The sequence below is a fragment of the Cohnella phaseoli genome, from assembly GCF_003386235.1.
In the GTDB taxonomy this organism is placed as follows: Bacteria; Bacillota; Bacilli; order Paenibacillales; family Paenibacillaceae; genus Cohnella; species Cohnella phaseoli.
The window spans coordinates 57,672-101,051 of sequence record NZ_QRDZ01000036.1 but is presented as its reverse complement, the minus strand read 5'-3'; the positions used below and the strand labels follow the sequence as shown (position 1 = coordinate 101,051).

General features: G+C 56.5%; 38 protein-coding genes, 7 tRNA genes and 1 rRNA gene (1 of these 46 cut by a window edge). 43 read left to right on the top strand and 3 right to left on the bottom strand.

From position 1 onward, the window contains the following. The 33 genes from DFP98_RS32170 to DFP98_RS32010 form a co-directional block, all read left to right on the top strand. Window positions 1–93 (top strand): 23S ribosomal RNA (locus tag DFP98_RS32170); the annotation flags it as partial. A gap of 170 nt (window positions 94–263) precedes the next feature. Next, window positions 264–340: transfer RNA gene (locus DFP98_RS32165), tRNA-Met, on the top strand. 14 nt (window positions 341–354) lie between these two features. Then, window positions 355–430 (top strand) — tRNA-Val (locus DFP98_RS32160). 9 nt (window positions 431–439) lie between these two features. Then, window positions 440–516: transfer RNA gene (locus DFP98_RS32155), tRNA-Asp, on the top strand. 46 nt (window positions 517–562) lie between these two features. Continuing rightward, window positions 563–638: transfer RNA gene (locus DFP98_RS32150), tRNA-Phe, on the top strand. A 24-nt stretch (window positions 639–662) separates the two neighbouring features. Next, window positions 663–746 (top strand) — tRNA-Tyr (locus tag DFP98_RS32145). A gap of 6 nt (window positions 747–752) precedes the next feature. Further along, window positions 753–828: transfer RNA gene (locus DFP98_RS32140), tRNA-Lys, on the top strand. A gap of 412 nt (window positions 829–1,240) precedes the next feature. Further along, on the top strand, window positions 1,241–2,290 hold the full coding sequence (locus tag DFP98_RS32135; RefSeq protein WP_116064727.1) for a glycoside hydrolase family protein: 1,050 nt from the start codon (window positions 1,241–1,243) through the stop codon (window positions 2,288–2,290). Between the two features lie 77 nt (window positions 2,291–2,367). Beyond that, entirely contained in the window at window positions 2,368–3,315 is a 948-nt protein-coding gene (locus DFP98_RS32130) for an MraY family glycosyltransferase (RefSeq protein WP_116064726.1), read from the top strand. 70 nt (window positions 3,316–3,385) lie between these two features. After that, the gene (locus tag DFP98_RS32125; protein ID WP_116064725.1) at window positions 3,386–4,477 is read left to right on the top strand and encodes a PucR family transcriptional regulator; all 1,092 of its coding nucleotides are present in this window, start codon (window positions 3,386–3,388) and stop codon (window positions 4,475–4,477) included. 90 nt (window positions 4,478–4,567) lie between these two features. Next, window positions 4,568–5,689, top strand: coding sequence for an ABC transporter ATP-binding protein (locus DFP98_RS32120; protein WP_116064724.1), 1,122 nt, complete (start codon window positions 4,568–4,570; stop codon window positions 5,687–5,689). A 149-nt stretch (window positions 5,690–5,838) separates the two neighbouring features. After that, on the top strand, window positions 5,839–6,771 hold the full coding sequence (gene hprK / locus DFP98_RS32115) for an HPr(Ser) kinase/phosphatase (RefSeq protein WP_116064723.1): 933 nt from the start codon (window positions 5,839–5,841) through the stop codon (window positions 6,769–6,771). A gap of 17 nt (window positions 6,772–6,788) precedes the next feature. After that, complete coding sequence (gene lgt, locus DFP98_RS32110) at window positions 6,789–7,844, top strand: prolipoprotein diacylglyceryl transferase (RefSeq protein ID WP_116064722.1); 1,056 nt, start codon at window positions 6,789–6,791, stop codon at window positions 7,842–7,844. Continuing rightward, window positions 7,750–8,475: a pyrophosphatase PpaX gene (gene ppaX / locus DFP98_RS32105; protein WP_116064721.1), complete on the top strand. Its 726-nt coding sequence runs from the start codon at window positions 7,750–7,752 to the stop codon at window positions 8,473–8,475. The genes lgt and ppaX overlap by 95 nt, the downstream gene beginning before the upstream one ends. Further along, window positions 8,462–8,950 carry an acyltransferase gene (locus DFP98_RS32100; protein ID WP_116064720.1) on the top strand — a complete coding sequence of 163 codons (489 nt, stop codon included), beginning with the start codon at window positions 8,462–8,464 and terminating at the stop codon, window positions 8,948–8,950. The genes ppaX and DFP98_RS32100 overlap by 14 nt, the downstream gene beginning before the upstream one ends. A gap of 259 nt (window positions 8,951–9,209) precedes the next feature. Continuing rightward, window positions 9,210–10,439: an ATP phosphoribosyltransferase regulatory subunit gene (locus DFP98_RS32095; protein ID WP_116064719.1), complete on the top strand. Its 1,230-nt coding sequence runs from the start codon at window positions 9,210–9,212 to the stop codon at window positions 10,437–10,439. Beyond that, on the top strand, window positions 10,436–11,074 hold the full coding sequence (hisG, locus tag DFP98_RS32090) for an ATP phosphoribosyltransferase (protein WP_116064718.1): 639 nt from the start codon (window positions 10,436–10,438) through the stop codon (window positions 11,072–11,074). The genes DFP98_RS32095 and hisG overlap by 4 nt, the downstream gene beginning before the upstream one ends. 36 nt (window positions 11,075–11,110) lie before the next feature. Beyond that, window positions 11,111–12,400, top strand: coding sequence for a histidinol dehydrogenase (gene hisD / locus DFP98_RS32085; protein WP_116064717.1), 1,290 nt, complete (start codon window positions 11,111–11,113; stop codon window positions 12,398–12,400). Next, window positions 12,397–13,005, top strand: coding sequence for an imidazoleglycerol-phosphate dehydratase HisB (gene hisB / locus DFP98_RS32080; RefSeq protein WP_116064716.1), 609 nt, complete (start codon window positions 12,397–12,399; stop codon window positions 13,003–13,005). The genes hisD and hisB overlap by 4 nt, the downstream gene beginning before the upstream one ends. After that, window positions 13,006–13,614 carry an imidazole glycerol phosphate synthase subunit HisH gene (gene hisH, locus DFP98_RS32075; protein ID WP_116064715.1) on the top strand — a complete coding sequence of 203 codons (609 nt, stop codon included), beginning with the start codon at window positions 13,006–13,008 and terminating at the stop codon, window positions 13,612–13,614. Then, entirely contained in the window at window positions 13,611–14,378 is a 768-nt protein-coding gene (gene hisA, locus DFP98_RS32070) for a phosphoribosylformimino-5-aminoimidazole carboxamide ribotide isomerase (RefSeq protein ID WP_116064714.1), read from the top strand. Before hisH ends, hisA begins: the two co-directional genes overlap by 4 nt. Window positions 14,379–14,408: 30 nt before the next feature. After that, the gene (gene hisF, locus DFP98_RS32065; protein WP_116064713.1) at window positions 14,409–15,167 is read left to right on the top strand and encodes an imidazole glycerol phosphate synthase subunit HisF; all 759 of its coding nucleotides are present in this window, start codon (window positions 14,409–14,411) and stop codon (window positions 15,165–15,167) included. Further along, the gene (hisIE, locus tag DFP98_RS32060) at window positions 15,164–15,832 is read left to right on the top strand and encodes a bifunctional phosphoribosyl-AMP cyclohydrolase/phosphoribosyl-ATP diphosphatase HisIE (RefSeq protein ID WP_116064712.1); all 669 of its coding nucleotides are present in this window, start codon (window positions 15,164–15,166) and stop codon (window positions 15,830–15,832) included. Before hisF ends, hisIE begins: the two co-directional genes overlap by 4 nt. A 29-nt stretch (window positions 15,833–15,861) precedes the next feature. Continuing rightward, window positions 15,862–16,665: a histidinol-phosphatase HisJ gene (hisJ, locus tag DFP98_RS32055; protein WP_116064734.1), complete on the top strand. Its 804-nt coding sequence runs from the start codon at window positions 15,862–15,864 to the stop codon at window positions 16,663–16,665. Between the two features lie 87 nt (window positions 16,666–16,752). Beyond that, window positions 16,753–17,706 (top strand): ribose-phosphate diphosphokinase, encoded by a 954-nt coding sequence (locus DFP98_RS32050; RefSeq protein ID WP_116064711.1) that lies wholly within the window; start codon window positions 16,753–16,755, stop codon window positions 17,704–17,706. Between the two features lie 224 nt (window positions 17,707–17,930). Beyond that, complete coding sequence (locus tag DFP98_RS40075; RefSeq protein ID WP_281275179.1) at window positions 17,931–18,065, top strand: hypothetical protein; 135 nt, start codon at window positions 17,931–17,933, stop codon at window positions 18,063–18,065. Between the two features lie 209 nt (window positions 18,066–18,274). Then, complete coding sequence (locus DFP98_RS32040; protein WP_116064709.1) at window positions 18,275–20,005, top strand: tetratricopeptide repeat protein; 1,731 nt, start codon at window positions 18,275–18,277, stop codon at window positions 20,003–20,005. 40 nt (window positions 20,006–20,045) lie between these two features. Further along, entirely contained in the window at window positions 20,046–20,999 is a 954-nt protein-coding gene (locus DFP98_RS32035) for an ROK family glucokinase (RefSeq protein WP_116064708.1), read from the top strand. A gap of 113 nt (window positions 21,000–21,112) precedes the next feature. Then, window positions 21,113–22,000 (top strand): RNase adapter RapZ, encoded by an 888-nt coding sequence (gene rapZ, locus DFP98_RS32030; RefSeq protein ID WP_116064707.1) that lies wholly within the window; start codon window positions 21,113–21,115, stop codon window positions 21,998–22,000. Between the two features lie 9 nt (window positions 22,001–22,009). Further along, a complete protein-coding gene (locus DFP98_RS32025) occupies window positions 22,010–22,996 on the top strand; it encodes a gluconeogenesis factor YvcK family protein (RefSeq protein WP_116064706.1) in 987 nt (328 codons plus the stop codon). 7 nt (window positions 22,997–23,003) lie between these two features. Beyond that, window positions 23,004–23,939 (top strand): DNA-binding protein WhiA, encoded by a 936-nt coding sequence (gene whiA, locus DFP98_RS32020; RefSeq protein ID WP_116064705.1) that lies wholly within the window; start codon window positions 23,004–23,006, stop codon window positions 23,937–23,939. Window positions 23,940–24,041: 102 nt separating this feature from the next. Beyond that, the gene (locus DFP98_RS32015) at window positions 24,042–24,311 is read left to right on the top strand and encodes an HPr family phosphocarrier protein (protein WP_094042918.1); all 270 of its coding nucleotides are present in this window, start codon (window positions 24,042–24,044) and stop codon (window positions 24,309–24,311) included. Window positions 24,312–24,432: 121 nt separating this feature from the next. Continuing rightward, window positions 24,433–25,194, top strand: a complete 762-nt coding sequence (locus DFP98_RS32010) for an SIMPL domain-containing protein (RefSeq protein ID WP_181918071.1) — start codon at window positions 24,433–24,435, stop codon at window positions 25,192–25,194. Window positions 25,195–25,363: 169 nt separating this feature from the next. On the opposite strand, the gene sda is transcribed toward DFP98_RS32010, so the two are convergent. The 3 genes from sda to DFP98_RS31995 form a co-directional block, all read right to left on the bottom strand. Continuing rightward, window positions 25,364–25,618 carry a sporulation histidine kinase inhibitor Sda gene (sda, locus tag DFP98_RS32005; protein ID WP_246016941.1) on the bottom strand — a complete coding sequence of 85 codons (255 nt, stop codon included), beginning with the start codon at window positions 25,616–25,618 and terminating at the stop codon, window positions 25,364–25,366. A gap of 226 nt (window positions 25,619–25,844) precedes the next feature. Continuing rightward, window positions 25,845–26,429 (bottom strand): ATP-dependent Clp endopeptidase proteolytic subunit ClpP, encoded by a 585-nt coding sequence (clpP, locus tag DFP98_RS32000; protein WP_116064703.1) that lies wholly within the window; start codon window positions 26,427–26,429, stop codon window positions 25,845–25,847. A gap of 153 nt (window positions 26,430–26,582) precedes the next feature. After that, window positions 26,583–26,657 (bottom strand) — tRNA-Arg (locus tag DFP98_RS31995). A gap of 190 nt (window positions 26,658–26,847) precedes the next feature. On the opposite strand from DFP98_RS31995, the gene DFP98_RS31990 reads away from it, so the two are divergent. The 10 genes from DFP98_RS31990 to DFP98_RS31945 form a co-directional block, all read left to right on the top strand. Then, entirely contained in the window at window positions 26,848–27,786 is a 939-nt protein-coding gene (locus DFP98_RS31990) for an AraC family transcriptional regulator (protein WP_116064702.1), read from the top strand. A gap of 94 nt (window positions 27,787–27,880) precedes the next feature. Beyond that, the gene (locus tag DFP98_RS31985; protein WP_116064701.1) at window positions 27,881–30,556 is read left to right on the top strand and encodes a glycosyl hydrolase; all 2,676 of its coding nucleotides are present in this window, start codon (window positions 27,881–27,883) and stop codon (window positions 30,554–30,556) included. Continuing rightward, entirely contained in the window at window positions 30,553–32,916 is a 2,364-nt protein-coding gene (locus DFP98_RS31980) for a family 78 glycoside hydrolase catalytic domain (protein ID WP_116064700.1), read from the top strand. Before DFP98_RS31985 ends, DFP98_RS31980 begins: the two co-directional genes overlap by 4 nt. Window positions 32,917–33,282: 366 nt before the next feature. Further along, window positions 33,283–34,605 carry an ABC transporter substrate-binding protein gene (locus DFP98_RS31975; protein WP_116064699.1) on the top strand — a complete coding sequence of 441 codons (1,323 nt, stop codon included), beginning with the start codon at window positions 33,283–33,285 and terminating at the stop codon, window positions 34,603–34,605. Window positions 34,606–34,669: 64 nt separating this feature from the next. Beyond that, window positions 34,670–35,554 (top strand): carbohydrate ABC transporter permease, encoded by an 885-nt coding sequence (locus DFP98_RS31970; protein WP_181918070.1) that lies wholly within the window; start codon window positions 34,670–34,672, stop codon window positions 35,552–35,554. Then, a complete protein-coding gene (locus tag DFP98_RS31965) occupies window positions 35,551–36,375 on the top strand; it encodes a carbohydrate ABC transporter permease (protein WP_116064697.1) in 825 nt (274 codons plus the stop codon). Before DFP98_RS31970 ends, DFP98_RS31965 begins: the two co-directional genes overlap by 4 nt. A 36-nt stretch (window positions 36,376–36,411) precedes the next feature. Beyond that, complete coding sequence (locus DFP98_RS31960; protein WP_147310316.1) at window positions 36,412–38,190, top strand: cache domain-containing sensor histidine kinase; 1,779 nt, start codon at window positions 36,412–36,414, stop codon at window positions 38,188–38,190. Continuing rightward, on the top strand, window positions 38,165–39,400 hold the full coding sequence (locus tag DFP98_RS31955) for a response regulator transcription factor (RefSeq protein WP_181918069.1): 1,236 nt from the start codon (window positions 38,165–38,167) through the stop codon (window positions 39,398–39,400). Before DFP98_RS31960 ends, DFP98_RS31955 begins: the two co-directional genes overlap by 26 nt. 81 nt (window positions 39,401–39,481) lie before the next feature. Next, window positions 39,482–42,169, top strand: a complete 2,688-nt coding sequence (locus DFP98_RS31950) for a hypothetical protein (RefSeq protein ID WP_116064694.1) — start codon at window positions 39,482–39,484, stop codon at window positions 42,167–42,169. A gap of 13 nt (window positions 42,170–42,182) precedes the next feature. Beyond that, window positions 42,183–43,380 carry the start of a glycosyl hydrolase gene (locus DFP98_RS31945; protein ID WP_116064693.1) on the top strand. 1,451 nt of this gene lie beyond the right edge of the window, so the window shows 1,198 of its 2,649 coding nt (coding positions 1–1,198); its start codon is at window positions 42,183–42,185; its stop codon lies beyond the right edge, outside the window.

Genomic DNA, 43,380 nt, shown 5'->3' with positions numbered 1-43,380 from the left:
GACCCCTGGAAGAACACCAGGTTGATAGGCTCGGGGTGGAAGCGCAGCAATGTGTGGAGCTGACGAGTACTAATCGGTCGAGGGCTTATCCTAACCTCGTGCGATGCAAATCGCTACGAACAGGGTTTTGGCCTACAAAGCAAGACACTTCACCTTCTTCTAAGCGCGAGTTTGGTTCGTATCCGGTTTTCAGGGCGCAAGCCTTGCGAATTGAAACAAACGTGTATCGGTTCAGGTATCGTGCCGAATCGTGTACTCGATGTGGCGGCGTAGCTCAGCTGGCTAGAGCATTCGGTTCATACCCGGAGGGTCAGGGGTTCAAGTCCCTTCGCCGCTACCATACCTTATTCCCATGGAGGCTTAGCTCAGCTGGGAGAGCATCTGCCTTACAAGCAGAGGGTCGGGGGTTCGATCCCCTCAGCCTCCACCATAACAATGCGGAGCCGTGGTGTAGAGGCCTAACATGCCTGCCTGTCACGCAGGAGACCGCGGGTTCGAATCCCGTCGGCTCCGCCATTTATTTTCCGATTATGCATCGGTTGCCTTTAACAGGGACAAGCAAGGCTCGATAGCTCAGCTGGTAGAGCAGAGGACTGAAAATCCTCGTGTCGGCGGTTCGATTCCGTCTCGAGCCACCATTCGTTTCATCGGGTTTCAAATATGGAGGGTTAGCGAAGTGGCCAAACGCGGGAGACTGTAAATCTCTTCCTTCGGGTTCGGTGGTTCGAATCCATCACCCTCCACCATTACCCGAGCCATTAGCTCAGTTGGTAGAGCACCTGACTTTTAATCAGGGTGTCGAAGGTTCGAGTCCTTCATGGCTCACCAGTTTTTGAACTGACAGCAGACGTTGATACGTCTGCTTTTTTGATTTATGCACAGCAGGAGGCGTAACAATTTAGGCGGAAACCCGCTTAAAAAGAAGTCCACGATAATTGGCCGCCGAGTGGGGCCGATATCGGAGAATTTAAGGTGGAATACCCGTCCTAATTTGGCCAAAAGAGCAAAGTACGTTGATTTAGAGTGGAAAATCCTTCTTAATTTTTCCAAAATGGAAGAATTCCGGGAATAGAGCGGAAAACCCGCCCTAAAAAGCTCAAAAATAGTACGGCCGCGAATTTAAAGCGGTTTTTCAGCTTTAAAACTACAGCGTGTACTCCCTCATCAGCGAATCGAGCGGGGGATTTGATTGCCGTCGATCGTAGGCAAAACAAATGGAGATATAAGGAGAGATCAAGGCGTGACAAATCCGATTTTCGAACGGCTGATGCCGGCTCCTGCAGGGGGCGGTTACTGTGAAAAGGACCATTATATATGGTGCGGCTCTTGTGTGCGAGGCGAGGATGGGCGTTATCATCTGTTCGCATCCCGGTGGAGCAAGGAGTTGGGCTTCGGGAGCAACTGGCTATTCAATTGCGAAGTCGTAAGGGCCTCCAGCGAGGTTCCGGAAGGACCCTACAAGTATGAGGAGACCGTGCTGAGTCGAAGGGATCGTTCGTTTTTCGACGGAATGAGCCAGCATAATCCATATATTCAATACTGGAATGGCACCTACTATCTTTACTATATGGGGACTACATACGGAGGCCCGATTCCGGGACCTGGAGACGAGGTGCCGGGGGAACGGCAAATCGAGGTGTGGAACAACAAACGGATCGGACTGGCCGTAGCCTCGTCAATATTCGGTCCGTGGACACGACGGGATACGCCGCTGCTGGAGCCGCGTGTGGGGCATTGGGACTGCACAGTGACGACAAACCCCGCTGTGACGATTTTGCCCGACGGAAGGACCTATATGATTTACAAGTCGAGAGAGTACGCAGGAGCCACGTTGCAGCTCGGTATTGCGGCCGCGGATAGCCCGGAAGGCCCTTTTCGCCGACTGACGGACGATCCGATCCTGGGCTTCTCCGATCCGGATCTTCATGTGGAGGACCCTTTCCTATGGTATTCGGACGGGATGTTCCATCTGCTGATCAAGGACGATAGCAAGAACGGATCGTATGGACTGACAGGCGAGTGGGGAGCCGGAGTGTATGCGACGAGCGAGGATTGTATTGAGTGGCGGATCCATCCCGATCCGAAGGCTTACTCCAGAACGGTGATCTGGGAGGATGGCACGCGAACGGAGATGTGCAACCTGGAGAGACCGTACTTGTTGATTCAGAACGGACAACCGACGCATTTGTTTGCGGCAGCGGGGACGGGAGAAGGCCCCTACCAATTCGAGCATACCCGGAGTGTGGTTATCCCTCTGTCGTCGGATAAAGCGAAAAAAACAGGGGAGTAGAAATAGCCCGGGTGTTTTGAATGTCTTTGGGGAAAAGTAAGGGAAATCGTCGAGCAACCGATCAGGAGGAATTCCCGATGATCTACCTTTACGCGTGTGGCCTTTCTTTTCTGCTCGTGCTCTTGACGGTCCCAGCCATAAGGGAACTCGCTCTTAAAATCGGTTTCGTGGATCGTCCGACCAAGCGGAAGGTGCATTCGAAGCCCATTCCTCTTAGCGGCGGTCTGGCTATCTATGCTGGAGTCATTGCGGCTGTATGGGCATTCCTCGGAAGCGGTCCGAAGCTGGGCGCGCTGGCGCTCGGGGGAGGGCTGCTCGTAGCCGTGGGTTTGATCGACGACGCCTTTAAGGCCTACGGCAAGGAGTTTCCGGTGTGGCCGAGACTGATTGCTTATATCGGCGTGTCGCTCATTCCGTCCGCATTCGGAATTTCGATTGCCGGCATTTCGGCGCCGTCTCGTTCCGCGATGATTCTGTTTTCCCCGGGCTGGGCGGCCTTCTTTACTCTGCTGTGGGTATTCGCACTTATTAATATGCTCAACTTCATCGATGGGGTCGACGGATTGGCTTCCGGCGTAACCGCGATCTCCTCGATGACGTTGTTCGCCGCCTCGCTCCTATTCGCACATAAAGACACCGCGCTCATAGCCATTGCGCTCTCCGGCGCTTGCCTGGCTTTCCTCGCGTACAATTTTCACCCCGCCCGTATTTTCATGGGAGACGCGGGTGCGACCTTCCTGGGGTACACGCTTGCGGTAACGGCCGTGGACGGTACGCTCAAGGGAGCGACGCTGCTGTCCCTATCGGTTCCGATGCTCGCTCTTGGCGTGCCCATCCTGGATACGATGATCGTATTTTCGCGCAGATTGCTCGAAGGCAAAGGCCTGCATCGAGCAGACAATCTGCACACCCATCACAGTCTGATGAAGTGGGGACTGACTCAGGTTCAGACCGTAAGCTTCCTTTATCTGATCGCGGCAGTGTTCTCGCTATTGTCGATCGTCGTGCTGCTCATTCTTCGTTGAATCGCCCGGCCAACGTCAAATATGGTACAATGACGCATATCGCTATCTTTGCTGACAAGGGGCTTCAACGATGAACAAAACCAAGTTGCAGGAGCTGAGCAAGCTGCTCGACGCGACGGTCGTCGCCAAAGTGCTGACCGGAGCCGAATGGCAGAAGGAGGGCGGCGAGAAGCACCCCGAAGCCGGAGACGCCATTCAGACGGACTCGGGCTGTTTGATGATCGCGCGCGTTAACGGCTCCGAGCTTCATTGCGTCGAGATTAGCACCGTGCTGACTCCGCTCGAGAAACGGCTTCTGAGCTGGGCGATTCGTCAAGGAAACATGCGCCCTGTTTCGGCGGCCTCCGATTTGGAACGTCAAGCCAGACGATTCGGGGAATGGGTCCAGCAGTCGGTGGCGGCGGGCGAGTGGAGAGCCGAGGTTCCCGAGCGCATGGAGCTGCGCAATCGGCTATTCGATGGAATGGTGCCGTTTCTTCTGTCCTGCGAGCAAGTGGAAGACAAGGAACCGTCGTACAGCGAATTGGAGAAGACGATTCGGACGTATATTCCGGAAGACACGCTGCTGATTCCTCTTCGGGAGCACGAATGGCTCGTGCTCACCAGCGACAGCGTCTTGTCCGAGGCGGATGCGGACGGGGACGAGGAAATCGGCCATGAAGAGACGAAGGAGCTGCTTGCTTCGTTGGCTCAAGGGCTACACGAGCTGATCACGACCGAATGGGGCGGAGAGTGCCACATCGCGGTGGGGGAGCCGATCGTGCCGTCGGAGAACGTCGTACGCATCGTCGCTACGCTGAGGGAAACGACTTTCCTGGGCCGTAAGTTCCATGTAGGGATGCAGATCCATCTGCCGTGGCTCGTTCATCTCGAAAGGCTGCTCAGCGGCATTCCCGAGACGGTTCGTTCCCGGTTTGTCGAAGAGATGATGGGCAGACCCGATCTGTTCACCGATTCGGAGACGGTCGCTACGCTGGACGCGTTCTTCTCGATGGACTGCAATGTAAGCGAAACCGCCAAAAAGCTGTTTATTCACCGCAACACGCTGCTATACCGGCTGGATAAGATCAAAAACGAGGCGGGATTGGACGTGCGCTCCTTCAACGACGCCGTTCTTGTCCGGATCTTGCTGCTATTGTACAAAGTCACGAAAAGGAAATGAATTTTTTGTACGCTTTGTGCATAGTCATCTGGCCCGGCCTTAAGGTAAGATAGTCATGTACCTTCAAACGAAGTTTAGGGGGAAATGTACATGGCAGGCGTTCGTTTAGAAAGCGTGTATAAAAAATATCCGGGATCCGATAAAGCATCGGTAACCGACTTTAACCTGGACATCCAGGACAAAGAGTTTCTCGTTCTCGTAGGTCCTTCCGGCTGCGGAAAATCGACTACGCTGCGTATGATCGCAGGACTTGAAGAAATCTCCGAAGGCAAGCTGTATATCGGCGACCGCGTCGTGAACGACGTCGCTCCGAAAGACCGCGATATCGCGATGGTATTCCAATCTTACGCTCTGTATCCTCATATGAACGTGTATCAGAACATGGCGTTCGGTCTGAAACTGCGTAAATTCCGCAAAGACGAGATCGATCGTCGCGTACGCGAAGCTGCTCGCACGCTGGAAATCGAGCACTTGCTCGACCGTAAGCCGAAGGCTCTCTCCGGCGGTCAGCGTCAACGTGTCGCCTTGGGACGCGCAATCGTTCGTGAGCCTCAAGTGTTCCTGATGGACGAACCGCTTTCCAACTTGGATGCTAAATTGCGTACGCAAATGCGCGCGAACATCTCCAAATTGATGAAGCGTCTTGAGACGACTTGTATCTACGTAACGCATGACCAAACGGAAGCCATGACGATGGGCGATCGTATCGTCGTTATGAAAGACGGCTTCATTCAGCAAGCCGCTACTCCGGATGTTCTGTACAACCACCCGATCAACCTGTTCGTTGCCGGCTTTATCGGCGCTCCTGCGATGAACTTCATCACGGGCCAACTGGTTGAAGAAGGCGGCTCCGTACGTTTCCGCGCTACGGGCTTCAACGTTGAAGTTACGGAAGGCAAAGCGAAGCTGCTGCGCGCCAAAGGTTACATCGGCCGCGAGATCATCCTCGGCATACGTCCTGAGGACCTTCACGAAGAACCCGTATTCATCGAAGCTTCCCCGAACACTGTCGTTAACGCGACGATCGAGGTTGCCGAGAACCTGGGTCACGAGCAGTACCTGTACCTGAACGGTCTGGGCAAAGAGAACGTCATTGCTCGTGTAGACGGACGTGCCGGTCTTCGCGAGAACCAAAACATCAAGCTCGCGATCGACATGAACAAAATCCATATTTTCGACAAAGACTCGGAACTGAACATTTTCGAGAGCTAATAGATCGGTAAGAGCGGAAACCGTTCGGCCAATGGCCGGACGGTTTTTTGCCACTTGGTCGGCTTTATAGAGGTTGAAGAAAGTATAAATTGATTTGTCCGATTATTTTCGATACGATAAATAGGGGAAAACAGGAAAGGAGCTGTACGATGGCCAAGAAAGTGAGAGTATCCGAGCTCGTGCAGCAATTTCACCTCGAAATTGTGGCCGGCGAAGACGGATTGCGGCGCACTATTGTAACGGATGATCTTAATCGTCCTGGCTTGGAAATGGCCGGCTATTTCAATTACTATCCGGCGGAGCGGGCGCAGATGTTAGGCCGTACGGAGCTCGCGTTCCTGGAAACATTGACTTCGGAAGAACGGCGCGACCGGATGGAGCGGCTGTGCCATGAGGAAACGCCTTGCATTATCATTACGCGCGGACAGGACATCCCGGGCGAACTCGTTGAGATTGCGAATGAACGTCATTTTCCGGTGCTGCGAAGCTCGGTCGCGACGACGATCCTGTTAAGTCGGATTACGACTTTCCTGGAGAAAAAATTGGCGCCTTCGGCGACGATTCACGGCGTACTCGTAGACGTCTACGGCGTAGGCATGCTCATTACCGGAGGCAGCGGCATCGGCAAGAGCGAGACGGCGCTGGAGCTGGTCAAACGCGGACATCGGCTGATTGCGGACGATGCGGTCGAAATTCGACAGACGGCGGACAATCATCTGTTCGGCACGTCCCCTGAGCTGATTCGGCATTTGCTGGAAATTCGCGGCTTGGGTATCTTAAACGTAATGACGTTGTTCGGTGCGGGAGCGGTGAAAAATCAGACGAGCATCAGCCTAGTCGTTCGTCTGGAAAACTGGCAGCAGGACAAGCAGTACGATCGTCTCGGACTGGACGAGGAGACGACCAAGATTATCGAGACGGAAGTGCCGCTGCTTACCGTTCCGGTAAGGCCGGGACGAAATCTGGCGGTCATTCTGGAAGTGGCGGCAATGAATTATCGCCTTAAGCGGATGGGATATAATGCGGCGCAGCAGTTCACGAACAAGCTAACCGAAGCGATATCCGAGGACGACTACGAATAATCGAGTGGAGGAAGACGATGTTTACGATGCTGCTCAATCCGATCGCGTTCTCGATCGGCTCTCTGGATGTACATTGGTACGGCATCATTTTGGGGTCGGCGGCTTTGGCGGGCCTTCTGCTTGCGGTGCAGGAAGGAAAACGCTTCGGCCTGAACGCCGACTTTTTCCTGGACTTGCTGTTAATCGGGGTTCCATCTTCCATTATCGTCGCGCGGCTGTATTATGTTGCGTTCAAATGGGACTACTACCAGGCGAATCCGGGCGAGATCATCCAGATCTGGAACGGCGGAATCGCCATCTACGGAGCGTTGATCGGCGCGCTGCTCAGCGGTTTTTTCTACATAAGGGCCAAAGGCTACAGCTTCTTAAGAATCGCCGACATTTGCGCGCCCTCGCTGCTGATCGGGCAAATGATCGGACGCTGGGGCAACTTCGTTAATCAGGAGGCTTACGGCGGAGAGGTAGAGGAGTCGTTCCTGCGCGATACGCTGCATATTCCGGGCTTTATCGTGAATCAGATGAACGTTGAGGGAGTGTTCCATCACCCGACTTTCCTGTACGAATCGCTGTGGAGCCTGGTAGGGCTGGTTGTGTTGTTCGTGATCAGACGCCGCAATTTCCTGAGAAAAGGCGAGCTGCTGTTCACCTACTTCATCTGGTATTCCATCGGCCGCTTCTTTATTGAGGCGCTTCGTACCGACAGCTTGGCCTTTAAGGGGCCGGAGTGGCTTAAGTCGGTGCTCGACGCGCTATGGTCTCCGATGACGGCCGTATTCGAGCAAGGCTATTTGAATCCGGCTGAGGGCAATATCCGGATTTCTCAGTTACTTGCGCTTCTGCTCGTCCTTGGCGGTATCATTTTGATCGTGGCGAGGAGAACGATGGGATACGCAGCGGAGAGGTACAACGACCCGCTAGTGAATTTCAAAACCGGGAAAACCGCGTTGCAGACGCGCGAAGAAACGGAGAACAGCAAGAATGACGCAAACAAGAACGACTCCAACGACGCAGACGGAGGAAACGACGCCGGCGGCACGGAAGCCCCAAGCGAAAATCACGACCGTCCTGTTTGATCTTGACGGTACGATAATCGATACGAACGAACTGATCATTCAGTCTTTCATGCATGCGCTGATCGGTCATGTTCCCGCAAGCTTCGGGAGGGAGCATATCATCCCGTCGATGGGAGAGCCGCTGTCCGTGCAGATGAAGCATTTTACCGGGAGAGAAGATATAGCGACGCTAGTCGGCGCTTACCGGGAATACAACCTGCTTAAGCATGACGAGATGGTATCGCTCTTCCCCGGCGTGAAGGAAACGATCGAACAGCTTCATCGGCAGGGCATTCGGCTTGGCGTCGTGACGACGAAGATGAGGGAGACGACGCTTCGCGCACTTAAGCTGCTGGAGATCTACTCCTATATGGATACGATCGTGACGTTGGACGATGTGGACAACGCCAAGCCGCATCCCGAGCCGGTGGCGAAGGCGGTAGCCGCGCTTGGCACGGAAGCCTCGGAGACGCTGATGGTGGGAGATAGCTCCGTCGACATCGTGTCGGCGCTCCGGGCGGGGGCCGTTCCCGTCGGCGTGGCATGGTCGCTCAAAGGCGAGGAGCTGCTGCGCAGTTCCGGGGCATCGTATATCATCAAGGAGATGGAAGAACTGCTGACCCTATGCGGAATCGGAAATGAGGGTGCTTGAGTTGAGGAACGTGGAGCGGTATCCGGTGGAAGGGGCGAATGCGCTGTGGCAGGTGTACCGCACGGTGTCCCGGTTCAAGGCGGTTCGCAATTTTGTCTTCATCCAGATCGCGCGATACTGCCCGAGCTTGCCGGTTAAAAACTGGATTTACAGGCGCATCCTCGGAATGAAAGTCGGGCGGCATACGGCGTTTGCGCTCATGGTAATGGTGGACGTCTTCTTCCCCGAACGAATTACGGTTGGAGATAACACGATTATCGGCTATAATTCGACGCTGTTGACGCACGAATACTTGATTGAAGAATACCGTCTGGGAGATATCCGGATCGGCTCTAACGTGATGATCGGGGCAAACGTAACGGTTCTGCCGGGAGTGACGATCGGAGACGGTGCGGTCGTTGCGGCCGGTGCGGTTGTTCATAAGGATGTTGCGCCTGGAATGAGAGTAGGGGGCAATCCTCTCAGGGAGTTGTAGGTTAGGCGCTCGAATCACCGCCTTGCTGCCGATGACGGCAACGGGCGGTTTTTTTGATTTCCTGCGGCAGTCCTTACAGGCGCAGGCGAGGATTGACTCGAAAAGAGCGACATGGTAATATACCACTAATCTCTTTATTTTGGCAGTATGGTAACATGGTAGTGCTTTAATGTGATGAAGCGATCGATGCAAGCAGCTCAAACAACCTGTTTGAAGTCGTTAAAAGCAATAGAGGATAAAACGAAGAAGGTGCGCGAAAATGACGAAACCGAAAGTGTTCGAGAAGCCGACCGGGGTAAAGGATTATTTGCCGCACGCGGTCTCCAAGCTGAGGAAGATCGAGCGAAGCGTGCTGGAGTGCATGCAGCTGTGGGGTTACGAACAGATCATCACCCCTGCGCTGGAATATTACGACACGGTCGGAATGGCCAGCTCGACATCGGATCAGAAGCTGTTTAAGCTGCTGGACCGCCGCGGGACGACGATCGTACTGCGTTCCGACATGACGGCGCCGATCGCGCGCGTCGTCGGCTCGCTGCTTAAGGACGATTCGTTCCCGATCCGGCTCAGCTATCATGGCAATGTGTTCCGGGCATTCGAGGAAGAGGGCGGAAGGGATTCTGAGTTTTATCAGACCGGCGTCGAACTGGTCGGAGACGCTTCTCCTGAGGCGGATGCGGAGATGATTGCGCTGGCCGTCGCTTCCTTAAAGGCGGCGGGAGTGCCGTCGTTCAAGATCGCGATGGGGCATGTCGGTTTCTTGAACGGTTTGTTCGAGGAGACGCTGCCTGGGCTGGTTAGCGAGCAGGAGACGCTAAAAGCCTGCTTGCTGCAGCGAGATCACGTCGGCTACCGGGATGCAATCCGCAAGCTAACGCTGGACGCTGCGTGGAAGAAGGAGCTGGAGGATATTTTGCGGCTTCGCGGCGGTCAGGAGGTATGCGATCAAGCGCTGGAGCTGAGCGCGAACGAGAGAGCGCAATCGGCGATCCGTCATCTGTGCGAAGTATGGGACGTGCTGGAAGCCTACGGCATTCAAGAGCATGTGCTGATCGATCTGACGATGATCGGGGATTTCTCCTATTATACGGGGATGACCTTTGAAGGCTATGCTTCCCATCTGGGATTTCCGGTGTGCAGCGGAGGCCGGTACGACAACTTGCTCGCGCAGTTCGGGCGTCCCGCTCATGCGACGGGCTTTGCATTGAAGACGACGCGCATTCTCGAAGTCGTGGAAGACGCCGCCGAGCAGCGCGAGCGGACGCTGGTCGCGTATGCAAGCACGCGGCGACAAGAAGCGCTCGTGAAGGCAAGCCAGCTTCGCGAGCAGGGAGCGATCGTGGTAACGGCGCTCGTATCGACTGCGGAGCTGGGGGAGTTGCGCGCTGCGGATCTGGAACGACACTTGAGCAAGGGCGAATTGGTTTATCGGGGCAAGTCGTACGACAAGCTGGTTCCTTTTGACTACGGAAAGGAAGGGTTGGCATGACGGACAGCGGCACTTTGAAAGTCGCGATGCCCAAGGGGCGCATCTATAAGCAGGCCAGCAAGCTGTTCCGGCAGGCGGGGCTGCCGATTCCGGAGGATTTCGACGACTCCCGCAAGCTGATTATTCCGGTACCGGAGGCGAACATGGAGTTCATCATGGCGAAGCCGGTCGATGTTCCGACGTACGTGGAGTACGGAGTGGCCGACATTGGCATCGTGGGCAAGGACGTTCTGATGGAGGAAAATAAGGACGTCTACGAGCTGCTTGATCTCGGAATTGCGAAGTGTCGGATGTCGGTCATCGGACTGCCCGACTGGAAGCCGGTCATCAATCCTCGTGTGGCTTCGAAATATGCGAACGTAGCTTCGCAATATTTTCGCGAGCAGGGGCAGCAGGTGGAAGTGATCAAGCTGAACGGCTCGATCGAGCTTGCTCCGCTGATCGGCTTGGCCGATCGGATCGTGGATATGGTGGAAACGGGGCAGACGCTTAAGGAAAACGGACTCGTGGAGATGGAGACGCTATTCCAGGTGACGAGCCGGCTGATCGCCAATCGCGTCAGCTACAGGCTGAAAAATGCGGCGATTCAGGAGCTTTGCGACCGGCTGGGCGCGATTATCGGCGCTCCGGTGTGAGGCGGGTTTGAGACGGTGATGCGAGGAGGCGAAGGCATGTATATTGGAAAAGCGGACGGATTCCGGTTAGATCGGCAGAGCGAATACGGCTCTCCGGAGCAGAACGCGACCGTGCGGGAGGTCGTGGAGGCGGTGCGTCTGGAAGGCGACGAGGCGCTGCTGCGGTACACGGCGGAGTTCGATAAGGTGTCTTTGACGCCCGAACAGCTGCGGGTGACGGAGGAAGAGATTCAGGGCGCTTACGCTAGGGTAGAGCCGGAGTTTCTCACGGCGCTGCGGCAGGCGGCGGCGAACATTACGGCGTTCCACGAGAAGCAGAAGCGCGGCTCGTGGATGGACGTGGCGCCGGACGGCACGATGCTGGGCATGGCGATCCGCCCGCTGCGCCGCGTCGGGCTGTACGTTCCCGGAGGCAAGGCGGCGTATCCGTCGTCGGTGCTCATGAACGTGCTTCCGGCCAAGGTGGCCGGCGTGCCGGAGATTGCGATGGTGACGCCGCCGGCGACCGGCGGACGGGAAGGGATCGACCCGTACATTCTGGTGGCGGCCGCAGAGGCTGGCGTAACGGAGATGTACCGGGTCGGGGGAGCGCAGGCGGTCGCCGCGCTCGCCTATGGGACGGCGAGCATCCCCGCCGTCGATAAGATTTGCGGGCCCGGCAACATTTTCGTGGCGCTGGCGAAACGCGCCGTGTACGGCGCGGTCGACATCGACAGCATCGCGGGCCCGAGCGAGATCGTCGTGCTGGCGGACGACAGCGCCGATCCGCGGTATGTGGCCGCGGATATGCTGTCGCAGGCGGAGCACGATGAGATGGCTTCGGCGGTGCTCGTGACGCCGTCGCAGGCTTTGGCATCGGCGGTGCAGGCGGAGCTGGAGCGCCAGGTTGCGGCTCTGCCGCGGGTGGACATCGCCCGCAGCTCGCTGGAGCGGCACGGGGCGATCCTGATCGTGGACAGCCTGGACGAAGGGCTGGACGTGGTCAACAAGCTGGCGCCGGAGCATCTGGAAGTGATGACGGACGAGCCGATGGAGCTGCTCGGACGCATCGAGACGGCGGGGGCGATCTTCATCGGCCCGTATAGCTCGGAGCCGGTAGGCGATTATTTTGCGGGCCCGAACCACATTCTGCCGACGAACGGCACGGCGCGGTTCTCGTCGCCGCTGAACGTGGACGATTTTCTGAAGAAATCGAGCTTGATCCGATACAGCAAGCAGGCATTGTTAAGAGACGCCGCAGGAATCGCGACGCTGGCCCGGCATGAAGGGCTGGAAGGTCACGCGCGCGCGGTGGAAATCCGATTGGAAGGCAGGGAGACGAAGTGAGCGTAGAAAATGTGCAAGGAGGCCGTTCGTCGGCCGTATCCCGCAAGACGAATGAGACGGACATCCAATTGTCCCTTGGAGTAGACGGAAGCGGCGAGGTGTCGCTTGAGACGGACGTTCCGTTCTTGAATCATATGCTCGACTTGTTTGCGAAGCACGGCCAGTTCGATTTGAAGGTCGAAGCGCGCGGCGACGTGGACATCGACGATCATCATACGGTTGAGGACATCGGCATCTGCTTAGGTCAGGTGCTGCGCGAGGCTCTGGGAGACAAGAAAGGCATCAAGCGCTACGCCAGCGTGTTCGTGCCGATGGACGAGGCGCTTGCGCAAGTCGTCGTCGACATTAGCAACCGGCCGCATTTCGAGCTGCGCGGGGAATTCCCGGCGGCTAACGTAGGCAGCTTCACGGTCGAGCTTGTGCATGAGTTCCTGTGGAAGCTTGCGTTGGAAGCGCGCATTACGCTGCATGTCATCGTCCACTATGGACGCAATACGCATCATATGGTCGAGGCCGTGTTCAAGGCGCTCGGACGCGCGCTGGACGAAGCGACTTCGATCGATCCGCGCGTGAAGGGCGTGCCTTCAACCAAAGGGGTGCTGTAAGTGATTGCGATTATCGACTATGGTATGGGCAATCTGCACAGCGTCAGCAAAGCCGTCGAGCGGCTGGGCTGCGAGGCGCGGGTCACTTCCGATCCGCGCGAAATACTGGCGGCGGACGGGGCGATTCTGCCGGGCGTCGGCGCGTTCGGCGATGCAATGGCGAATTTGCGCGAGACCGGGCTGGTCGATACGGTGAAGGAATACGCGGCTTCGGGCAAGCCGTTTCTCGGTATCTGCCTCGGAATGCAGCTGCTGTTCACTGAGAGCGAGGAGCACGGGACGCATCGGGGGCTGGATCTGCTGCCGGGCCGCGTCGTTCGGTTTCAAGGGGATTACAAGGTTCCGCATATGGGCTGGAACGAGCTGACGTTTAAGCAGGAGAGCCCGTTGTTCGAGGGCGTGGAGCCGGGGCACGTGTATTTCGTCCACTCGTATCACGCGCTGCCGGAGCGGGAGTCCGATCTGCTGGCCGTGACGGATTACTACCAGCCGGTAACGGCGATCGTAGGCCGGGGTTCGGTGTACGGCATGCAGTTCCATCCGGAGAAGAGCGGCGAGCTCGGCATGGCGCTGCTCCGCAAGTTCACGGAGAGGGTTGTCGGGAAATGAAGTTTAGACCTTGTATCGATATTCACCAAGGCAAGGTGAAGCAGATCGTCGGGGAAACGCTGCAAGCGAACGCCTCGAAGGTCGTGGAGAACTTCGTCTCCGAACGGGGGGCGGAATACTATGCTTCGCTGTATAAACAAGACGGGTTAACCGGCGGGCATATTATCATGCTCGGCGGCGGCAACCGGGAGGCTGCGCTGTCTGCGCTAAGGGCCTATCCCGGCGGCTTGCAGATCGGCGGAGGCATCACGGCGGAGAACGCAGCAGATTACTTACGCGAAGGGGCTTCGCACGTCATCGTCACTTCTTACGTTTTCCGCGACGGTCGCCTTCAGATGGACAATCTGCGGCGTATCGTTGCGGAAGTCGGCCGGGAACGGCTCGTACTCGACCTCAGCTGCAAGGAACGGGACGGCAAATGGTACGTGGTGACCAACCAGTGGACGACGTTTAGCGATCTGGAAGTGAACGAAGCGACCGTCCACGAGCTCGAAAGCTACTGCGACGAGTTTCTGATCCACGCCGTTGATGTGGAAGGGAAGCGGGAGGGCGTACAGGAGAAGCTGGCAGCCAAGCTCGCCGAATGGGCGACGATTCCGGCCACTTATGCAGGCGGTGCGCGATCGCTCGCGGATTTGGCGCGATTCCGCGAATTGACGCGGGGCAGGCTGGACATTACGATCGGCAGCGCTCTCGATATTTTCGGAGGGACTCTTCCCTATAGCGAAGTCGTGGCCTATTGCGATCCGTCGCGGTCGTCATAACGGATAACGAGGGATAAGGGGGAACGCTACATGTTGGCTAAAAGAATTATACCTTGCTTGGACGTGAAGGACGGAAGAGTCGTTAAGGGCGTCAATTTCGTGAATTTGCGAGATGCCGGAGACCCGGTGGAGCTGGCGGCGATCTATGATCGGGAAGGCGCGGACGAACTGGTGTTTCTGGACATTTCCGCATCGGTGGAAGGCCGGGCGACAATGGTCGACGTCGTGCGGAGAACGGCCGGGGAGATCACGATTCCGTTCACGGTCGGAGGCGGCATCTCGGCGGTGGAGGACATGAAGCGGCTGCTTCGCGCCGGCGCGGACAAAATCGGCATCAACACGGCGGCGATTCGCAATCCGGATCTGATTACGGACGGCTCGCGGACGTTCGGCGCGCAGTGCATCGTGGTTGCCATAGACGCGAAGTTCAACGCGGAGTGGGGCGAGTGGGAAGTGTTCACCCACGGCGGACGCAATGCGACGGGCATTCGCGCGCTCGAATGGGCGAAGGAAGCGGAGCGCCGGGGAGCGGGCGAGATTCTGCTGACGAGCATGGACGCGGACGGCACGAAGGACGGCTTCGATGTCGCGTTGACCAAAGCGGTCTCGTCGAGCATAGGCATTCCGGTCATCGCCTCCGGCGGAGCGGGCAACGCCGAGCATTTTGCCGATGTGTTCGCGGAAGGGCAAGCGGATGCGGCGCTGGCGGCGAGCATTTTCCACTACAAGGAAGTTACGGTGCAAGAGGTTAAGACAGCGCTGCGGGAAAAAGGAGTGAACGTCAGATGACGCAACAGCAACAGCAATGGCAAAAAGAGATTAAATGGAACGCCGACGGGCTTGTGCCGACGGTTGTGCAGGACGCGCTGAGCAAAGAGGTGCTTATGCTCGCCTACATGAACGAGGAGTCGCTGCAAAAGTCGCTGGAGTCCGGTCAAACGTGGTTTTGGAGCCGGTCGCGCGGCGAACTGTGGAACAAGGGAGCGACGAGCGGCCATACGCAGCAGATCGAGTCTCTGCATTATGACTGCGACGGCGATACGCTGCTCGTGAAGGTGCGCCAGAACGGACCGGCGTGCCACACGGGAGCTTACAGCTGCTTCTATCGCGAAGGAACGGCTCATGCATCTGAAGCCGCAGCGCAGCAGGAGGACCGCTTCGGTCCGCTCAGCAGGCTGGAGGCGACGATCGCCCAGCGCGATGCGGAGCGTCCGGAAGGCGCGTATACGACCTACTTGTTCGAGAAAGGCGTCGACAAAATTCTCAAGAAAGTCGGAGAGGAAACCGCCGAAGTGATCATCGCCGCGAAAAACCGCGACGGAGACGAGCTGCGCTGCGAGTCCGCCGATCTCATTTTCCACCTGATGGTACTGCTTCGCGAGCAAGGCATTCCGTTCGACGATGTGCTGAAAGAGCTGGAGTTCCGCCATCGCAAGCCGGTCAAGAAGGATTAGGTGAAGCGGCCATGACACAGACGCAAGGCATGCTCATCGATTATCATACGCATCACGAGCGCTGCGGCCATGCGGTCGGCAAGCTCGAAGACTACATCCTCAGCGCGATGAAGCAAGGCATGGAGCAGATCGGCTTGTCCGATCACATGCCTTTGCTGCATGTCACCGACAAGGATAACCCGGATTCCGCAATGCCGATGGAGGAGCTTCCCCGCTATGTCGAGGAGGCTCTTGCCCTGAAGGAGAAGTATAAGGGCCGCATCGAGGTGCGCGTCGGGCTGGAAGGCGATTACGTCGAAGGCCAGGAGGAAAAGATCGAGCGGATCGTAAACGGTTATCCGTGGGATTACGTGATCGGTTCGGTGCATTTTCTCGGAACGTGGGATGTGACGGACTTCCGCCAGGTCGACCGCTGGGAAGGGCGCCGTGTCGTCGAGGTGTACGAGCAATACTTCGATGCGATCGCGAAGGCTGCGGCAACCGGATTCTACGACTATATCGGCCATATGGATGCGATCAAGCGGTTCGGCTATCGTCCGGAGGAAGATGTAAGCGCACTGGAAGACGCCGCGCTGCAAGCGATCAAGAAGCACGATTTGGCCTTTGAGCTGAATGCAGCCGGAATTTATGCCCCTTGCAAAGAGATGTATCCGTCCGTGTCGATCCTTGAACGGGCCAGAGCTTACGATATCCCTGTCACGTACGGTTCCGACGCTCACCACCCCGACAAAATCGGACAAAAAGGGGCGGAGGCGAAGGAGCTGCTGCGAAAAGCGGGGTATACGGAGCTGGCCGTGTTTACAGAAAGAAAACGGAAATTGAAATCTTTTTAAAAAAGGCCCGAACTCATGTATAATGGAAATGATGACTGACGGATTTCGACACCTGGAGCGTCGAATCGCCAAAATATGGAGGGGCACATGTACAGCAGTAGTAAGCTTCGTATCTTTTCGGGATCATCCAATCCGCTATTGGCAGGCAAGATCGCCGACAATCTGGGAGTGCCGCTGGGGAAAATCAAGCTTTCCCGATTCAAGAGCGGCGAAGTGTACGTTCACTACGAGGAGACGATTCGCAATTGCGACGTTTTCTTGGTCCAGTCTCTATCTCATCCGATCAACGATTACTTCGTAGAATTGCTGGTTATGATCGATGCAGCCAAGCGGGCTTCGGCGCGAACGATTAACGTCGTGCTGCCTTATTACGGCTATGCCCGGCAGGAAAGGAAAGCCGCTCCACGAGAGCCGATCTCCGCGAAGATGGTGGCCGACGTGCTGACGACGGTCGGCGCTCACCGTATCGTGACGATCGATCTGCATGCTCCTGCGATCCAGGGGTTTTTCGACATTCCGGTCGACCATTTGACCGCACTGGATTTAATCAGCGATTATCTGAAGTCGAAGAACATCCGCAATCCGGTCGTCGTATCTCCGGACGCCGGACGAGCTTCGACGGCGGAGAAGCTGGCGAACCAGTTGGATTGCTCCTTCGCTATCATGATCAAGAAGCGTCCCGCGCACAACGAATCCGTCATTACGCACGTGATCGGAGACGTCGAAGGCTTTACGCCAATTATTATCGAAGATATGATCGATACGGGCACGACGATCGTGAACGTCGTGGAAGGGTTGAAGGAGCGCGGAGCGGAAGACCCGTTCGTATGCGCCACTCACCCGTTGTTCTCCGATCCCGCCTTGCAGCGTCTCGACCACCCGAGCATCAAGGAAGTGGTCGTCACCGACACGATCCTGTTGCCGGAAGAGCGTTCTTCTCGCTTCAAGGTCATCTCGGTTGCGCCTATGCTTGCGGAAGCGACGCGCATTATCATGGAGGGCGGCTCGATCAGCACGCTGTTCAAGACTAAGGGCGTATAGAAAGCATAGGTTAGGCGGAAGGGGCGGTCCCATAAGCCAACCCAGTTGCTGTGAAAGATATTCGACAAACAAGATAGGTGTAAGTACCTCCTATGAAGCAATCTTCGGGAGGTGCTTACACCTTCTTTTTTTATCAATCTTTTGAAGCAACTTTGGAAATGCAAGGGATTCCCTTTCACAGGTTCAACTTTGACGAAACCAGAAAAGAGGCGCTTTGCACGACTTTGCGAAAACGGATCGAGATGTTGTCCGAAATCGTTCAATCTTTTACGACTACCGGATGGAGCGACGATCGCAAATCGGATGTTTCGATAAATGTGGCTTATAGCGGCGGCGAGAAAGCGGACAACGACAATTAGTTCGTAACGTTGCCAAATCGCACCATAGATTGTATCCGCAACACCATCTTTAGCTTGCCGTTACAAGCGGCAAGCTGTTTGTTATTCGCGTCGAGACGCATGCGGCAACCAGAACCTCATCATCGCCAGCGGGTTTTATTTTATGGACGGCGCAGGCTGTGTTATAATCTTGGATAACGAGTTTCAGACTACGAGGGAGGTGCCTTGCGATGAACCAGCGGAAGCGCGCTGCGAAACCCCGGCGTCCCAAAGTTATCCCGATGAGATTGGATGCGACATTTTTCTTCGAGCGCGCCGTACAGTCGCTGGATCGGTACCATTACGACAAGGCACTGAAATATTTTCGCCGTGCGGTGGAGTATGAGCCGGAGAATCCGGTCAACCACTGCAATATGGCCGGCATTCTGTCCGAGATGGGACGGTACGAGGAATCGAATGTGATTCTGCGCTCGGTGCTGGATCAGATCGATCCGGCGATGACGGAATGCTATTACTATTTGGCCAATAACTATGCCAATATGGAGCTTTTCGAAGCGGCCGAGGAGGCGCTCGTCCGGTATCTGGAGAACGATACGGAGGGCCAATTTCTGGAGGAGTCGGACGAACTGCTCGACCTGCTTCACTATGAGCTGAACCGCCCGGCGAAGCTGTCGACCATCAAGGCTAAAGAAAATATTTACGCGCACGACAAGGCACGGGAGCTGCTGGAGGCAGGCCGGTTCGCCGAGGCGGTCAAAATGCTGGAAGAAATTATCGAACGGCAGCCGGACTTTCTGGCCGCAAGGAATAACCTGGGATTGGCATACTATTACATGGGACTGTTCGACAAATCGATTGCGACGATTACGGAGGTGCTGGACGCCGAACCGGGCAATCTGCACGCGCTGTGCAATCTGGCGATCTTCTATCAGCATTCCAATCAGCAGGGGCAGCTTCAAGCGCTGATCTCCAAGCTGAACAAGACGATTCCGTTTCATCCCGAGCATGTGTTCAAAATGGCGACAACGCTGGGCATCGTAGGGGAGCACCGCGAGGCGTACCAGCATTTCCGTCGTTTGCTGCGCACGGGAGAGTTGGCGGGAGAGCCGAGTTTGCATCATTTTGCCGCGATTGCGGCGGTAAATCTGCATAGGTATGAGGAGGCCAAGAAGCATTGGCAGCAGGCCGAGAAGCTCGATCCAGGCTCCCAGGTGCCGGCATTCCATCTGAAGCGATTGGAGCGGGTAAGTGCGGGTGAGGAGAGTCCTCCTGCGCATTATCACTACCATCTTCCTTTCGAAGAGCAGTTCAAACAGTGGGAAAACAGCCCCGGCCAGGTGACGGAGGCGCTTAAGAGCGATCCTCTCATCCGCTCCTCTTTCTTCTGGGCGCTTAGGCACGGCGATCGCCGCACGAAGGTGCAGGTTATTCAGGCGCTTGGACTTGTTGCGGACGACGAGGTGGTCGAGGCGCTAAAAGCTTTCCTGGTCGATCCGGACGAGGAGGACGAACTGAAGCGGGTGGCTGTGCTGGTGCTCCGCTCCATCGGAGTGCAGGATTCGCTTTCCGTCATCTTCAGCGGACGGGCGCTGACGCTGGAGGCGCGTCGCAAATCCGCGCAGCTTCCGGTATGGGACAGCGCATGGCAGACGGTGCTCGAGCAGGCGCTCGAAGGAATGTCCGGGCGTTATGACGTTGTACAGCAGCACGATATGATGACGTTGTGGGTCGATTTTCTGTCGCGCGTATATCCGGATGTGCCGAAGCTGCACAAGTCGACGGGATGGGCGGCGGCGCTCGAGTATTGGACGGCCAAGATGCATCGCAGAACGGTGACTTATGCGGACCTGGTCAGCCGATACGGCGTGTCTCAGGCGAGTATTAGCCGGTATGCGAATCGGATCGACGAAGCCTGCGGAATTCGGGAGAAGCTGGACTTGACGAGGCCGTCGTTCCATTGACGGCGAGTATTCTTATTATTTCTTATGAGGTGTCGACAATATGTCAGATTCATTGTTCGTAGGCGTAGATTTGGGCGGAACGTCCATTAAGGTAGGCTTGTGCAACGAGGAGGGAGACCTGCTCCGTACTTATGAAGGCCCCACGCAAGCCTCCGATGGAGCGGATGCCGTTCTGTCCAATATTGCAGCCTATGTCCGGGAGCTCGTGCCTCCGGGAACGGAGGAATGGGAGAAGGTCGTCGGCGTAGGCATCGGCATTGCCGGGTTCCTTAACATTCCGGAAGGAATCATCAACTTCTCGCCGAATCTTCCGTTCAAGGATGTGCCGGCGAAGTTCATTATGGAAGAGAAGCTGGGCAAGCCGGTCAAGATCAACAACGACGCCAACGTAGCGGCGCTGGGCGAAGCCTGGGGCGGAGCGGGGAGAGGCGTGCAGAATTGCGTTTGCTATACGCTTGGAACCGGTGTCGGCGGAGGCGTCGTTCTGAATGATCGGTTGATTGAAGGGGCTTCGGGAATGGCGGGAGAGCTAGGCCATATCACGATCGTGCCCGATCTCGAAGCGATCCAGTGCGGCTGCGGCAGGATGGGCTGCCTGGAGACCGTATCTTCGGCCACGGGCATTATTCGGATGGCGAAGGACGCCGTTGCCAGGGGAGACAAGACGTCACTCGCCCTTGTGGAGGGCGAATTAACGGCCAAGCACGTCATCGACGCCGCGAAGGAAGGCGATGAGGTGGCTGTACGGATCGTCAGCCGGGCGGCGTTCTACTTGGGCAAATCAATGGCGGTCGTGGCGCTCGTCGTCAATCCGCAGCGCTTTATTCTTGGAGGCGGGGTAAGCAAAGCAGGAGAGTATTTGTTCTCGCAAATCCGCGAAGTCTTTCGCAAGCTGACGCCGGCGAACGCTACGGAAGGCGTGGAGATCGTAGCGGCGGAGCTCGGCAACAACGCCGGAGTGGTAGGAGCGGCGGGGTTGTTCCTGCGGGCATAATCGCAGCAAGGCGCTCGGCTCCGCAGCTTGTGAGGCGGTCCCGGGCGCCTCATGTTATTCGTCGTTCTGCGAAGGGACGATGGCAAGATGAGCCTCAGGGGGAGTGGAAGGGCATGGATACGATAACGACGCAGCCAAGGCTCGTCATTATAACCGGGATGTCGGGAGCCGGCAAAACGATCGCCGTGCAAAGCTTGGAGGATCTAGGCTTTTTCTGCGTCGACAATTTGCCGCCGGTGCTTATTCCCAAGTTTGCGGATTTAATCGACCAGTCGCAGGGGAGAATCGCCAAGGTGGCCCTGGTTATCGATTTGCGCGGACGCGAATTTTTCACGGCGCTGTCGGAATCGTTGAACCACATTCGTGAGAACAGTACGATCCACTACGAGATTCTATTCCTCGACGCGACGGATGCGGTGCTTGTGCAGCGTTACAAGGAGAGCCGCAGGCGTCATCCGCTTGCTCCGGACGGACTGCCGCTGGACGGGATCCATTCGGAGCGCAAGCTGCTTGAAGATTTGAAGGGCTGGGCCAATCAGGTTATCGATACGAGCAACCTGAAGCCGGCGGCGTTAAAGGAGAAAATCGTCGCCCGGTTTACGAATATGGATCAGAACAACATCTCGATCAATGTCACGTCGTTCGGATTCAAATACGGCGTTCCGATCGATGCCGATCTCATTTTCGACGTCCGGTTTTTGCCGAATCCGCATTATATCGACACGCTTCGTCCAAAAACGGGCGCCGACCCGGACGTGTACGATTACGTGATGAAGTGGCCGGAGACGCAGACCTTCCTGACGAAGCTGCTCGATATGCTGCAGTTTCTGATCCCGATGTACCACAAGGAAGGTAAAAGTCAGATCGTAATCGGTATCGGTTGTACGGGAGGCAAGCACAGATCAGTGGCGCTGGCCGAATATTTGGGACGTAGACTGGGAGCCAGCGAAACGGAATCGGTGCGGGTGAGCCACCGCGATTCCGAGCGCGATCGGCATTGAGGTGAGGGAATGAGCAAAATACAATCCCTTGCGCGCAAGCCGCGAATCGTCGTGATCGGCGGAGGCACCGGTCTGTCCGTCATGCTGCGCGGCTTAAAGCAAAAGCCGCTGGACATCACGGCCATCGTCACGGTCGCCGACGACGGCGGCAGCTCCGGCATTTTGCGAGAGGAGCTGCAGATTCCGCCGCCCGGCGATATTCGCAGCGTACTGACCGCGCTTGCCGATCGGGAGCCGCTGATGGCCGAAGTGTTGAAATACAGATTTCAGAACGGTACGGGCTTGGCCGGACATAGTCTCGGCAATCTCATTCTGGCGGCGATGACGGACATTACCGGAGATTTCGTTACAGGCATTACCGAGCTAAGCCGGATTCTCGCCGTCAGGGGACGCGTTCTGCCGGCGGCTAACCAGTCGATCGTGCTGAAGGCGGAGATGGAAGACGGCTCGATCGTAGTGGGAGAATCGTCGATTCCGAAGTCCGGACTCGCTATCCGCAGAGTGTACTTGGAGCCGCCCGACGTTAAGGCGCTTCCGGAAGCGGTAGAAGCGCTCCGGGAAGCGGATGCGATACTGATCGGTCCGGGAAGCCTATATACGAGCATTATCCCGAATCTGCTCGTACCGGAGCTGGCGGAAGCGATCGTGGAATCGGATGCGGTTAAGCTGTTCGTCTGCAATGTCATGACGCAGCCGGGAGAGACGGACAATTACTCCGTCAGCGATCACCTGGCCGCCGTTCACGCCCATATCGGCCATCATCTATTCGATTATGTTATTGTGAACGATGGGGAAATTCCCCCGCAGGTGGAAAGCTTGTACGCCGAACAGGGGTCCAAGGCGGTTCACCTCGATCTGGAGGAAGTTACCCGGAGAGGCTACAAGGTAATTGCAGACAAGCTTGTCCTGTTCCGCACTTACTTGCGTCATGACGCGAAGAAACTAAGCGAGCATATTTACCAGCTGGTCGAGGGCTGGATGCTCAGAAAGGGGTGACAAAGGCATGTCTTTTGCAGCGCAGACCAAAAAGGAGCTCACGATGCTTGAGGGCGACAGCTGCTGCGAAAGGGCGGAACTGTCGGCGCTGATTCGAATGAACGGTACGATCTCGCTGTCGAACCGCAGGGTCATGCTGGACATCGCTACGGAGAACGCCGCCATATCGCGCCGGATCTATACGTTGTTAAAGCGTCATTTTACAGTCGTGACCGAACTGCTCGTTCGTAAAAAAATGCGACTGAAAAAAAACAACGTCTATGTCGTGCGCATTCCGGCCGGCTCCGAAGCGATATTGAACGATTTGAGCATCGTCTCGGAAGGGTTTCTGTTCCATCCAAGCATCGACAAGGAGCTTGTGCGCAAAAGCTGCTGCAAGAAAGCTTATTTGCGGGGCGCGTTCCTGGCGGGCGGCTCAGTGAACAATCCCGAAGGCTCGTCTTATCACCTGGAAATCTCGTCGATGTACGAGGAGCACTGCAAGGCGCTCGTCGATCTGGCGAACAGGTTCCATCTGAACGCCCGGTTTATCGAGCGGAAGAAAGGGTTTATCCTCTACATCAAGGAAGGCGAGAAGATCATCGAATTTCTGAACATCATCGGCGCGCATCAGGCGCTGTTCAAATTCGAGGATGTCCGCATTATGCGGGACATGCGCAATTCCGTGAACCGCATCGTCAACTGCGAGACGGCCAACTTGAACAAAACGATCGGAGCCGCCGTTCGGCAGATCGATAATATCAAGCTGCTCGCCAAAGAGATGGGATTGCACAATCTTCCCGACAAGCTGCGGGAGGTAGCCGAAGTCAGACTTCAGCATCCCGATATTAACTTGAAGGAAGTCGGAGATCTGCTGAAAGGGCAAGTCAGTAAGTCAGGCGTCAACCATCGGCTCCGCAAGCTCGACGAACTGGCGGAAAAAATCCGAAACGGCGGGGCATAACCGTATGGCGCATTTGTTCATATCAATGTTATAATGATGTAGAGCTGGAGTACGGGAGGTCCCGACTAGTGGGACGAATTAAAGATAGGGGGTATCCGGTCCATGACGAGACAGCCGGTAGTCGTTCGGCTTAAGACAGGTCTTCACGCCAGACCGGCGGCACTATTCGTGCAAGAGGCCAATAAATTTTCTTCCGACGTCTTCGTAGAGAAGGACGAGAAGAAGGTTAACGCGAAGAGCATCATGGGCATTATGAGCCTGGCGATCAGCTCGGGGACGGAAGTTGCGATAAGTGCGGAAGGTTCGGACGCAGAACAGGCTGTAACCGCTTTAGTGCAGCTTGTGAGCAAAGAAGAACTGGAAAATCAATAATAAGTTCTGCATGAGGCCCCCTGGAGGGGCTTTTTGCGTTTATGGATTTTTTGTCCTAGGCGTGAAACATTTGTCTCTCTCGTCGCGTTTATAAAGACAAACCGATGAAAGGGGCATGGTCATGAAAAAAGGAGCTTTGCAGGTGTTGTCGGTCGTACTGGCCGCAGCGGTGATTGGATGGTTCGGATTTGTTAAGGGGGAGGGGAATACAGTGTCTGCTGAAACTGCGCAAGCGGCGCCTTACACGATTACAGTCGGAGCCAACGGTTCGGTAATGGTGGAGCCGGACGTTGCCTATTTGCGCTTGGCGGTCGAGACGCGCGGGAAGAAAGCGACGGAAGCTCAGCAAGCGAATGCCAAGCAGTTCGCGGGAGTGGAGAAGACGCTGTACGAGACGTTCGGCATCGCCAAGAAGGACGTCACGACGACCGGGTTCGACGTACAGCCGGAATACGATTATACGGAGAAGGACGGACGCGTGCTGAAGGGCTATATTGCCGTTCATTCGCTTCAAGTGACTTACCGTAAGCTTCCGGACATCGGCAAGCTGTTCGACGCTCTGACCGAATCCGGCGCGAATCGTCTGGACGGCGTGCAATTCTCTACGGAGAAGAAGGAGCAGTACGAGCTTGATGCGCTTAAGAAGGCGATGGAAAATGCGGCCGCTAAAGCAGGAGTGTTAGCGACGTCGGCCAACCGTCAGCTGAAGGGCGTCGTCAACATCGTGCAAGGCGACGTTGCCAACGTTCCGGTTGTTTACGCCCGCGACCAAGCGAAGGTCATGATGAATGAAATGGCTTCGGCAGCCGGTGCATCCTCCTCGGTGCAATCGGGGCAGATCGAGATCAGCACGCAGGTGACCGTTCAATACGAAATGCAGTAAGGCGGATGGCTGGGTAGAGGCCGTCTCGCGCATCGATCGGATTCCCGTTCAGGGGACCTTCGGCGCGCGAGGCGGCCTTTTGTCGATTGTCCCACCTTGAAAAAAATAAAACCGCTCGCCAAGACCGGCGGGCGGGCAGGAATAAGATGTGCGATAACAAGATGCAGATTTAGGCTTCCTTATAGTGGCTCAACTGTCGAATAGAGAGCGCTTCTTCCAACAACTCGATGAACTCGTGAGACAGATTCATCTTCTTGGCTTCTCTGTAAACTTCCAACAGATGCTCATCTTTAAGCGGGCGAAGCAAGGATGCTTTATCGCTCAATCGACGAGCTGCTACCATGTCTACGGGAACGGAGTTCGCGCAGCCTGCCGCAGACGGAGTCTCGGACGATACTAAATAAGGATACGGTCTTTCGAGCATACATAATTCCTCTCTTCCAAAGTTCCTAAGAGATAGCTAGAACTGGGTCTAAATGGAATCCTACATCTTACAGGATACCATGGTTTGGCGGGTTAGCAGAGAGGGCATTCAATCTTTTGAATTTTTATTGACATAAATATGGAATTATGCTATTTATTTTTCGGTAAAAAAGGAGCTGTTCCCGTCCTCTTGACGAGGCGGAACAGCTCCTTGGCGGTGAAGCGGATTAATTGACTTTGTCGATGACTTTATCGATCAGTCCGTATTCGCGAGCGACTTCGGCTTCCATGAAATTGTCGCGGTCGGTATCCTTCTCGATTCTCTCCAAAGGCTGACCTGTGCGTTCGGCGAGAATGCCGTTCAGCTTATCCCGCAGCTTCAGTATTCTGCGCGCGCGGATTTCGATGTCGCTGGCTTGGCCTTCGGCTCCTCCAAGCGGCTGGTGGATCATCACTTCGCTGTTCGGCAGGGCGAAACGCTTGCCCTTCGCGCCGGCGGCGAGCAGGAATGCGCCCATCGATGCGGCCATGCCTACGCAGATCGTGGAGACGTCCGGCTTGATGAACTGCATCGTGTCGTATATGGCCATTCCGGCCGTAATCGAACCGCCCGGGCTGTTGATGTAGAGGTGGATGTCCTTTTCCGGATCTTCGGCCGCCAGGAACAGCAGCTGAGCGATGATGGAGTTGGCGACTACGTCGTTCACCTGTGTGCCCAGAAATACGATTCGATCTTTCAATAAGCGGGAATAGATATCATAAGCCCGCTCTCCTCGATTGGTTTGCTCGACAACCATAGGTACAAAACTCATGTTTGGCGTCCCTCCTCATGTATTGGTTTTTTTATCATAGCGAATTCGAGTGCAAAAGTCAAAGAAAGTCAAAGTTGATTTGCGTGGAGCGTTTCATCGATCGAGAGAATACAAAAAAACCGGCCGAGTCGGCCGGTATGTTAATTGTATAGGTGGCGCGCCCGTGAGGAATCGAACCTCAATCTCAGCCTTCGGAGGGCTGCGTCATATCCGTTGGACCACGGGCGCTCGTTAAGTACAGCAAGAGTTATTATAGGGGATGGAGGCTGAAAATGCAAGGGATTTGGCATTTAAATTTTGGAGTTCGGAGCGGGAGCGGACAAAAGGAACGTCTGCTAGTCTTGAAGGAATCCGGCCATTTTCTGCGAAAAGTTATAAAGGACCAACCACACAGCTTATAGTAGGGGAATGAAAGACGATGCCGCCCTTCGTTCAATTGGCGCAATTCAGGGAGATCAGGCCTTACGTGCGCTTCGCTCATTATACGGATTTCCCGTTAAAGGTACCCTCTCGCTATATTCGCGACCATGAGTTTATTCTGGTCGACAAGGGACGAGGAGTCCTGTACACGGAAAGCGGGCCGTATGTTTACAAGGAAGGGAGCCTGCTTATGATCCCTCCGGGGGTGCTGCACTCTTTTCGGGACGACCTCGACGCATCGTCCGGTTACGCGCATTGGGCGATTCATTTCGATTGGGAGCCTCGTTCGGAAGAGGAGCTTCTGCAGATCGTCGGGGAAGAGGCCGGACCGATCCGCCCGGACGAAGCTCCCGGGGAAGCATCAAGCTTGAGCTCCGTCTGGCTGCCGAATCTGGTGAGGATCGACGGGGTAGGAGAGGAAATCCGCAGGTTGATCGAGAGCGTCGTCGAGGCGTTCCGCGAGGAGCGGCCTTTCCGCAAGCTTGAGCTGCAGTCTGCTATGCTGCGGCTGCTGCTGGTTCTGGCGACGGGGCTTCAGGAAGGCGAACTGACATACGAGTCGCTGGGCGACAGGAAGACGAAGACGGAATCGAAGGGCAGAGCGGAGATTACCGATTATATCCTGAAAATCCACGATGCCGTAAGGGACAACACGGACGCGGGCGAGATCCACAATCGTTGGCGAGAGGAAGTGTTCTTTAGCGCTCCTCATTTTCATCGCTTGTTTAAGGAGCAGACCGGGCTCCCGCCGCTGGAGTATGCGACCAAGCTCAGGATGGAGAAAGGGGCGCGGCTGCTGCTGGGGACGGAGCTGTCGGTGAAGGAGATCGCTTTCGTCTGCGGCTACGAGGACAGCAAGTATTTCAGCCGTTTGTTCCGGCAGCGCGAAGGAATGAGCCCCAAGCAATACCGCGAGCACTTTCTCGCCGGAAAATGATCGTATTGTCCACCTCATCCGATAGCTGCGCCCTCCCGGGTCGAATCGGCCGACTGCTACAATCGGCTTATGATCGACAGAGGAGGGCATTTTCATGAAATCATCCGACTTGCTGCGCGAGCGATTTGTTTCCGACGAACCGCCGCGCAGCCTGTTTCCGTTGCTGTGGCTGCACGGAGCGCCAGAGGAGACGGAGGAAGCGCTGCGCCGGGAGATTTGCGCGATGGAGGAGGGCGGCTGCGGCGGCTTCGTCATCGAGTCTCGCCCTCACGCAGATTATTTGGGCGAAGGCTGGTGGAGGGACGTCGGCATCTGTCTGGACGAAGCGAGAAGGCTTGGCATGGACGTATGGATGTTCGACGAGGAATATTATCCGTCAGGCATTGCCGGAGGCAAAGTGTTGGAGAGAATGCCCGATTATCGGATGCAGGTGCTGACGAAGACGAGCTTCCTGTGGAGCGCCGAAGGGGAAGAGCCCGAGGCCATGCCTCTGGACGGGGAGTTGTTCAAAATCGTCTGCGTTCCTGAGGAGAGGGGAGAACGGGCGGCATTCGCGCAATGGACGGAATGGCAGGCATGGGCGCGCGAGCGTCGGGAAGCGGGAGAGGCGGCTTCGTGGACGGTCCATGTCATCGGGGTTAAGCCCTCGTGGAGCGGGCGCATGTTCGACAAGATGGTCGATTACCTGTCGCCCGAAGTGACGGACTGCTTTATCGAGCTTACCTACGAAGCGACCAAGCGCCGTTTTCCGGAATATTGGGGCACGACCTTGAAGGGCTTCTTCGGGGACGAGACCAGCTTTGAAAATTTCGGTTCCTACGACGTGCTATTCGGGGAGGAGACGCCCTGCTTCCCGTGGCCGAGTTCGGTGCGGCATACTTTCGAGCAGAGGTGCGGATACGACCTGTATGGCTGCGTCGAAGCGCTGTGGCTGGACGAGGACGAGGAGAATGCCGCAAGCTTCCGGACCGATTTTATGGATCATCTTACGAAGCTGTTCTCGGAAAACTTTTTCGCCCGCATCCAGCGTTGGTGCCACGCGAACGGAGTGCAGTTCATCGGGCACGTCGTCGAGGATAATCGGGCGCATATGAATCACGGCTTCGGCGTCGGGCATTTTTTTCGTACGACGAAGCACTTCGATATGGGCGGTTACGATTTCGTGCTGCGCCAGGTCGATTCGGAGCAGAAGAGCTCCTCCTACGAGGAGCATTTTCCGCAATTCAAAACGTATCGTGACCGTCCTTATCCCGACTTCTTCCACTACACCTTGGCCAAGCTGGCCCAATCGGCGGCGCATCTGGAGGTAGGCACAAGCTTGGTCATGTGCGAGAACTTCGGCGCTTACGGCTGGGACCTCGGCCTGCGGGAGATGAAATGGCTGACCGACTGGATGACGGCCAGGGGGACGAATTGGTATGTGCCGCACGCGTTTTCCCCGATTTTTCCGGATCCGGATTGTCCTCCTCACTTCTATGCGGGCGGACGCAATCCGCAGTGGCCGTATTTCAGGCAATGGGGGGACTACGCGAACCGTTCCTGCCTCATGCTCAGGGAAGCGCGGCATGTCGCGCCGATCGCCGTCCTGTATCCGGCCGAGGCGCACTGGGGAGGAGACGAGAACGAGCTGGATGGGGTGTGCAAGGCGTTGATGCAGAGCCAGTACGATTTTGATATTTTGTCGATGGATCTGCTGGTAGACGAGGATCGCTGCGAGATTGGGGGAGGAACGCTGCGTATCCGCGACGAACGCTTCTCCGTCGTCGTGCTTCCGGGGATCGTCCGGCTTCCGGCATCGGTTCGAGAACGGCTCAAGGCATTTATCCGGTCCGGAGGCAAGGTGGTGTCGGTGAACCGTGCCGCTGTGGAAGGCGGAGAGCCCGTCGGGCTGGACGAATTGGCGGAGCGCCTGTCCCATTGGCTGGCGCCAGGCGTCGGAACGACGAAGCCGTTCCCCGAGCTTCGCTTCTGTCATTACGAGAAGAGCGGCCTGCAGATTTTCTTCCTCAACAACGAAAGCGTCGAAGAGACGTTCGAGGACATCGTCGCATTTCCCGCTGACGGAGTGGCTGAGCGCTGGACGCCGATGGACGGAAAAATCGAGAAGCTGCCGCTGTACGACCGTGCGGGAGATCGGATTCGCGCTCCGATTCGTCTGGAGCCGTACGAATCCTGCTTTATTGTCGTCGATCCGGACGGAGACGGACATGGGGGGAGCGCGGCGGAGCTGGGACTCTCTACAGACGAGTGGCATCGTGCGCAGCGGACGGAGGATGGAAATCTCCACCTGAAGATGCGAATCGGGGAGCGACGTGTCGAGGAATGGCGCGCGACGGCCGTTCGCAGCTCTCTCCTGGAAGCTCCGGCGCCTGACTCGGCTCGCTTGTCCGGGCTTGGCGATTGGGGCCGTATGGAGGGGATGGAGGCGTTCTGCGGGAGCGTCGACTACGAGGCGTCGTTCGAGCTGGACAGCTTGAAGGAAAGTTACGCGCTGGATCTGGGAGAGGTCGGAGAAATCGCCGCGCTTGCGGTAAACGGCCAAGAGCTGTCTCCAAGGCTGTGTCCTCCTTACCGGTGGGTGCTCCCGCCTGAGGCGCTTAAGTCCGGCGAGAATCGGCTCAGGGTAACCGTGACCAACACGCTCGGCCCCTATTTCAGGGAAGACGATTTCCGCAGGGACGTTCCGGCCCCTGCTGGTCTGATCGGCCCTGTAACATTGACGGCTTGGGAAAGCCGCGCAGCATTCGAAGAGAGGAAGGGATTCGCATGATCGGCGTTCCTTGTTTATGGCATCCTGCGCCCAGTCGGTCGCAGAACGTCTACGTGCTGTTTCAGGCGCGAATTTCCGGCCAAGCTGCCGGTGCAGGTCCGCTGCGGCTGCGCGTTTTTGGCATTAGTCTGTATCGACTGTATTGGGACGGCGAGGAGATCGGGGAAGGTCCGGCGCGTTTCTCTCCCGATCGGCCGGAATACGATGAGCTTGAGCTGTCGGCTTTGGACGGCGGGGAGCATGTCCTCTCCGCGATTGTCCATGATTACGGCGTGCACACGCGCATTCTGATGGGCGGACTCCCTCCTTTCCTGCAATGCGAGGCGACCGGTCCGAACGGAGCGCTGCCGCTTGAGTGGAAGTGCATAGAGCTGGCTGCCTTCGGGCCGACCGAACGCAGGGTGAACGGGCAGCTAGGCTGGATGGAGAACTGCGACACCCGGAGGCTGCCGAATCTGCAGCTGGCTTTCGAAGGCGAAGGCTGGACGGAGCCGGTTGTCGTTGCTAGGCCGCTCGGAGATGCGGCATACGGGCCGAAGACGATCGGAGATTGCCTGAGTCTGCCCGCGGAAGCGGAAGAGATCGCCCGGGGCGAATACGCCGACCGGTTCGGCTATATCGACGACGATCCCCCGCTGCGCTTTCTTAGCCGCGATCTTCGGCCGGGCGTTCCGGCCGACGGCTTCTGGGTGCGCTACGATCTCGGCCGGATCGGCCTGTACCGGCCGCGGATCGAGATTGAGGCTCCCGCCGGGACAATCGTGGAGGCGGGGTACAGCGAGTCGCTAACCGATGGCAAGGTGCATCCCGTCATCACGCTCTCCGCCAGCACCTCCTGCAATATGGACCGCTGGATCGCCAAAGGCGGGCGGCAGGTGCTGCAGACGTTCGTTCCGCGGGGCTTCCGGTATTTGGAGGTCCATATCGCCGCTTCCTCGTCCGAAGCTCGGGTGTTTCGTGCGGAAGGAACGATGCGGACGCTTTATGACCGACCGGCAGGAAGCTTTCAGTGCGCGGATCCGTTGTTGAACGAAATCTGGAGTATGGGCGCGGCGACCTTGCAGGCTTGCTGCGAAGACGCTCTGATCGATACTCCGACGAGGGAGCGAGGACAGTGGCTGGGGGATGCGGCGGTTACGGGAATGGAGACGCTAAGCGTCGTCTACGGCAACCTGGAGCTGGTGCGGAGAGGGCTTCTGCAAGCCTCTTATCGCAGGAGAAGCGAGGATGGACTGGCGGCCGGGCTATGTCCGGGTCAGGAGGCGTATTTGACTTCGTATGCCCTGTACTGGATTATCGGTTGCGTTCGTTACAGTCGGTTGACCGGGAGCTTGGAATTGCTGCGGGAAGGCTACGACACGGCTGAGCGCACGCTTGCCTTCTTTATCTCGCACAAGGGGGCTAGAGGCACATGTCCGCCACCGGGCACCTGGGATTTTCTCGATTGGGGGCATTCGGTTTCCGCGGGAGAGATCAACGTCAGCTTGAATCTACTGCTAATAATGGCGCTGAAGGAAATGGCGGCATGGGAGCGGGCGCTCGGCAAGGCCGACGAGGCGGAGCTGCGGCTGGCGCAGGCCGAGGAGATGCGGCGGATCGCCGGGGAGAGTTACTCGACGGCGGAAGGGCTGCTCGCCAAGTCGGTCCCGGCGGAAGGAGCGAGTGCGCCCGAAGAACGCAAGGCGGGGTTTCATGCGACGGTTCTCGGCTTGCTGAACGAGATGTTCGACGAGCGGACGAAGCCTCTTGCGGTCGAATTCGTCAAGCGGCATATATCAAGCTGCTTCCCGAACGACCCGCAGGCGCCGAGGCTATCCCACCCGGATGCGGCGAGCGATCGGCTGATCACCCCCAGCTTTGCCTATTTTTCGTTGCAGGCGTTATGGGAGGCCGGGGAGGCCGAATTCGTTCTGGAGCAGTACCGAAACTGCTGGGGGTGGATGCTGGAGCAGGGCGCAACGACGCTGCTGGAGGTGTTCGACACGCGCTGGAGCCACTGCCATCCGTGGTCGGCGGCCCCGACTTGGCAGCTGTCCCGCTATCTGCTCGGCTTGATCCCGGCCCCAGATGAGCGCGATTCGAACCGTCACCGGCTGTTGTTCCAGCCGGGCTCCGTATCGTCCGCCTCCGGCGTCATCCCGTCGTTGACCGACGAGGGGGCTTCGATTCGCATCGAATGGAAGCGGGAGGAAGCGGGTGGCTGGTCGTATGCGCTGACGACCGACCGGCCGATTCGCATCCGGGTGGAGAACGGCAATATCTCCAAGTATGCGATTGACGGAGCAGATGAGGCAGAGGGAGATCGAAGGGTGAACGGCTGGATCGAAGTCGGCGAAAGCTTGACGCTGACGTTTGCGTAAGAGGCTAAGAGGGGGGCTGTCCATAAGCCCCTTTAAGTTGCTCTGACAGATGATCGATACTAAAGGTTAAAGGGGTATGTACCTCCTTCCGATGCGATACGCTCCCGAAATCTGAATGGGTAAACCCGTTGCAGAGTAATTTCGGGAGCGTATGAGGCGTCTACAGGAGATACATACCCCTTACTTTGTGTATGGGTCATCTTAAGCAACTTCGCTTGTGATGTCCGCTTCCTCATGTCGACTGTCCGCAAAACTCTAAGCCGATGTCCATCTTTGCCAAGCTGGCGTCCTGTTAGCCGCTGCAAGGCGGGTGATAAAATAAGCAACAGAAAGACCACATAGGACATCTGCGAGGGGGTACACCTGTTGTACAAGAAATCGGCTTATCTCATGACGGTCATCCTTGCCGCCGCGGTTACGGCGTCGGGGTGCGGTTCCTCCGGCAATACGGACGGAGCAAAACCGACTTCGAGCGGCTCTCCGGCTGCTTCGCAATCTACGAGCCAGACTTCGGAGCCTGCCGGGGAAAAGCAAGTTACGCTCAAGGTGCTCAGCTTCAAGTCGGGCCAGGAAATCGGCAATATGGAACAGCTGAACGAGAAATTCGAGCAGGAAAACCCAGGAATTCAAATCGAGCTGGAAGCGAAAGGCGGGACCGCGTACAAAGAGCTGCTGAAGGCGCGCGCGGCTTCCGGAGAGCTGGCCGACGTCGTGATGGTTCATCCCGGCTATTCCAGCCTGGGACCGTACGCGGAGGCGGATTATTTGCTGGATCTGTCCGGCGAGCCTTGGGCCGGCGACATCGCGGACAGCGCGAAATCGGTCACGAGCTTCGAAGGAAAGCTGTACGCCTTGCCGAACGATCTGGCGGCGCTTGGCGTGTACTACAACAAAGAGGTGTTCGAAAAGCTGGGATTAGCCGTTCCGACAACGTACGACGAGTTTTTGGAAATTTGCGAGAAGATCAAAGCATCGGGTATGAATGCCATTGCTTTGAATAAAGACTGGCAGATTTTCGATACGTATACGTTCGCGCCTTCATGGATTTATGCGAATCATCCGGACTTCGACGATAAGATGAACGCGGGCGAAGGCACATTTGCCGGAGTGTGGGAAGAGATGTTCCAGGCCTACGAGGATCTCTACAAAAATTATGCGCCGAAGGATGCGCAAGGATTGTCCGGCGATGCGGCGCAAAACAATTTCGCCAACGGCAAAGCTGCGATGATGATTAACGGGAGCTGGGCGTATCCTTCGCTGAAGCAAGCCAATCCGGATTTGCAGTTCGGAATGTTCCCGCTTCCGAACCGGGAAGGCGCGATCTGGGCTGCCGCGGCTGTCGGCACGACGTGGGCGATCAACAAGGATTCCGCGCAGATCGAAGCGGCCAAGACGTATTTGAAATTCTGGGCGGACCCTGCCAATCAGGCGTCCTGGGCGCAGAGCCAGAACTCGTTCCCAACCAATATGCAGGCGAAGCAAGATGTGGAGGAAGGCTTGAAGCCGATCGCCGACGCGATCGCGCAAGGAAACTATTGGAGGTTCCTGGATCAGGGATGGATCAATCCGAATTTGCAGCCGGAATTCCAAACCAACACACAGAAGCTGCTGTACGGACAATTGACCGTCGAAGGCGTTACTCAAGCGCTGGATGCGGAAATGAAGAAGTATGTGGAGCAAAACCGCTAAAGAATCACGGAGCGCGACAGCGGCCAATCGTCGCTGTCGCGCTTTTAAGATGGGATGTGCCCGAATGCTGCTAAAGAAAGAAAAAAGACTGCCGTTCTACGCGGTATTCCTACTGCCCGGATTTTTATTGTTTCTGCTGTTCTTTATGTACCCGAACTTAAGCAGCTTCTACTATTCGCTGACCAATTGGAACGGATTATCCGCTCCGAAATATATCGGTTTTTCCAACTACAGCTACTTGCTCTCTGACGACAAATTTTTCCCTGCGCTGTTTCACACTTTGCGCTACGCGCTGATCGTAACCCTGGGCTTAAATGCCCTTGGACTGGTGCTGGCCTTGGCGCTGGATAGTGGAATTCGGTTTCGCAACGTTCTGCGAACGGTCTTCTTCGCTCCGGCCGTGCTGAGCATGCTGGTCGTTTCTTATATTTGGATACGCATATTCGATCCTGACGGTTCTCTGAATACGTTCCTGCGCTTTCTCGGTCTGGACGGCTTGACGCATCTATGGCTCGGAGATCCCGCGACGGCTCTATATTCCATTACGGCGGTTAATATTTGGCAGTTCGCCGGGAAGTCGATGGTGATCTTTCTGGCCAATCTGCAGACGATTCCCATCGAGCTGTCGGAGGCCGCGGAGCTGGACGGAGCGACCAAATGGCAGCGTTTCGTTCATGTGACGTTTCCGCTGCTGGCCCCTTCCGTGACGATCACGACCGTGCTGACGGCGATCGATTCGATGAAGGTGTTCGATTATGTATATGCCATGACGGAGGGCGGACCGATCGAGTCGACGACCACGATCACGTACTTCTTGTACATGCAGGGCCTGAAGGCCGGCCAGGTCGGATATGCTTCCGCTGGCGCGGTCATCAATTTCTTCGTCGTTGCGGCGATCGCGATCGCGATGCTCGGATTCCTCCGCAGAAGGGAGGGGCGGATGCAATGAAGCGAAGCTTTCGAACGCGCCTGACGGAGCTTGCGATCTGGGTATTTGCGGCGATCATGTCGTATCCCGTGTTCCTTGTCGTGAACAGTTCGCTTAAGAGCCATCAAGAATTGAGCCTGGAGCCGTTTTCTCTGGTTCGTTCCGTTACCTTCGAGCATTACGAACGAGTAATCCAGGAAGCGAAAATCTTTCTTTCATTCGGAAATTCCGTACTGGTGACTGTGCTGACGATCGCCTTGGCGATTGTGCTTAGCGCCATGATCTCCTTCTCGATTTATGCCGGCAACCAAAGGTTCGGGCGAACTATTTTCATGATCATGATCGCTTCCATTATGATTCCGGGTCAGCTCGGAATGCTCCCGCTCTACAAGCTGGCAAGCTCCCTGCATCTGACCAATACGTATGTGGGGTACTGCTTGATTACGGCTGCGTCGCAATTGCCGTTTCTCGTTTTCCTCTATGTCGGCTTCCTTGGGACGATATCCAGGGAAATCGTGGAGGCCGCCGGATTGGATGGCTGCTCGGTGTATCGGCTGTTCGGCCGCATCATTATGCCGCTGCTTAAGCCGATTACGGCCACGGCCGTCATTCTGCTTACTCTCGGCATCTGGAACGATTTTCTGGGACCGCTGCTGTACTTGCAGGATAGCTCCAAGCAAACCGTAATTTTGATGGTTTTTAACTATGTACACTTTTATACCAAGGATTGGGCCTCCATATTCCCGCTGATCGTACTGGTCATGCTGCCTAATCTGGCCGTCTATTTGGCCTTGCAGTCTTATATTGTGAAAGGCATTGCCAGCGGAGCGCTCAAAGGCTAGACTATCAAGATCAACATTGCGGCAGGGGTGGCGCGTTTGCTTCATTCCGTTCTTACTAACATTTCCTTGCGACAGAAGCTGCTATTCTCGTTCGTGATTCTCGTTCTGCTTCCGCTGAGTGCGATCAGTTTTATCTCCTATCAAATTTTTCGCGCGAGTCTGTTCGACAATATCTCCACCTCGACCGCAGAGGTGCTGCGTCAGACGGGCAACAATATCGATCATTATTTGCGTCAGCTGGCCGAGCTTACGGAGAGGCCGTACTTCGACCCGAATGCGTTGGGCATTATGGTCGAAGCCCGAAACGGGAGACTTTCGCCCGACAGCGACGCTTATTTGTCCGACTTTTTCAAGCGCATTTTGGTTCCTCGCAACGATACGGAGGGCATCTTTCTCTATCCGATGTCCGGATCGGCGTATTTCGCCGCGCGCAATTCCGCCCATCAGCCGGATTTCGATCCGTCGAAAACGACGTGGTATCGGGAAGCGGTGAAAAGAAAAGGGCAAATCGTGCTTACCCCAACGCACGTCCAAGAGCAAATCGGTTATCAGCCGGCCCGGGTCTTCTCACTGACTCGGGTTATTAACGATTTTTCCACGCGGCAGCCGCTGGGGGTTTTGACCTTCGATTTCAACTATACGGAATTGCAGAAGATTCGCGACGATGTCGCGCTCTTTGCCGACGGCCGTCTCGGAATATACACGAAATCCGGCGAAGCGGTTTTATCCGGCGGAGGCGATTCGGACGAGCATGCCGCCGAGTATTTGCGCCTTCCGCATCATAAGTATCGCTTGTTAAAGGACTATTGGATGGCCTCCTATACCGTACCCTATTCGGACTGGGTTGTGCTGTATCAAGTGCCGGTTCACGTATTGAACGAGAAGCTGGAGACGATCAAAACGTATATCGTTCTCATCGCGGCTTGCGGTTTGCTGCTGGCTTCCGCGTTCTACGGTTGGATTGTCGTCCGCCTCACAGATCCTTTGCTATCGCTGCGCAAAATGATGACCCGAGTCGGCGCGGGGGACTTCTCCGTTCAAATGCCGCAGCGAGAAGTCAGGGATGAGATCGGGCAGATTACGGCGCATTTTGTGAAGGTGACGCGAAGACTGCAGGAAACCATCGAGGCGACGCACGTTCTCCAGCTCAAGAGAAAACAAGCGCAGTTGAATGCGTTACGGACGCAGATCAACCCGCATTTTCTCTACAATACGTTGGAGTCGATCTACATGATGGCGATTATGAACGAGGACGAGGAAACGGCGCGCATGATCGGATTGTTGGGCGACTTCTTCAAAAAAACGCTGCGGCTGAATGCGGATTTCGTTACGCTTCGCGAGGAAGTCGGAAATTTCCAAGTATATTGGGAGCTGCAGCGGGTTCGCTTCGCCAGACGCATCGAGGTCGCCGTCGATTATCCCGAGGAGTATGCCGACGCCCTGATCGTGCCGCTGATTTTGCAGCCGCTGGTGGAGAATGCGATATCGCACGGATTGAAGGAGAACGCCGGACGGATCTCGATCCTCATTTTTCCGGAAGGCCGCCGGTTATGCATTCGGGTGACGGACAGCGGGCAGGAGCTCACGGAGGCCAAGCTGCTGGACGCGCGGAACCGGTTAAACGAGGAGAAGGTGGATGAGCCTCATGCCGCGCATATCGGGCTTCGCAACATCCACGAGCGAATTCGACTCGTATGCGGCGACGAGTACGGGCTGGAGATCGATCGCGCGCCGGAAGGCGGACTGATGGCAAAGGCCGTCCTGCCGATCAAGCTGAAGGAGGAACATGATGCACCGGATTCTGGTCGTAGATGATGAGCCCGTCGTGCGCAAGGGAATCGCGTTCATTATTGAGCATTGCGCGCCCGAATGGGTGGAGGTCGCCCAGGCCGAGAGCGCGACGGAAGCGCTGCGGCTGATGGAAAACAGCGAGTTTCATCTGATCGTGACGGACATTCATATGCCGGAGATGAACGGCTTGCAGTTTCTTACAGAGGTTCGGCTGCTCTCGCCTGACATTCGCGGCATCATTATTAGCGGATATAACGACTTCGACTACACTCGTCGCGCCCTTCAATTGAACTGCCTCGATTATTTGGTGAAGCCGGTCAAAAAGGAAGAGTTGGAGGAGATGGTTCGAAAGGTTGTACGGTTGTGGGAGGAAGAGAACCGGGCGAGGAAAAAGCTGGACGAGACGGAGCAGCTTGCCGACCAATACCGGTTTCGCAGACTGTTGAACGGCGAATTCGATACGGTCGCCGAAATGTACGACTGCGCTTCGGCGCTTGGGCTGTATCCGAAAGCGCAAATGATCGCCATGCTGACCCTCGAGGTCGAAACGCGGTCCTATCAATTGCCGCTGTACTTGTTTGCTGGGGAGCTGTTCCGGGAAATCGACGCCAGCGTATACCGCGTAGACAACGATGAAGTCATCGTGCTGATGCGGCACGATAACGAGGACGAAGCCGATTTCTGGGCTGGAAGCGTGCGGCAGGCGGAGCGCTTGCTTGCGCGTTGGCGTCTGACTTCCCAAGCCCAATTTCGGGCCTCCCTCTGTCTGCTGCGCGACGTTTCCGAATTTCCTTCCTGTCGGCGTAAAGCGAAGCAGACACGGGAGGGTCAGACGGAATGGCTGACGCTGCAGCTGCTTGAGGCCGGGCACGACGCCCGAAGCGAGGTCGCCACTCCGGCCATTCGCAAGGCGCTGCGGATGATCGAAGAGCGGTTCGATCAGGAGCTGTCGGCTACCGGCGTAGCGAATGCCGTTCATCTGAATCCGGATTATTTTTCGTGGTTGTTCCACAAGGAAGTAGGCAAAACCTACACTGAGCATGTCACCGAAATCCGGATGGAGCGAGCGAAGCAGCTGCTCGCGGAAAGAAGCATTCCGGCCTACGAGGTGGCGGAAAAAACGGGCTATCAGAGCGTTCGCAACTTCAATCGAGTGTTCAAAGCCTGGGTGGGGCTGTCTCCGATCGAATTCCGCAAAAAATACCAAGCAAACGTCCAGCAAGACCCCGGCTGACGTCCTGTTCCGGGCGCTTGGCGGGTGATAGGATGAGGACGAATCTATCGAAAATTTGAAACTCAACAAGGAGGAGAAGGGATGGCTAAATGGGGACAGAGAGCCTTGAGGCTCGTCTTGGCAGGCACGCTGGCAGCGGGGACGGTTCCGCAAGCGGCTGGCGCCGCGGGGGGCGGAAAGTTCGAAGTGGGCGGTTTCTGGCAGCCCCCGATCTATGTCGGCGGCGATTATAACACCTCTACGCATTATGCCAATATTTCGGGCGCGCATATGGACAGCATCGTTGGGGTGCGGGTACCGCAGGGCGTTACGTTGGACAAGGCGGCCAACGAATCGGGCATCGCGGCAAGCTACGCCAACGGGATTAAGCTTTATGTCAGCGATTCGGGCATTAGCGGCAAGAGCGTCTACACCGCGGAGGATGCGACCGCTTTGGAGAATGCGCTGCTTCCCTATAAGAACGATCCGCGAGTCAAGGCGATCACATTGAAGGATGAGCCTGCGGCCTGGGAGATGGAAGGTTATGCGAATGCCTACAAAAAAGCGAAAGCGTTTGCACCCAACCTAGACGTCTATGTTAACCTTCTTCCCTCCTATGCCGGGGGCGCTTACGTCGAAGGAAAGCCGGGCAAGCTGTTTCTTTCGAATTCGGGGGCACGAGGAAGTCGGTCTGCGGTTTCGTCCGGCAATGTCTTGGGGCAAACCTTTGTCGTGCCGACCGGAATGACTCTGCTGCACGGAATCGAGCTGACTCTCGACCCCTCTTCGGTCTGGTCGCCGTCGGAAACCTTAACGCTGAAGCTGTGGGACAGCCCGGCGAAAACGACGCTGCTCGGCCAGGCGTCTCTGGCGGGAAGCGGTTCGGCCAGCCCGTGGACTTATCATCCGTATTTTACGCTTAACGCTGCCGTGACGCCGGGAGCGGCGCTGTATATGGAGCTCGCGTCGAACAGGGACGACGGCGAATCCGGCCGACGCTTGTCCGTATCCAACGAAGGGGCACAGCAGAACGGATCCTATGTGACGCCGACCAACCGCCTGGGACAGACTTTTAAGGTGCCGGCCGGAGTTACGCGGATTCACGGCATCGATTTGTTCGTCGATCCGAATCAGTGGAGCTCGTCCGAGACGCTGACGCTGAAGCTATGGAACGGTCCGGCGAAGACAACGCTGCTCGGGCAGGCTTCTCTTACCGGCGGCGGTGCCGGAGCGTCTTGGGGCTCATTTCCGTATTTTGCGCTGAATGCGGCGGTGACGCCGGGCTCGACCTATTATATGGAGCTGACCCATGACGGAGGCGGAGACAACTCGGTCGGCTGGGTGGTCCGTTCCGATGCCAATCTGTATGCGGATGGCGCAGCGTATGAGAACGGGGTGGGCAAGGCGTACGACTTCTTCTTCCGGATTTATGAATCGACGGCGCGTCTGGTCGTGTCCAACGAGGGGGCGCAGCAGAACGGCTCCAATGTAACGCCGACCCATCGCTTGGGTCAGACGTTTAAGGTGCCGGCCGGGGTTACGAAGGTTCACGGCATCGACTTGTTCATCGACCCGAATCAGTGGGACTCGTCCGAGACGCTGGCGCTGAAGCTGTGGAACGGTCCGGCGAAGACAACGCTGCTCGGGCAGGCTTCTCTTACCGGCAACGGTGCCGGAGCGCCTTGGGGTTCATTTCCGTATTTTGCGCTGAATGCGGCGGTGACACCTGACTCGACCTATTATATGGAGCTGACCCATGACGGGGGCGGGGACAACTCGGTCGGCTGGGTGATCCGCTCCGACACCAATCTATACGCGGATGGTGAGGCATATGAGAACGGGGTAGGCAAGGCGTACGACTTCTTCTTCAGAGTCTACGAAGCAGGAGAGACGAACGGCACGTCGGTTCTGCGTTCCGAAACGAATGTGTATGCCGATGGCGCGGCTTACGAGAATGGCGGTGCCAAGCCGTACGACTTGAATTATAAGCTATACGCCAACCGGGACTTCAACGGCACGCCCTACGAAAACTATTTGGACGACTGGCTGGAGATGAGCGGCGCGGACGAAATCATTGCCGACAATTATACGTTCCGCAACGGCTATGACGAACCGTCTTATTTTTCGGATGCCGAGGCGATTCGCAGCCGTGCTTTGGCGCACGACGCGAGTTACGGAGGTTTCCTGCTCAGTCTGGGCCTCCAGAACAACCAGGGCCAGACCGTTTTCCGCGCTCCGACGCTGGGAGAGATGAGATGGAACGCTTATACCTATATGACCTACGGGTTCAAGAAGCTGATGTGGTTCACCTACTGGCAGCCTGATCCGGCGGGGGGAGAGCATTTCCTGGATGCGCCGGTGGATATGCAGGGGAATTTGACGGCTCGGTATGCGCAGATCCAAACCTTGAACTCGGAAATGCAGCATCTGGGCGAGACGCTGAAAGATTTGACCTCCGTAAGCGTGTATCATACGGGTACAACGCTGCCTCAGGGAACCCAAGCTCTTCCCGCAAGCTTTTTCGTTCAGCCGACCGATTCGTCTCGGTCGCTTGTTATCGGCTACTTTACCCATACGTCAGGTCGAAAGTATGTCATGCTGACAAACCGCGATTATACGAATGCAGCCACAGTCGATTTTGTCTTTAATCCTAAGCCGGCGACGTTGACCGAAATTTCCAAGGCAACCGGTCTTGAGGTCGCCGTGCCTGGGTACGTGCCCGCAACAGGCGGACTGACGATTGCGCTGCAGCCGGGAGAGGGCCGACTGTTCGCTCTGCCGCAACCATGAGGAGGACCTTCCAGTGTATAACAAAGCTTTGACCAAGCCCGCTTTTCCATTCGATCGCCCTCCCCGACATCTGGGCGCGCTGTTCTGGCTCCATGGCACCGAGAGCGAAGCCGAGCTTCGCCAGACGTTCGATTCGGCCATCGGGGCGGGGATAGGCGAGCTAACGCTGGAATCTCGTCCTCACTGGGATTTTCTTGGACCGAAATGGTGGAAGGATCTCAAGCTCATTCTGTCCTGGTGTCAAGAAAGCGGCGTAGACGTGTATCTGTTCGACGAAAAATGGTACCCGAGCGGGGTGGCGGGCAATACGATCCAGCATATGGACCCGGATTTTCTCCGCTCCTCGATTCGCTTGCAATACATCCGATATCGCGGGCCGATCGCCAGAGTCAGCCTGATGCCTCCTTGGACGTCTGCGCCTCGCAGTACGATTCTGTCGGCTTACGCGTATCCTCTTGAAGAGGGGGTCATCGATTATGAGCGGGGCGAGGCGCTGGAGCTAAGCCGTCCCGATTCGCCGCATATGCACGGCATTATGCACGCGATCGACTGGTCGGTGCCGCCGGGAGACTGGATCGTCTGCTTCATCGTCGAGGACCGGTCCGACAATTATATCGATCCGCTTCACCCGGGGGCGGTGGAGGCTTTTCGCGAACGGGTCTACGAATCGTCGAAAACGGAGCTTGGTCATTTCTTCGGAGGGCCGTTAAAGGGATTTTTCTTTGACGAACCGCTCTACTACAACGACGAGCAGCAAATTCCTTGGGGACACGAGCTTCGCCGGCGGTTCGCGGAAGCGAAGGGATACGACCCGATGCGCTGGCTTCCGGCGCTGTGGCTGGCGAAGGAGAGCGACGGAGCCGCTTCGTTCGTTTACGACTATTACGAGTTTCTGAATAGCCAGTATGCGGAAACCTATTGCCGGCCTTTGTACGAATGGTGCGAGCGGAACGGACTGAAGTACATCGGGCATTGGTATGAGCACGAGGCTTGCCCCGCTCACGGCGAGCGATACATGTTCCATAATCGGACGGGCGAAGGGCCGGGAGATTTCTTTAAGGTGGCTAAGTATGCGCATGAAGGCGGAATCGATGTCGTCGGCAATCAGGTGATTCCGGGCTTCCGCAACCGGGACTATTGGGGATTGCCGAAGCTGGGGAGCTCCGCAGCGCATATTTACGGCCTGGAAGGGGACTTGGCGCTGTCCGAAT

Bases quoted from the DNA above. Each gene is read 5' to 3' on its own strand.
- ppaX (WP_116064721.1), top strand. From the start codon at position 7,750: ATGACGCAAACAAGAACGACTCCAACGACGCAGACGGAGGAAACGACG.
- hisIE (WP_116064712.1), top strand. From the start codon at position 15,164: ATGACGCAACAGCAACAGCAATGGCAAAAAGAGATTAAATGGAACGCC.
- DFP98_RS32050 (WP_116064711.1), top strand. From the start codon at position 16,753: ATGTACAGCAGTAGTAAGCTTCGTATCTTTTCGGGATCATCCAATCCG.
- DFP98_RS32120 (WP_116064724.1), top strand. From the start codon at position 4,568: ATGGCAGGCGTTCGTTTAGAAAGCGTGTATAAAAAATATCCGGGATCC.
- DFP98_RS31990 (WP_116064702.1), top strand. From the start codon at position 26,848: ATGCCGCCCTTCGTTCAATTGGCGCAATTCAGGGAGATCAGGCCTTAC.
- DFP98_RS32025 (WP_116064706.1), top strand. From the start codon at position 22,010: ATGAGCAAAATACAATCCCTTGCGCGCAAGCCGCGAATCGTCGTGATC.
- whiA (WP_116064705.1), top strand. From the start codon at position 23,004: ATGTCTTTTGCAGCGCAGACCAAAAAGGAGCTCACGATGCTTGAGGGC.
- hisG (WP_116064718.1), top strand. From the start codon at position 10,436: ATGACGGACAGCGGCACTTTGAAAGTCGCGATGCCCAAGGGGCGCATC.
- DFP98_RS32095 (WP_116064719.1), top strand. From the start codon at position 9,210: ATGACGAAACCGAAAGTGTTCGAGAAGCCGACCGGGGTAAAGGATTAT.
- DFP98_RS32100 (WP_116064720.1), top strand. From the start codon at position 8,462: ATGAGGGTGCTTGAGTTGAGGAACGTGGAGCGGTATCCGGTGGAAGGG.
- DFP98_RS32125 (WP_116064725.1), top strand. From the start codon at position 3,386: ATGAACAAAACCAAGTTGCAGGAGCTGAGCAAGCTGCTCGACGCGACG.
- DFP98_RS31965 (WP_116064697.1), top strand. From the start codon at position 35,551: ATGAAGCGAAGCTTTCGAACGCGCCTGACGGAGCTTGCGATCTGGGTA.
- DFP98_RS31985 (WP_116064701.1), top strand. From the start codon at position 27,881: ATGAAATCATCCGACTTGCTGCGCGAGCGATTTGTTTCCGACGAACCG.
- DFP98_RS31955 (WP_181918069.1), top strand. From the start codon at position 38,165: ATGCACCGGATTCTGGTCGTAGATGATGAGCCCGTCGTGCGCAAGGGA.
- hisJ (WP_116064734.1), top strand. From the start codon at position 15,862: ATGCTCATCGATTATCATACGCATCACGAGCGCTGCGGCCATGCGGTC.
- DFP98_RS32010 (WP_181918071.1), top strand. From the start codon at position 24,433: ATGAAAAAAGGAGCTTTGCAGGTGTTGTCGGTCGTACTGGCCGCAGCG.
- hisD (WP_116064717.1), top strand. From the start codon at position 11,111: ATGTATATTGGAAAAGCGGACGGATTCCGGTTAGATCGGCAGAGCGAA.
- hisF (WP_116064713.1), top strand. From the start codon at position 14,409: ATGTTGGCTAAAAGAATTATACCTTGCTTGGACGTGAAGGACGGAAGA.
- hisA (WP_116064714.1), top strand. From the start codon at position 13,611: ATGAAGTTTAGACCTTGTATCGATATTCACCAAGGCAAGGTGAAGCAG.
- DFP98_RS32040 (WP_116064709.1), top strand. From the start codon at position 18,275: ATGAACCAGCGGAAGCGCGCTGCGAAACCCCGGCGTCCCAAAGTTATC.
- DFP98_RS31950 (WP_116064694.1), top strand. From the start codon at position 39,482: ATGGCTAAATGGGGACAGAGAGCCTTGAGGCTCGTCTTGGCAGGCACG.
- DFP98_RS32015 (WP_094042918.1), top strand. From the start codon at position 24,042: ATGACGAGACAGCCGGTAGTCGTTCGGCTTAAGACAGGTCTTCACGCC.
- DFP98_RS31970 (WP_181918070.1), top strand. From the start codon at position 34,670: ATGCTGCTAAAGAAAGAAAAAAGACTGCCGTTCTACGCGGTATTCCTA.
- lgt (WP_116064722.1), top strand. From the start codon at position 6,789: ATGTTTACGATGCTGCTCAATCCGATCGCGTTCTCGATCGGCTCTCTG.
- DFP98_RS32035 (WP_116064708.1), top strand. From the start codon at position 20,046: ATGTCAGATTCATTGTTCGTAGGCGTAGATTTGGGCGGAACGTCCATT.
- hprK (WP_116064723.1), top strand. From the start codon at position 5,839: ATGGCCAAGAAAGTGAGAGTATCCGAGCTCGTGCAGCAATTTCACCTC.
- rapZ (WP_116064707.1), top strand. From the start codon at position 21,113: ATGGATACGATAACGACGCAGCCAAGGCTCGTCATTATAACCGGGATG.
- sda (WP_246016941.1), bottom strand. From the start codon at position 25,618: ATGCTCGAAAGACCGTATCCTTATTTAGTATCGTCCGAGACTCCGTCT.
- DFP98_RS32130 (WP_116064726.1), top strand. From the start codon at position 2,368: ATGATCTACCTTTACGCGTGTGGCCTTTCTTTTCTGCTCGTGCTCTTG.
- DFP98_RS31980 (WP_116064700.1), top strand. From the start codon at position 30,553: ATGATCGGCGTTCCTTGTTTATGGCATCCTGCGCCCAGTCGGTCGCAG.
- clpP (WP_116064703.1), bottom strand. From the start codon at position 26,429: ATGAGTTTTGTACCTATGGTTGTCGAGCAAACCAATCGAGGAGAGCGG.